This is a genomic window from Rhizobium sp. LCM 4573, assembly GCF_001854865.1.
Lineage (GTDB): Bacteria > Pseudomonadota > Alphaproteobacteria > Rhizobiales > Rhizobiaceae > Neorhizobium.
The window spans coordinates 789,866-846,839 of the sequence record NZ_MDDW01000001.1 but is presented as its reverse complement, the minus strand read 5'-3'; the positions used below and the strand labels follow the sequence as shown (position 1 = coordinate 846,839).

General features: G+C 61.7%; 57 protein-coding genes (2 of these 57 cut by a window edge). 26 read left to right on the top strand and 31 right to left on the bottom strand.

All coding sequences use genetic code 11. The annotated features are described in order from the left end of the window. The 13 genes from LCM4573_RS04240 to LCM4573_RS04180 form a co-directional block, all read right to left on the bottom strand. Positions 1-66: the beginning of a hypothetical protein gene (locus LCM4573_RS04240; protein WP_071004746.1), read on the bottom strand. 153 nt of this gene lie to the left of the window's left edge; the window shows 66 of its 219 coding nt (coding positions 1-66); its start codon is at positions 64-66; the stop codon falls past the left edge of the window. Positions 67-142: 76 nt separating this feature from the next. Beyond that, complete coding sequence (locus LCM4573_RS04235; protein ID WP_071004744.1) at positions 143-2,311, bottom strand: glycoside hydrolase; 2,169 nt, start codon at positions 2,309-2,311, stop codon at positions 143-145. Continuing rightward, positions 2,241-3,305, bottom strand: coding sequence for a glycosyltransferase family 2 protein (locus LCM4573_RS04230; RefSeq protein ID WP_083347295.1), 1,065 nt, complete (start codon positions 3,303-3,305; stop codon positions 2,241-2,243). Before LCM4573_RS04230 ends, LCM4573_RS04235 begins: the two co-directional genes overlap by 71 nt. Continuing rightward, positions 3,302-4,480 (bottom strand): glycosyltransferase family 4 protein, encoded by a 1,179-nt coding sequence (locus LCM4573_RS04225; protein WP_071005177.1) that lies wholly within the window; start codon positions 4,478-4,480, stop codon positions 3,302-3,304. The genes LCM4573_RS04230 and LCM4573_RS04225 overlap by 4 nt, the downstream gene beginning before the upstream one ends. A 332-nt stretch (positions 4,481-4,812) precedes the next feature. Further along, positions 4,813-6,069: a glycosyltransferase family 4 protein gene (locus LCM4573_RS04220; RefSeq protein ID WP_244505220.1), complete on the bottom strand. Its 1,257-nt coding sequence runs from the start codon at positions 6,067-6,069 to the stop codon at positions 4,813-4,815. Continuing rightward, the gene (locus LCM4573_RS04215; protein WP_071004742.1) at positions 6,066-6,839 is read right to left on the bottom strand and encodes a polysaccharide deacetylase family protein; all 774 of its coding nucleotides are present in this window, start codon (positions 6,837-6,839) and stop codon (positions 6,066-6,068) included. The genes LCM4573_RS04220 and LCM4573_RS04215 overlap by 4 nt, the downstream gene beginning before the upstream one ends. Next, positions 6,832-8,160, bottom strand: coding sequence for an O-antigen ligase (locus tag LCM4573_RS04210; protein WP_071004740.1), 1,329 nt, complete (start codon positions 8,158-8,160; stop codon positions 6,832-6,834). The genes LCM4573_RS04215 and LCM4573_RS04210 overlap by 8 nt, the downstream gene beginning before the upstream one ends. Positions 8,161-8,172: 12 nt before the next feature. Continuing rightward, on the bottom strand, positions 8,173-9,801 hold the full coding sequence (locus tag LCM4573_RS04205) for a GumC family protein (RefSeq protein WP_071004738.1): 1,629 nt from the start codon (positions 9,799-9,801) through the stop codon (positions 8,173-8,175). Between the two features lie 113 nt (positions 9,802-9,914). After that, positions 9,915-11,069 (bottom strand): GNAT family N-acetyltransferase, encoded by a 1,155-nt coding sequence (locus LCM4573_RS04200; RefSeq protein ID WP_071004736.1) that lies wholly within the window; start codon positions 11,067-11,069, stop codon positions 9,915-9,917. Then, on the bottom strand, positions 11,066-12,376 hold the full coding sequence (locus LCM4573_RS04195) for a lipopolysaccharide biosynthesis protein (RefSeq protein WP_071004733.1): 1,311 nt from the start codon (positions 12,374-12,376) through the stop codon (positions 11,066-11,068). The genes LCM4573_RS04200 and LCM4573_RS04195 overlap by 4 nt, the downstream gene beginning before the upstream one ends. A gap of 5 nt (positions 12,377-12,381) precedes the next feature. Next, complete coding sequence (gene asnB / locus LCM4573_RS04190; RefSeq protein ID WP_071004731.1) at positions 12,382-14,349, bottom strand: asparagine synthase (glutamine-hydrolyzing); 1,968 nt, start codon at positions 14,347-14,349, stop codon at positions 12,382-12,384. A 101-nt stretch (positions 14,350-14,450) separates the two neighbouring features. After that, on the bottom strand, positions 14,451-15,824 hold the full coding sequence (locus LCM4573_RS04185; RefSeq protein WP_071004729.1) for an FAD-containing oxidoreductase: 1,374 nt from the start codon (positions 15,822-15,824) through the stop codon (positions 14,451-14,453). Continuing rightward, the gene (locus LCM4573_RS04180) at positions 15,821-16,297 is read right to left on the bottom strand and encodes a DUF4126 family protein (protein ID WP_071004727.1); all 477 of its coding nucleotides are present in this window, start codon (positions 16,295-16,297) and stop codon (positions 15,821-15,823) included. Before LCM4573_RS04180 ends, LCM4573_RS04185 begins: the two co-directional genes overlap by 4 nt. A gap of 203 nt (positions 16,298-16,500) precedes the next feature. On the opposite strand from LCM4573_RS04180, the gene LCM4573_RS04175 reads away from it, so the two are divergent. The 5 genes from LCM4573_RS04175 to LCM4573_RS04155 all read left to right on the top strand — a co-directional run bounded on the left by LCM4573_RS04175 (position 16,501) and on the right by LCM4573_RS04155 (position 23,132). Beyond that, a complete protein-coding gene (locus tag LCM4573_RS04175) occupies positions 16,501-18,327 on the top strand; it encodes an ATP-binding protein (RefSeq protein ID WP_407071707.1) in 1,827 nt (608 codons plus the stop codon). Further along, positions 18,324-19,697, top strand: a complete 1,374-nt coding sequence (locus LCM4573_RS04170; protein WP_071004724.1) for a sigma-54 dependent transcriptional regulator — start codon at positions 18,324-18,326, stop codon at positions 19,695-19,697. The genes LCM4573_RS04175 and LCM4573_RS04170 overlap by 4 nt, the downstream gene beginning before the upstream one ends. A 261-nt stretch (positions 19,698-19,958) precedes the next feature. Next, a complete protein-coding gene (locus LCM4573_RS04165) occupies positions 19,959-20,942 on the top strand; it encodes a tripartite tricarboxylate transporter substrate-binding protein (protein WP_071004722.1) in 984 nt (327 codons plus the stop codon). Between the two features lie 213 nt (positions 20,943-21,155). Then, complete coding sequence (locus LCM4573_RS04160) at positions 21,156-21,617, top strand: tripartite tricarboxylate transporter TctB family protein (protein WP_071004720.1); 462 nt, start codon at positions 21,156-21,158, stop codon at positions 21,615-21,617. Between the two features lie 9 nt (positions 21,618-21,626). Further along, on the top strand, positions 21,627-23,132 hold the full coding sequence (locus LCM4573_RS04155) for a tripartite tricarboxylate transporter permease (protein ID WP_071004718.1): 1,506 nt from the start codon (positions 21,627-21,629) through the stop codon (positions 23,130-23,132). A 37-nt stretch (positions 23,133-23,169) separates the two neighbouring features. Here LCM4573_RS04155 and LCM4573_RS04150 read toward each other — a convergent pair whose 3' ends face one another. Then, positions 23,170-24,216 (bottom strand): LacI family transcriptional regulator, encoded by a 1,047-nt coding sequence (locus LCM4573_RS04150; RefSeq protein ID WP_407071712.1) that lies wholly within the window; start codon positions 24,214-24,216, stop codon positions 23,170-23,172. Positions 24,217-24,489: 273 nt separating this feature from the next. Between LCM4573_RS04150 and LCM4573_RS04145 the strand changes: the two genes are divergently transcribed. The 4 genes from LCM4573_RS04145 (at position 24,490) to LCM4573_RS04130 (ending at position 28,762) form a co-directional block, all read left to right on the top strand. Continuing rightward, on the top strand, positions 24,490-25,734 hold the full coding sequence (locus LCM4573_RS04145; RefSeq protein WP_407071706.1) for an ABC transporter substrate-binding protein: 1,245 nt from the start codon (positions 24,490-24,492) through the stop codon (positions 25,732-25,734). Positions 25,735-25,848: 114 nt separating this feature from the next. Continuing rightward, positions 25,849-26,775 carry a carbohydrate ABC transporter permease gene (locus tag LCM4573_RS04140; RefSeq protein ID WP_071004713.1) on the top strand — a complete coding sequence of 309 codons (927 nt, stop codon included), beginning with the start codon at positions 25,849-25,851 and terminating at the stop codon, positions 26,773-26,775. Further along, positions 26,772-27,653 (top strand): carbohydrate ABC transporter permease, encoded by an 882-nt coding sequence (locus LCM4573_RS04135; protein WP_071004711.1) that lies wholly within the window; start codon positions 26,772-26,774, stop codon positions 27,651-27,653. Before LCM4573_RS04140 ends, LCM4573_RS04135 begins: the two co-directional genes overlap by 4 nt. Before the next feature lie 5 nt (positions 27,654-27,658). Beyond that, entirely contained in the window at positions 27,659-28,762 is a 1,104-nt protein-coding gene (locus tag LCM4573_RS04130) for an ABC transporter ATP-binding protein (protein WP_071004709.1), read from the top strand. Positions 28,763-28,780: 18 nt separating this feature from the next. On the opposite strand, the gene LCM4573_RS04125 is transcribed toward LCM4573_RS04130, so the two are convergent. Both LCM4573_RS04125 and LCM4573_RS04120 read right to left on the bottom strand, forming a co-directional pair. After that, positions 28,781-29,230 carry a DUF421 domain-containing protein gene (locus tag LCM4573_RS04125; protein WP_071004707.1) on the bottom strand — a complete coding sequence of 150 codons (450 nt, stop codon included), beginning with the start codon at positions 29,228-29,230 and terminating at the stop codon, positions 28,781-28,783. 9 nt (positions 29,231-29,239) lie between these two features. Continuing rightward, positions 29,240-29,746: a hypothetical protein gene (locus tag LCM4573_RS04120; protein WP_071004705.1), complete on the bottom strand. Its 507-nt coding sequence runs from the start codon at positions 29,744-29,746 to the stop codon at positions 29,240-29,242. A 170-nt stretch (positions 29,747-29,916) separates the two neighbouring features. Between LCM4573_RS04120 and LCM4573_RS04115 the strand changes: the two genes are divergently transcribed. From LCM4573_RS04115 to LCM4573_RS04100, 4 genes are all read left to right on the top strand, one after another. Next, complete coding sequence (locus LCM4573_RS04115) at positions 29,917-30,735, top strand: BON domain-containing protein (RefSeq protein WP_083347292.1); 819 nt, start codon at positions 29,917-29,919, stop codon at positions 30,733-30,735. Between the two features lie 65 nt (positions 30,736-30,800). Beyond that, positions 30,801-31,034 carry a hypothetical protein gene (locus tag LCM4573_RS04110; RefSeq protein ID WP_071004704.1) on the top strand — a complete coding sequence of 78 codons (234 nt, stop codon included), beginning with the start codon at positions 30,801-30,803 and terminating at the stop codon, positions 31,032-31,034. A gap of 266 nt (positions 31,035-31,300) precedes the next feature. Beyond that, entirely contained in the window at positions 31,301-32,995 is a 1,695-nt protein-coding gene (locus tag LCM4573_RS04105) for a sensor histidine kinase (RefSeq protein WP_071004703.1), read from the top strand. A 68-nt stretch (positions 32,996-33,063) separates the two neighbouring features. Continuing rightward, positions 33,064-34,080 (top strand): DNA topoisomerase IB, encoded by a 1,017-nt coding sequence (locus LCM4573_RS04100; RefSeq protein ID WP_071005175.1) that lies wholly within the window; start codon positions 33,064-33,066, stop codon positions 34,078-34,080. A gap of 60 nt (positions 34,081-34,140) precedes the next feature. On the opposite strand, the gene LCM4573_RS04095 is transcribed toward LCM4573_RS04100, so the two are convergent. Both LCM4573_RS04095 and LCM4573_RS04090 read right to left on the bottom strand, forming a co-directional pair. Beyond that, positions 34,141-34,701 (bottom strand): type 1 glutamine amidotransferase domain-containing protein, encoded by a 561-nt coding sequence (locus LCM4573_RS04095; RefSeq protein WP_071004702.1) that lies wholly within the window; start codon positions 34,699-34,701, stop codon positions 34,141-34,143. Between the two features lie 48 nt (positions 34,702-34,749). Continuing rightward, positions 34,750-34,947 carry a hypothetical protein gene (locus tag LCM4573_RS04090; protein WP_071004701.1) on the bottom strand — a complete coding sequence of 66 codons (198 nt, stop codon included), beginning with the start codon at positions 34,945-34,947 and terminating at the stop codon, positions 34,750-34,752. A gap of 214 nt (positions 34,948-35,161) precedes the next feature. Between LCM4573_RS04090 and coxB the strand changes: the two genes are divergently transcribed. From coxB to LCM4573_RS04065, 5 genes are read left to right on the top strand one after another with little or no spacing between them, the layout of a single operon-like run. Then, positions 35,162-36,214, top strand: coding sequence for a cytochrome c oxidase subunit II (gene coxB / locus LCM4573_RS04085; protein WP_274534841.1), 1,053 nt, complete (start codon positions 35,162-35,164; stop codon positions 36,212-36,214). Then, the gene (ctaD, locus tag LCM4573_RS04080; protein ID WP_071004699.1) at positions 36,211-38,727 is read left to right on the top strand and encodes a cytochrome c oxidase subunit I; all 2,517 of its coding nucleotides are present in this window, start codon (positions 36,211-36,213) and stop codon (positions 38,725-38,727) included. The genes coxB and ctaD overlap by 4 nt, the downstream gene beginning before the upstream one ends. Positions 38,728-38,733: 6 nt before the next feature. Then, positions 38,734-39,117: a hypothetical protein gene (locus LCM4573_RS04075; protein ID WP_071004697.1), complete on the top strand. Its 384-nt coding sequence runs from the start codon at positions 38,734-38,736 to the stop codon at positions 39,115-39,117. Next, on the top strand, positions 39,114-39,758 hold the full coding sequence (locus tag LCM4573_RS04070; RefSeq protein ID WP_071004695.1) for a cytochrome c oxidase assembly protein: 645 nt from the start codon (positions 39,114-39,116) through the stop codon (positions 39,756-39,758). Before LCM4573_RS04075 ends, LCM4573_RS04070 begins: the two co-directional genes overlap by 4 nt. Next, entirely contained in the window at positions 39,755-40,819 is a 1,065-nt protein-coding gene (locus tag LCM4573_RS04065; protein WP_071004694.1) for a c-type cytochrome, read from the top strand. The genes LCM4573_RS04070 and LCM4573_RS04065 overlap by 4 nt, the downstream gene beginning before the upstream one ends. A gap of 200 nt (positions 40,820-41,019) precedes the next feature. Here LCM4573_RS04065 and LCM4573_RS04060 read toward each other — a convergent pair whose 3' ends face one another. Beyond that, complete coding sequence (locus LCM4573_RS04060; RefSeq protein WP_071004692.1) at positions 41,020-41,301, bottom strand: hypothetical protein; 282 nt, start codon at positions 41,299-41,301, stop codon at positions 41,020-41,022. Between the two features lie 115 nt (positions 41,302-41,416). Here LCM4573_RS04060 and LCM4573_RS04055 point away from each other — a divergent pair, with 115 nt between their 5' ends. The 3 genes from LCM4573_RS04055 (at position 41,417) to glgX (ending at position 44,057) form a co-directional block, all read left to right on the top strand. Then, positions 41,417-41,704 (top strand): hypothetical protein, encoded by a 288-nt coding sequence (locus LCM4573_RS04055; protein ID WP_071004690.1) that lies wholly within the window; start codon positions 41,417-41,419, stop codon positions 41,702-41,704. Continuing rightward, positions 41,701-41,916: a hypothetical protein gene (locus LCM4573_RS04050; RefSeq protein WP_071004688.1), complete on the top strand. Its 216-nt coding sequence runs from the start codon at positions 41,701-41,703 to the stop codon at positions 41,914-41,916. Before LCM4573_RS04055 ends, LCM4573_RS04050 begins: the two co-directional genes overlap by 4 nt. A gap of 62 nt (positions 41,917-41,978) precedes the next feature. Continuing rightward, positions 41,979-44,057, top strand: a complete 2,079-nt coding sequence (glgX, locus tag LCM4573_RS04045) for a glycogen debranching protein GlgX (protein WP_071004686.1) — start codon at positions 41,979-41,981, stop codon at positions 44,055-44,057. A 39-nt stretch (positions 44,058-44,096) separates the two neighbouring features. Here glgX and glgA read toward each other — a convergent pair whose 3' ends face one another. The 6 genes from glgA to LCM4573_RS04015 all read right to left on the bottom strand — a co-directional run bounded on the left by glgA (position 44,097) and on the right by LCM4573_RS04015 (position 48,403). Next, a complete protein-coding gene (gene glgA, locus LCM4573_RS04040; protein ID WP_071005173.1) occupies positions 44,097-45,566 on the bottom strand; it encodes a glycogen synthase GlgA in 1,470 nt (489 codons plus the stop codon). A 295-nt stretch (positions 45,567-45,861) separates the two neighbouring features. Continuing rightward, positions 45,862-46,128 (bottom strand): DUF2934 domain-containing protein, encoded by a 267-nt coding sequence (locus LCM4573_RS04035; protein WP_071004684.1) that lies wholly within the window; start codon positions 46,126-46,128, stop codon positions 45,862-45,864. 347 nt (positions 46,129-46,475) lie between these two features. Next, positions 46,476-46,973, bottom strand: coding sequence for a ferritin-like domain-containing protein (locus LCM4573_RS04030; protein ID WP_071004682.1), 498 nt, complete (start codon positions 46,971-46,973; stop codon positions 46,476-46,478). A 106-nt stretch (positions 46,974-47,079) separates the two neighbouring features. Next, positions 47,080-47,289, bottom strand: a complete 210-nt coding sequence (locus LCM4573_RS04025; RefSeq protein ID WP_071004680.1) for a hypothetical protein — start codon at positions 47,287-47,289, stop codon at positions 47,080-47,082. Positions 47,290-47,337: 48 nt separating this feature from the next. Further along, positions 47,338-47,730: a BON domain-containing protein gene (locus LCM4573_RS28910; RefSeq protein WP_071004678.1), complete on the bottom strand. Its 393-nt coding sequence runs from the start codon at positions 47,728-47,730 to the stop codon at positions 47,338-47,340. An 88-nt stretch (positions 47,731-47,818) separates the two neighbouring features. Then, positions 47,819-48,403, bottom strand: a complete 585-nt coding sequence (locus LCM4573_RS04015) for a cysteine hydrolase family protein (RefSeq protein ID WP_071004676.1) — start codon at positions 48,401-48,403, stop codon at positions 47,819-47,821. 137 nt (positions 48,404-48,540) lie between these two features. On the opposite strand from LCM4573_RS04015, the gene LCM4573_RS04010 reads away from it, so the two are divergent. Continuing rightward, positions 48,541-48,873 carry a hypothetical protein gene (locus LCM4573_RS04010; RefSeq protein WP_071004672.1) on the top strand — a complete coding sequence of 111 codons (333 nt, stop codon included), beginning with the start codon at positions 48,541-48,543 and terminating at the stop codon, positions 48,871-48,873. A gap of 25 nt (positions 48,874-48,898) precedes the next feature. Here LCM4573_RS04010 and LCM4573_RS04005 read toward each other — a convergent pair whose 3' ends face one another. Beyond that, entirely contained in the window at positions 48,899-49,078 is a 180-nt protein-coding gene (locus LCM4573_RS04005) for a hypothetical protein (RefSeq protein WP_131818932.1), read from the bottom strand. A gap of 199 nt (positions 49,079-49,277) precedes the next feature. Next, a complete protein-coding gene (locus LCM4573_RS27880; RefSeq protein WP_157895480.1) occupies positions 49,278-49,577 on the bottom strand; it encodes a hypothetical protein in 300 nt (99 codons plus the stop codon). A 12-nt stretch (positions 49,578-49,589) separates the two neighbouring features. Between LCM4573_RS27880 and LCM4573_RS04000 the strand changes: the two genes are divergently transcribed. Then, positions 49,590-50,393, top strand: coding sequence for a Ku protein (locus LCM4573_RS04000; protein ID WP_071004668.1), 804 nt, complete (start codon positions 49,590-49,592; stop codon positions 50,391-50,393). 3 nt (positions 50,394-50,396) lie between these two features. Here LCM4573_RS04000 and ligD read toward each other — a convergent pair whose 3' ends face one another. Together ligD and LCM4573_RS03990 are read right to left on the bottom strand one after the other, a co-directional pair. Further along, entirely contained in the window at positions 50,397-52,934 is a 2,538-nt protein-coding gene (gene ligD / locus LCM4573_RS03995) for a DNA ligase D (protein WP_071004667.1), read from the bottom strand. 2 nt (positions 52,935-52,936) lie between these two features. Then, positions 52,937-53,800 (bottom strand): Ku protein, encoded by an 864-nt coding sequence (locus LCM4573_RS03990; RefSeq protein WP_071004665.1) that lies wholly within the window; start codon positions 53,798-53,800, stop codon positions 52,937-52,939. Between the two features lie 172 nt (positions 53,801-53,972). Between LCM4573_RS03990 and LCM4573_RS03985 the strand changes: the two genes are divergently transcribed. Then, positions 53,973-54,479: a sigma-70 family RNA polymerase sigma factor gene (locus LCM4573_RS03985; RefSeq protein WP_244505219.1), complete on the top strand. Its 507-nt coding sequence runs from the start codon at positions 53,973-53,975 to the stop codon at positions 54,477-54,479. A gap of 47 nt (positions 54,480-54,526) precedes the next feature. Then, positions 54,527-55,036 carry a superoxide dismutase family protein gene (locus tag LCM4573_RS03980; protein ID WP_071004661.1) on the top strand — a complete coding sequence of 170 codons (510 nt, stop codon included), beginning with the start codon at positions 54,527-54,529 and terminating at the stop codon, positions 55,034-55,036. Positions 55,037-55,060: 24 nt separating this feature from the next. On the opposite strand, the gene LCM4573_RS03975 is transcribed toward LCM4573_RS03980, so the two are convergent. Both LCM4573_RS03975 and LCM4573_RS03970 read right to left on the bottom strand, forming a co-directional pair. Further along, a complete protein-coding gene (locus LCM4573_RS03975) occupies positions 55,061-55,786 on the bottom strand; it encodes a glutathione S-transferase (RefSeq protein WP_071004660.1) in 726 nt (241 codons plus the stop codon). An 18-nt stretch (positions 55,787-55,804) separates the two neighbouring features. Then, positions 55,805-56,440, bottom strand: coding sequence for a UdgX family uracil-DNA binding protein (locus LCM4573_RS03970; protein ID WP_071004659.1), 636 nt, complete (start codon positions 56,438-56,440; stop codon positions 55,805-55,807). Positions 56,441-56,609: 169 nt separating this feature from the next. On the opposite strand from LCM4573_RS03970, the gene LCM4573_RS03965 reads away from it, so the two are divergent. Continuing rightward, on the top strand, positions 56,610-56,974 hold the start of the coding sequence (locus LCM4573_RS03965) for a glucose/quinate/shikimate family membrane-bound PQQ-dependent dehydrogenase (RefSeq protein ID WP_071004658.1). The gene runs 1,981 nt beyond the window's last position; the window shows 365 of its 2,346 coding nt (coding positions 1-365); the start codon lies at positions 56,610-56,612; the stop codon falls past the right edge of the window.

The following is a 56,974-nucleotide window of genomic DNA, read 5'->3' as shown; positions in this document are numbered from 1 at the left end:
AGCGCCACTCCCGCTGCCCTTGCCCTGGGTGCCGCTGCCGACATGTTTCGTGCTCGCGTGGGCCATCGATATTCCTCCTGTCCTGATTGTTCCTTCTTTCCAACCAACGAGCCGGGATTTTGATCCTATGGAGGGAAACCCCTCAATCGGTTTCGAGCAGGAAGAAAGTGGTCGGCCCGGACGGGGTGTCGTTCGAGAGATTGAAGCGGATCTCGCCCCTTTCGGTCCGCAGCGGCGCATGCACTTTCCCGTCCAGGCCCACCGGCGAGAGGCGCCAGCGGGCGACGCGCTCCTTGAACTCCAGCGCAATATCGCCCTTGCGGATCAGCACCGGCAGCGAGCCGAAATCCTCGATCACGTTCTGCTCGGGGTCGCGGAAGCGCATGTTCGTATTGCGGGCGTCTGTCGCGAAGATCAGCAAGATTCGCTTGGCGGTCGAGAGCGGGGAGTTGCCATCAAGGGCAGCCGCCGCGATCAAGCCTCCGCCGTCGGAACTTTCAACCCGCAGGGTTCCGAGGTCGAGAGGGCCATTCAGCTTGCTGAAAGCGGCTGCCACGGTCCGGGGCGTGGAAAGCGTCAGCCGGTGTTCTTCCCTCTCGAGCAGCAGTTCGCCGGTATCGCTTTCGAATAGCCCGCGTGCGGGATCGGTGCGATTGTTGCCCGGCAGGAGACCGGCTTCCCTCAACGCATCGAGCAATTCCTGCGCCTGAGTGACGTTGCGAGGTTGGTTGACTGCCAGCAGTTCTCGCAGGCCACCGGAGGAGTTGAGGCCGATGCGGGAGACAAGCGCGAGTTCGGTCAAGGCGTCTGGCTCGGCCGCCTGCATATCGTCGTTCAGGTCTTCCATGCCACGCATGGTGAAGGGGATGGTGTTGCGGGCGGGCGAGACATCTCCGCGACGGAAAAGAAGGGCTGCGAGCGTTTCTCCCGCCCGCGCCACCGGATCGAGCGCGATCGCATAGGGCAGCATGGCCCGCTTGTGGGGGTATGGCTCGCCGTATTTCAGGACGATCGGGGCATGTCCGTGTCGGCAGAGAAGGTCCCATCCTTGCAGCGCCGCATAGGCAGGCATGAGAAGCCCGGCTTCGTAACGGTAACGGCTCCAGAAGAGGTGGTCGTATTCGCTGAGGGCGAAAGGCTTGCCGAGCCATCGCGAGGCGGCGGCATAACGCATATAGCTGGCGGCATCGGTGACGGAGCTTTTGTTGCCGATGGCCGAGCCGGGTTCGTAGCCGCCGACCCAGTCCTGGTAGGTGTTCATGGTGACGGCATCCAGCCCTTGGCGGCTGAGCGATGTCTGAACCGTCGCCCAGTTGTTATAGGTGCTGATGAGACCGCGGTAACCGAGATCGCGCATCACTTTCGTCATTCGCTCGGCGGAGCGGCGTTCGGTCTCTACAAAGAAGGCCTGAAGGTCGTGCATTCGCGGCCCGTCCAGGTAGCGGTCGACGGGTAGGCTGATCGAGGCAGCTTCCAGCCTTTCATCGGAGCGGAGATCGGACCAAGCCTTGGCGAGTTCGGCAGTCGAGCGGTATTTCTCACGAAGCCAGGCATTGAAGGGCTTTTGCAGCATGGCGGCATAACCGGGCCAGCCTTTCCCTTCCTTCACGACATTCTCGAATTCGATGCCGTTTTCATTGGCAAGGATCACCAGTGCAAGCGCCTCGTCCTTGATGGGGGCTACACCGGTATAGGGATTGATCCGGGCGAGAAGTTCCTGCTGCAGCCGTTTCCAGTGTTCGAAGGCTTTATCGTCGAAATGGAGGGCCAGTTTCACGTCTCCGCCGGGGTCCCAGCGATCGCCATATCCGCCATAGGCACCCCGCCAGGATGTTATCCCGTCGAACATCCAGTAGATGCCGTTCCGCTTCAGGGCGGCCAGCAGGTAATGGATGCGGTCGAGCACGTCCGGATCGAAGTCGAAATCGCCGGCGCGGCCCTGCATCAGGTTCGCATCGACGAAATGGAAGCGGGCTATGTTGTRGCCGCGCATGGCCAGTTGCCTGGCATAGATGTCGGCGGAGGCATGGTCGGGAAAGCCCCCGGAAGCCGGGCTCCAGCCGAGCGAGGCGCAAAACAGGGGCTTCGGGGACCGAGGCGAAGCGGCGGTTGCGATGCGCCCGTTTTCGCCGGCGACAAGCCGGTGATCCTCGTCTATCGGTTGGTTCGGCAGAATACCGGAAAAATCGAGCGGACTGCCGCTCGCGACCGTCAGCGAGATTTCACGGACGGGCAGCCATTCAGCTGCGCTGGCCGCCGGAGCCGCTGCGATAAGCGCCAGAATCCCCGCCGCCCTCATCAGTCTTTTCATCTGGCCCTCCAAGATTGCGGCTTTCAATCCAGTCGAGCGGGCTGCGTCGCGGAGCGAGATAGCCGAAAGGCAGGCCCGCCGCATGGAAGAGCCAGGCGACCACTGTGTAGAGACCGAGCGAGAAGCTCTTCTTGCGAACCGACATCAACGCCACGACCACCGCAAAAATCCCCGCCACGAGCGCGAGCGCCAGCAACTTGTCCGGCAGGAAGAGGAGAAGGCCGAGCGAAAAAAGGATCCAGCCGCAGACCAGCGCCCATAGCTTCAGCTCCGGCAATTCCTTCAGCACCTGCCGRAAATAGGGTTTTCCGGTCGCTGCCCGCAGTACCTCTCCTATGCCGAAGAGATATTTCGTCTTCCAGCGGCGCACCAAGAGCCGATAGGAATTGATGCTGTGGCCGTAGTGCCGGACGAAGCGCCGGTCGAGGCGGTGCAGGTTCCAGCCGGCATGTCTTAGACGTATGCCGAGGTCGAATTCCTCATAGCCGTGCAGGTTCCGATCGGTAAGGTAGCCGATGCTCTCGATCGCCGCCCGCCGATAAAGGCCGCCGCCATTCATCCGGTCTATGGAGCCTATGCGATTTTCTGGCGCATTCCGCTGGACCCGCCGCGTATATTCCAGATTGTCGAGCATCATTTCCTCGACATGTCCCGTTACCCCGGCGGCCTTGCCGTGCYGGTCAAGAAAGGCAAGGGCTTCCGGCAGGAAGTCCGGATCGAGGTCCATGTCGCCGTCGAGAAGGCAGATGTATTCATGCCGGGCATATTGGAAGCCGAGCTGSGGMCYSRGKCCSCAGCYCGGACGCGCCGGCGCCTCGATCTGCACGATCCGCACCGGATGGCGCGAGGCTATCTCTATCGTGCCGTCGGATGAGCCGCTGTCGGCGACGATGACCTCTCCGCGCCCGCCTGGAAGACCGGCAAGCGCATGCCTGATCGTCTGGGCGATCCGCTTTTCCTCGTTGAGCGTCTTGATGATGATTGATACGGTCAAGAGAACCTCTTGCTGTTCTTTGCGACGACAGATCGATAGACCGCCGCCGTTGCGCGCCCGATGGAGGACCAGCCATAGGAGCGCTCGATCTCGCGGATGCGCGCAAGTGCACCCTCCTGGCTGAACGGTTCCGAAATCTTTCGCTCAAGCGCTTCAGTGAGTGCCTCGACGTCCCGTACGGGGAAGTAATCCGTCGGCGGGAGTTCGACTTCGCGGTTGGCTGGAATATCGCTTGCGAGCACTGGGAGCCCGTAGCTCAGAGCCTCAAGAAGCGCGATCGGCATGCCTTCGTGGATCGACGRCAGGACGAAAAGGCCGGCCTGGGAAAAGAGCGCCGCGAGATCTTCCCCGCTCTGGAAGCCGGCCATCACCACGCCCGGCACCCGCGCGGCCATCGCCTCCACTTCCTTGGAATAAGCACTGTCGTGATCGGCGGCACCCACCAGCACCAGTTTCCAGCCGCTCTGTTCGAGCTTTTCGAAGGCGGCGATCAGGTCGTTCTGCCGCTTTTCCGGAACGATGCGGGCGACCATGACGATATAGCGCCGGCGCTCGAGCCCGAAACGCTCGATGACGCCGTTGCCGGCAATGCCGGGCCGCACGTTCACGCCGTTCGGTATGTGGCTGACCTCTCTGCCGTGCCGCGCCTTCATGGTCCGGGCAACATCTCCCGAGACCCCGATGCTGGCGCTGGCGAAGCGCATCGCCAATCTTTCGCCGAGCCGAAGCACCCGTCTGGCGGTCGGCCCCCATTTTTCCCGATCGTAATCATAGCCGTGATGGGTGACGACGACGTTGAGGCCGGCGAGGCGGGCGATGGGAGCCAGAATCCCCGGGCCGATCGCATGGATGTGCAGGATATCCGGCCGCTTCACGGCGGCGTGGAGTACGCCGAGAAAAGTGTGCGCGATTGCTTCGAATAGCATGGATCGCGGCGCCCAGAGAGGGACGACACGAATGCCGCGCCAATCGGCAGGTGCTTTTTGCTTCAGATAGGGCCTGCGCCCGAGAATCTCGACATCCCAGCCATGCTGGAGAAGCTCCTGTCCGAGCATCTCGACATGTTTTTCTATCCCGCCCTGGATGTCCGGAATGCCACGCAGGCCGAGCATGACGACCCGTCTACGGGCCGTCTGTACGCTCGCCGCTAGGTCGGGTGTGAGAGGAGTATCCATGAGTGCGGGCGAGAGGCGTGGTGTCTCGTTCATCACCACGCGCTCCCGCCGCGCCCCCTCCGGCCTGTTCAGGCTCGGTGTGGCCGGAGCCGGTCGTGCGTTCAGGTCGTCCCCGAGCGCGAGATCATCCGGCGCCCCGCTTGAGAATGGCGGGTGTTCCATCTGCGAGAGACGCGTTTTCTTTTCCATCGACCCGGCCCAGAAATCATTTCTGAGTAGGTTTTACCGATGGAACGTTCCGATACCGGAAATCGAACCGCTAAAATTCTAGGAAAGCTGTGCGGTTTTAACGCAAAAAGAGGGGAAAGGCGAAATACCCGCGGCCTTTGCCCTCAGGCGGTGCCGAKGCTCCGGTAGAGATCCAGCATGCGCTGCCGATAGGCGTTGCTGGAGAATTCGGCGGATATCCACCGGCGGCCCGCACGGCCCATGTCCGCACGTCTTTTCGGAGAAAGTGCCGCCATGGCGGCAAGAGCCGCGGCAAGGTCATCCACCGAGCCGGCGGCCGCAGTTCTGCCGGTCTCATCCTCGCAGACCATTTCCGGTATGCCGCCGATCGCCGCGCCGATCACCGGACGGCCGAGCGCATAGGCTTCCAGGATGCTGATCGGGGCGTTTTCGTACCATTCCGACGGAAGCACCAGGGCGCGGGACTGCCCGATCAGGCGGAAAAGTTTTTCGCCTGAGACATAGCCGGCGAAGGTGACGTCCGCCTTCATGGTTTCCGCGAGCTGCCGCAGCTTTACTTCCTCGGGGCCCGTGCCGGCGATCACCAGGCGCTGCCCGGCCTTGGCAGCGGCGCGGATCAGCGTCGCAATGCCTTTTTCCGGAGCGAGCCTTCCGGCGAAGACGAAATAGTCGCTCTCCGTCCAATCGGCCGAAAACTTCTCGACATCGACGAAATTGGGGATGTGGACGAGCTTTTCCRCTGACCAGCCCCATTCCATCAGCTTCTCGCGATAGAAACGGCTTGGAACGACGATGCGGTCGACCTTGTTGCGATAAAGGCCGAGCATGCGGTGCAGGGTGGTCTCGGCGAAGACGACGGCGCTGAGCGCGAGCGAATCTTTCACGCAGCGATGGACGACGACATTATGGATACGGCCGCCACGGCAATCCTCGCACACCTTTCCCTCGCGCAGCATCTTGTAGGCCGGACAGGCGAGTTTCAGGTCGTGTGCGGTCATCACCACCGGGATTCCGGCATTTTTCAGGGTGGAGAAGATCGCTGGCGACAGGTGGTGGTAGACGTTGTGGGCGTGGGCGATGTTCGGTCTCGCCCTTTCGATCAGCCGCTTGAGATTGTGTTGCGCTTCCAGCGAATAGATGACCTTGGCAGCCTGTGCCACCTTGGCGAGCGGGCCTCCCTCCCGTCCATATTCGATTTCGGAGACGAAATATTCCGACCAGGGGGAAGGCTGATTGTTCTCGTGTTGCATGGCGAAGGGCACGACATCCCAGCCGATCTCCTCGAAGAGCGCTGTGTGATCGAAGAAAACCGTTTCGGCGCCGCCGCGGCGATAGAAGTAATTGTTGATGTTGAGTAGCCGCTTCGTGGCGGTGTCGGTCATGCTGGGACGGACATTCATCTCGCGTCCGCCTTCCAGCCGAGTTCGCGCACCGCCGCCTCGACGGTGACGATCCGACAGCCCTTTTCGACGCAATGGCGGACAAGGTGTTCGAAGGTCGCCGGAGTGCAGCCGTAGGGTGTCGGCTCTTCGGCGATATCGTGKGTGAAGAAGATCAGCCAGCCGGGATCGGCCGCGACGTCGTCGATCCAGCCGGTAAGATCGAGCGCGTGATCTTCCGGTTGGCGGATTTCCACCGATTTGAGCATCAGGGGGTCGACCAGGCCGCGGTTTATCTCTTCACCGGCTCCTCGGCATGTTTCGAACCGATCCGCCAGGGTGTTCCGCGCCAGCGGCCATGCCGCATTGTAGGGGAAGGCGAAACTGGTCGCCGGTCGGGTGATACCGGCCTCGCGCAGGAAACGGGCGCTTCGATCCAGATCGGCGGCCAGGCCGCGGCCGTATTTACGGATCCGGCGATGAGAGAAGGTGTGACACCCGATCTCATGGCCGCGGCGAAAGAGCTCCCTGCAGCCACCGGCATCGATCAGCATGCGGCCCGGCTCCACCGAGCCCGCGAGCCCACCCGCGATATAGAAGGTGCCTTGCGCCGCATATTTCTCCAGGATGGCGGCGCCGTGCGTCAGCGCCGTATCGGGAACATCGTCGAACGTGAAGGAGACGAGCGGGACTTGTGTTTCCACCCGGCGTTTCTTCGACGCCATATCCCAGATCAGGCGATTGCCGATCCGGTCGATCAGGTGGTCCGCGGTCGCTATTGGATCAGCCATGAGCAAGTTTCCCCTCCCGTGCCCCTTGTGGCGCGCTGACGAGGTTCTGCGAACGCAGCCGGAATCCATAGAGGGCTACGATGAAGGTGAACCAAAGCAGGCTGCCGCTTTCGAAAAAGATGCTTTCCAGCCCCGCATTGAAGAGCGTGTAGAGCCATATGCGGACGAAGAGCCTGGTCACGTTCGAATGTTCCCCGCCGCCGTCGACGCGGTTGAGATCGCGCAGCGGCAGGAAAAGAACGAAGATCAGCGTGAGGACGAGACCCGGAATGCCCGTCTGCACCAGCATGTCGAGATAGGCATTGTGGCCGTTGTAGGCTTCCACGGCCCAGGTCTCGACGGAGCCGCCGCTATAGACGAGTTCCCGCGTCTGCCAGAAGGCCTTCAATCCGTAGCCGGTAATCGGGTTTTCGGAGATCGCGGAAAAGGCAAATCGCCAGATATCCGAGCGGTTCGTGAAGGTCGCGTCGATGCCGAGGCTGGTGACGAATTCGCGAAAGGGCGCAATGACAGCCGCCCCCACTGCCAGCAGGTTGAAGGCGGCGACGCCACCCACGGCGATAGGGATGCGCAGGCTGCGGAACCGCTCAAATAACCAGGCAAGGACGAGCACCGCCGGCAGCATGGCGGAGGCGGACTTACCGCCCGTATGGATGAGGAAGAAGCACGACAATGCCACGATCACCAGTCCGATGGCGCGCGACCAGACCGACATCACGTAAAAGCCGAAGAAGGCTCCGATGACCATGGCCCCGGCCGCACCGTTTTTGTGCGTGAAGTGCCCCCGCCAGAAGCCGGCATTCATCGGCTCGCGCAATTCGGAGGCCTGATGAATCGAGACATCCGGGCGGAAGATCACGCCGAAATAGGCGAAGCCCAGCATGATCAAGGTGCCGATTGCGAGCAGCTTCGCAAACTGCCTTTCGGAGGAGGGCAGTAACAGAAAAATGCTCGCGTTGATGGGCACGATGATCCCGAGGATCAGCGCCTTGATCCCAAGTGCAGGGTGGTTGGAAAGAAGTGCGGTGAACAGGAACCAGCCGAAGATCGCGGCGAGCAGCCAGCGGGGCTGCAGGATGATCGAGCGCAGCGGATGCAGCAAGCCGTAGAGCAGCATGCCGCCGAAGATCAGCAGCGTTGCGATCTGGTTGAGCCGGTTCGAGGTTCCCGCAGAAGGATCGAGCGTCGCGGCGCCGGTGAGGTCCACGTAAGGATCGGTGGTGACCCAGAAGAACAGGAAGACAGCCATGAACAGCGTAACGCCGAAGACGTTCCTGTCCAGGGTGACGGGGACTATGGCGTCGGCTGTCGGGGATCGCATGGCACGCTCCCCTCACGCATACCTATGCGGATAGGAAAGTCTGCGGCGCGCCTCGCCGAGATGGCGCAGGAGGCCCAGTGCAATTGCAAGGCCGATGCCGAGCGCGGCTCCCGCCACCGCGCCGGCGGCGAGAAGGATGAGCGTGCGCGGTGGCCAGCTCTTCGCCTTCGGCGGCACTGCCGGCGAGATCACCCGGACATTGGTGGCGTCGATCTGCTGGCGTTCGGTAATCTGGTGCGTGCGGCCGAGATAGGTTTCATATACGGCGGCCTTCGCCTGCGCGTCGCGTTCCAGTTCCCGCAGCCGCACCTGAGCATCGCTGTTGGTGAAGACCGTGCTGCGCTCGGCATCGGCTCTGCGGCGAAGTTCGTCCAGCGTGGAGCGGGCCTGGTCCACATCCGTCTTCGCCGATCGCAGGATGCGTCCGGCCTCGTCGCCGATCGCCCTGTCAAGCGCGGCCTGCTCCGATTGCAGGGAGATCAGGCGGGGGTGCCGGGCGCCGTAGGTCAGCGAAAGAGAACCGATCTGCTGCTGCAGCGTGGCGTAGCTGGTGCGAAGATTGGCCATTGCCGGCGAGTCGAAGACTGTGTCGGTCGCCGCGCGGCGGCTCGCGACAGCGCTCTGCATCTGCTCGTAGCGGGCTTCGGCCTGGATCAGCCGCTGCTGCGCATCGAGAACCTGGGTGTCCAGCGCGCTCGAAATGCGGCTGCTTGCAAGTTCGCCTGCATTCAATTGCAGCTTGTTGTCCCGCTTGAACTGCTCCACGCGCTCTTCCGCCTGGGTCACGGCGGCGCGCAGTTCATCGAGGCGCGAGGTCAGGCCGGCGGCGACGCGGCCGGCACTTTCCGCGGCCGACTGGAAGAGTTCGGTTTCGAAGGCACGCACGATCGCATCCGCCAGCCTTACCGATTTTTCCGGGTCCTCCGTCCAGACCCCGAGCGAGACGACGAAGGAGCGTTCCTCGCGTTGCGCGCTTACGCGTTCGCTCAATGCCCGCAGGATGCCGAGTTCAGTGTCGCCTTCGGGCCGGGGGCCGGAGATCAGGCGCACGAGTGGGTCGAGGAAGCCGGGCCTGTTGAATTCCGGATCATTGGCGAGATCGAGCTCGGTGATGACATGGCGCAGCACGTTGCCGGAAGTCAGCACGCGAAGCTTACTTTCCACTTCGAGGAGCTGCGAATCCCGCTGCGAACTGGAAGCGAACACATCGTCGGAGACGACGTTGAGGTTTGCGGGATCGACGATGAGGTCGGTATAGGCCGTGTATCGCGGCGTCGCGGTCAGGGCGTAGGCCAGCGCTGCGATCGTACCGATGATGGCGGCAAGCACGATCCATTTGATGCCGTCGCGTAGCCAGAGCAGGATATCCGCCGGGCCGATCTCGGCCAGGCTGCGGATCTGCGCGTTCAGGCTGCGCTCCAGCGTCGATTCTTCGCGTTTCGGACGGGGAGGCTCCGGCGTTTCCCGAGCGATAGGTTCGGAAGGCGCCAATCGGCGATAGTTTTCCGGAGGAGGATCGAAGCTCTCCGCCTCGTCCACCCGGTCGAGGAGGGAGCCCGCCCGAGATACGTCGGTCCTGCGGCCGGTCATCCCATCGGATTGAACCGGTCGTCGGTTTTCAGGCTCCTTCGGCCGGTACATTGACACCTCCACCACCCGCACCGTTCCTGCACGGAGAGACCGTGGTTCACCAGGCATTCTCATGGACAACTAGATGGGCCGCATGAATATCGGGTTAATCCGATAGCTCTGATCTATCTGAAATCGGTCAACAACCGGCTCCAGCTTTCGGAAGCCAGGCCTCCAACGAAGATATCGTTGCGAATGGCTGCTTCGTTTACTTCGCGATGGCGCGTCAGCATGCAGAAATAGCCGCGATGCCTGAAACTCATCTGCCGCTGGCGCATCAGCGCGTTCATCAGGAAAGGTTGCGCCATGCCATGGGCGGCCGCGTAGCCGCTCGCATCGATATCGGCGAACATCTGGCCGACGACATCGAATTCGCGGCCTTCGAGGCACAGTATGTTGAGGACATGCGCCCATCCACCTTGCCGGCCGAAGAAGAGATAGCAGCCGACCGGTTCACCCTTCGCATCAGATATGGTGCGGCACTGGAGGCTGCCGAGCGTCCTGTTGAGGGCTGCAGTTTCCATCAGCCATGCCAGATCGTCGCGCGACCATGCCGGGCGGATGAAGAAGCGCTCCGTCATCCTCCGGGAATGCGCGAAGAATTCATCCGGACTTGACGCCTGTGAGACCAGTCCTCTCGGAATTGGCGGCGTGAAGGCCTTGAAGTAACGCCTTGCAAGGGAGTCGACTCCTCCGAGTATCGGCCCGAGGGGCAGATACCGGGATGAGGGGAGTTTCGACTGAAGCTCCCGTAAGCCTGCCTGGGAGGGCCGGAAGACCCGCTGCCATTCGAGGCTCTGGATGGGCAGCATCATGCCGCCGGCGGCCGCCCAATGATCGGCGCTTGCGGGCGAGGCATTATCGGAGAAGCAGAGTTCGGGCTGCGACAATCGTATCGCGCGGGTAAGCTGCGCCGCACCCACCAAACCCGACCGGCCGTCCGCCATGAAGGCACAGAGCAGCCGGGCGGCAATCCTCCGCCCGCCGATGTCRAAGGCCATTGGCATGGCGAGTAAGGCGCTATCGATCTGTCCCTTGCTGTTTTCGTGGACGATGCTCCCGAGTTCCGGCGCGTAGCCGGGAGGTTTCAGGAAGACCCGGTCGAGATAATCGAGCAGATCCCCGCCGGGCTCCTGGATCTTGTTGCGGAAGGCCTTGTTGAACAGCCGTCCGACCGACTGAAGATCACCCGCCTCCATGGCGCGCACGCTGCGGGGCTCTACATGGGGAGCGACGGAAACGTTGCCGGTCGTGGGCATCTTGTCGAGGCTCTGGTTCATTCGGCCGCTGCTCCCACCGCGACGAGGGTTTCCCGCTCTCCGTCCTGCCGAACGATCCGCAGGTAGACCACCCAGGCGACGATCGCCATGGCGGTCTCGATGACGTAATAGGAGACGAAAGTGCCGACCGGCGGAGCATACCACGTGGCCCATGCAGCAAGGATGGCGCCGAGCAGGCTTCCAATGCCGAGCACGGAGGCGCGCGCGCCCTGATGGCCGGATGCTCCCAATGCCTCGACGGCAATCGCCCAGCCGGAAACCGGGACGAGTACCCAGCAGAGGTCACGCACGAAGGTCACCAGCGAGGTATATTCGTGCCCGAACAGATACGGGAGGACCGGCGCGAGCACGAAGACTGCGGCGGCGGCGGCGATGCTGATCGCAAGGGCGATGGCAAAGATCTTCGTAACCCGCTCTCTGGCGTGATGAAGGCCGCCGACGCTCGCCCTTGCCGTTCCCGGATAGACGATCCGGTTCAGGGCATCGACGGAGAGATAGCTRCTTTCGATGATGCGGCGGGCCACGCTGTAGCTGGCGACGATCTCGGCGCTCGCCACGAGGCTCAGGACCAAGAGGTCGGCATTCTGGCGGGCGGCTTTCAGGATGAAGGGGATGCTGAAGAAGAGACCGAGCCGCAGTTCCTCCCGTACGATGCYGTATTTCGGGGTTCCCAGCCGGCGAACCGCAGCAATGCAGGCGAGGAAGAACAGCAGGTGGGCGGCGAATTGCCAGGCGATCCAGCCTTCCAGTGTCGACACGCCGAACACCAGGCACGCAAGAACCGCCGCCGCCGTCCGAACGAGAGCGAAGCCCACCACTACCTTGTTGGCGGCCGCGAAATCGGAAAAGGCGATGAAGACCTGTTCGCAAAACAGGATCGCCCGCACCAGAATGATGTTGGTGACAAGCATCACCGTTATCATCGCGGCATTGGCAACCGGATCTGGATCGACATCGAAGAAGAAGGGCAGGACGATCGCGCCGACCACGAGGAGCAGAAGACCGCTGATCGAGGTCAGGATGATGTTATGTCCCAGCATGGCCGGATACATGGCGTGGTCGCGGGCCACCCGCCTCACCAGGCATTCCGTCGCGCCGAGCCCGCACAAGTGCAGGGCGATATTGGAAACCGCCGTTATCGCCACGAAGAGGCTGAATTCGTGGACGCCAAGGGAACGGGCCAGGACGGCGAAGGTGACGAGCTGCGCAACCGAACTGATGATAAGGCTGGTGCCGGACGCCGCATAGGACATCACCATCGGGAGCATGGCGCGGTAGTTTTGGAGTTTGGACAGCTGGCCTGGCATCCGATCTACCCCCTGCCTTGCGCGGCCAGCGTGCGGGGTTCGGTCCGCTGCCTGGCTGCCGAAAAATTCCGCAGCCAGAGCTGGGTCGAGAGGATGCCGACGAAGGCGGCGTTGTCGCGGAAGCCGGAGACGGGCTGGGTGCTGCATTTCCGGTGAAGCTTCGAGACCGCGCGGGCGTTGAAGAGGCCGCCGCCTCCGATTGCCGCCTCCGACAGCATTTCCGCGACATAGCCTCGCTCGCTTCCGGCCGTGAAGGAGCGGCTGTCCGGAGCGCGATAGGGCTGCTTCGGACGGCGGCTGATGAGGTCGGGCAGAAGGTCCCGGGCGGCGCGGCGCAGGATATGCTTTTCCTCCAAGCCCTTGAGCTTCATGCCGGGCGGCAGGCGGCTTGCGAATTCCACGAGGCGGTGATCGAGGAAGGGAAAGCGGCCTTCGATACCGTGCGCCATGGCCATGCGGTCTCCCTGGCTGGAGAGGATATAGCCGGGCAGCAGGAAACGGCTTTCGAGATATTGCGCCTGGTGCAGCGGATGCCAGCGTCGGAAGGCTAAGGGGAGGCGTGAGGCGAGTTCTTCGGCCGCATCGTAACCGCCGAGCGTGGACCGCAGATCGTCCGAATAGAAGATCTTGGCCGCCGTCGTGCTGCGGAAGCGCGGGCGATGTGAAAAGAGCGGATCGTCCATTCGCTCGTCGCCGGCGCCGAAGAAGGCGGAGAGATATTCGGGAGATTGCTGTTTCAGCCCCGGAAGATAGGGATAGAGCTTGCGGAACAGGTGCGGCCGGATGGTTGAGCCTGGCTGGCGAGCACAAAAGCGGCGGACCCGTGCTTCCCGGAAGAGATCGTATCCGGCAAAAATCTCGTCGGCGCCTTCGCCCGTCAGTACCACTTTCATGCCCGCATCCCGAACGAGACCGGAGAGGCGATAGAGGGGCGCCGGTGCGGTGCGCAGGACCGGCCGCTCGGTGAAGCGGATCACGTCGGGGAAACTTTCGGCGATGTCGCCTGCAAGGCAGGGGACAGAGCGATGATTGGTGCCGAGCGCCTTCGCAACTTCCATCTGGAACCGGCTTTCGTCGTGTTCCTCGCTGTCGAATGTCACGGAGAAGGTGTTGAGGCCGGAGGGCGCCATGGGGGCTGCCAGCGCTGCAATGAGCGATGAATCGAGGCCGCCCGAGAGATAGGCCCCGACCGGCACGTCGGCGCGCATGCGCAGCCGCGTCGCATCCGTCAGCTGCGCGCGTAATTCCTCTTCCGTTTCGGCCCGATCGGCGCGCGTATCGACCTCGCCGGAATCAGGAAAATCGAGCGACCAATAGGTCCGGATATTCGTCCGCCCGTTCTCGATCGCGATATATCCACCCGGCTCCAGCTCGAAAATGTCCTTGAATGCCGTGCGTGGCGCAATGGGTGCCCAGAGGGTGAAAATCTGGTCGAGCGCAACGGGATCGAGCTCCGCCTCGATGCCCGGTGCTTCCAGAAGCGCCTTCACCTCGGAAGCGAAATAGAAGGTGCCGTCCCTCTCGGCATAGAAGAGGGGCCGCACGCCCATGCGGTCGCGGGCAAGCAGGATACGGCGCCTGCGCACGTCCCATATCGCGAAAGCGAAATCTCCATTGAGCCTGGCGAGGCATTCATCTCCATAAGTCGCATAGAGCTGCAGAAGGACCTCGGTATCGCTGCCGGTGCGGAAGCGGATGCCGCGCGTCTTCAGCTCCTCGCGCAGTTCCACATAGTTGAAGATTTCGCCGTTGAAGACGATCGTGATGTCGCCTTCGGGATTCGACATCGGCTGCTGGCCGTCGGCAAGTCCGACGATCGACAGGCGGACATGCGCCAGCCCTATGCCCGGCGCGGCGAACACGCCCTGGCCATCGGGGCCGCGATGGGCTATCTCCCGCGCCATGGAGGACAAAAGGACCTCCGGGCCGCCCGGAGCCGATATGTCACCGAAGTAGCCAGCAAAACCGCACATCTGTTTCCATCGTGAACAGGATCATCACTCCGTTCATAAGGGAAAAACCTTGCTCGGCCTGTTAAGAAGATTGTGAAAAGCGACATGCGGTAAACGCAAAGTTAAGCCGGTTGCATCTCCAGGATCACCGTCGGCCAGAGTTCCGAAACGGTGGGGTGAATCGGCACCGCCCAGCGTAGCGCGTCCACGGTCGCGCCCGCATTCATCATGTCCAGCACGCCGTGGATCGCTTCATCTCCGCCGGTGCCGAGAATGGCCGCTCCTAGGATTTTGCGGGTCTCTGCATCGGCGACGATCTTCATGAAGCCCTGCGTCTCGCCCTTTTCTATGGCTCGGCCTACACGGCTCATCGGCCGCTTGCCGACGAGAACCTTCCCGCCCACCTTGCGCGCCTCAGCCTCCGTCATGCCCACGCGTCCGAGCGGCGGGTCGATATAGAGGGCGTAACCGAGCAATCGATCGGAAACCTTGCGGTTTTCGCCATCCAGCAGGTTGGCTGCGATAATCTCAAAGTCATTGTAGGCCGTGTGGGTGAAGGCGCCGCGCCCGTTGCAATCGCCGAGCGCCCATATGCCTTCGATATTGGTCGAGAGATCGTCGCCGACTTTGATATAGCCCCGTGCATCGGTCTCGACGCCGGCATCCTGGAGGCCGAGATCGTCCGTGTTGGGGCGGCGGCCGACAGCAATCAGCACATCCGACCCGATGATTTCCGGCTCGCCTTCCGTGCAGTTCACCCCGACTGCGATGCCTTCCTCGTGCGGCCGGAAACGGATGCATTCGGCATTGGTGCGCACCTTGATACCTTCCGCTTCGAGAATGTCCCGGATCGCCTCCGAAACGTCTTCGTCCTCGCGTCCCACCAGCCTGGGACCCTTTTCAACGACGGTGACTTCGGCGCCGAAGCGCCGGTACATCTGCGCGAATTCCAGGCCGATATAGCTGCCGCCGACGATGACGAGATGCTTCGGCAATCGGTCCAGAAGGACGATCGAACTGTTGGTCAGATAGGGCACTTCGTCCACCCCTGGGAAATCGGGAATGGCGGCCCTTCCGCCGACATTCAGGAATATCTTCGGCGCGGTCAGGAGTTCATCGCCGACGCGGATCGTGTTGCGGCTTTCAAAACGGGCATGGCCGAGAATCAAGGTGCATTTGTCCATGTTCCRCAGCCAGCTTTCATTGTTGTTGCGGGCGTTCAGCGTGACCTGATGCGACCGCTGCATGGCCTTCTTCATGTCGACTGTGACCGGGCCTTCGAACACTACGCCGTAATCGTCGGCGCGGCGGGCGATGTGAGCGGCATAGGCGCTCGCAACCAGGGCCTTGGTGGGCATGCAGCCGGTGTTGACGCAGGTGCCACCGATATACTTGCGCTCGATGATCGCCACGGTCATGCCGGCCGCGGTGAGCCTGCCGGCGAGTGATGGACCGGCCTGGCCGGCGCCGATGATGATGGCGTCGAAGCTCTTCATGTCGCCACCGGCATCGGCAGGGCCGCAATGATGAGCCACGCGCCGATGATGGCTATGRCATCCTCGATGAAGGCGGCCGGCGGATCCTTGCCGAAGCTCGCGGCGAGCTTTGCACGCAGAGCCGCGCCGCCATAGGTGCCGATGATCGCCCCGACGATGCCTGCAACCAGTCCGGTTATCCAGGAACCAGCCGGCACGCCGATCGCAGCGCCGGCAACGGCGCCCATCAGAATGCGCGCGCCGAATTGCTGCGGAACCTTGCGGCTCGGTGTCGAGGGAAGCTGATCCGTGACGAGTTCGATGATGGCGAGAGCGGTAAGGATCACGACAGCCCAGATCGAGCTCATGAAGGAGAGCCAGGTCCCGGAAAGATCGAGCCAGCCGAGATAGGCGGCCCAGCTGATGGCCGCAGGCGCGGTCAGGGCACGGAGCCCGGCAATGACGCCGATGAGAAGTGCAAGCAAGTAGACCACAGACCCTCCTTGCCGCCTTCGCGCGGCGTTGTTCCCGTGTGATCCAATCATGATTTGGAATGGAGTCAAGCAGCGGGAGACAGTACCTTCGAGGACGCTTCACTCTTGACCATTGCCACCACCCGCAAGATTAGATGGAAATCCGTGGCCTGGAATTTAGAATGGGAGGCGTCGCGGAAAGCGGGAGAGGAGCCCGTCATCCCTTGAGACATCGCGTTCTCTCAGCCTTGATCGTGCTTGCCGGGCTCGGCGTGGCCGTGATCTTCCCCGGCAGGGACTTCGCCGCCCGCAGCTATATGAGCGAGGCTGCCGTCMAGGCAGGCACGACGTTACGCCTTGCGGTATCGGCCCTCGACGGCCATCTGAGACGCTACGAAGCGCTGCCTGCGCTGATTGCGGACCAGGGCAATATCGAAACCCTGATCGAAAATCCCGACGATGCCTATCTCAAAACGAGAACGAATGCTTATCTCAAGGAGATCAATGCGCTCCTGAAATCCTCCGACATCTATGTGATGACGATGGACGGCGAAACCATCGCCGCCAGCAATCATGACCAGCCCCTGAGCTTCGTCGGCGAGAATTTCAGCTATCGGCCCTATTTTCAGGATGCGGCGGCAGGCAGGMAGTCCCGCTTCTATGCGCTCGGCACGACCTCGTTGAAGCGCGGCTATTATTTCGGTTCCCCGATCGAGATAAACGGTGTCATCAGGGGCGTGATCGTCTTCAAGGTCGATATCGACATGATCGAAGATTCCTGGAGTGGCGGCGACAACAGGATCTTCGTCTCCGATCCCGAGGGGATCATCTTCATGACCGGCAGCCCCCAGTGGCTCTATTCGACTCTTCTGCCGCTGACGCCCGAACGGATTGCCCGTACGGAGGCTTCACGCCGTTATGCGGATGCCTATGTGCGCGAGCTTCCCGTCAGGCGCGGCACATTCGCCGGCCATCAGATCATGACGATCGCCGAGGACGGCGTGGAGAAGGAATATCTCGTCGTCTCCCAGCCAATGTCGGAGGCGGGTTGGACCGTCAACGTGTTGATGGACACCAATTCCGTGCATGCCCGCACGAAGACGGCGATCGCGGCCGTGCTGCTGACGCTTTGCCTGGCGGGGCTGGCGCTTGCGATCTTTCTCCAGCGCCGGGCTCGGCTCAACGAGCGCTTGCTTCTGCAGGCGGAGGCGCGCAACGAGCTCGAGCGGCGGGTCGCCGAACGCACGGCCGACCTTGCGCGCGTCAACAGCCGCATCGAGGAAGAGATCGCCGAACGCCGCCTGACGGAGCGGCGGCTGCGCCAGACCCAGGCCGATCTCATCCAGGCCGGCAAGCTCGCGGGTCTCGGCCAGATGTCGGCCGCCCTTTCCCATGAACTCAACCAGCCGCTCGCAGCCGCCAAGACCTATGCCGAAACCGCCAGCGTGCTGATCGAGCGGGGGCGCACGGCGGAGGCAAGCGACAATGTCCTACGCATCTCGGCGCTGATCGACCGTATGGCGTCGATCAGCAAGCACCTGCGCAATTTCGCCCGCAAGCCGAACGAAAAGTTGGGACCGGTGATCCTCGACGATGTCCTGCGCGATACGATGGAAATCGTCGCGACCCGGCTCAAGGCGGCGGACGCCGTTCTCGACCTGCAGCTCGATCCTTCTCTTCCGCCCGTCAAGGCAGGTTCGGTGCGCCTGCAGCAGGTGCTGGTCAATATCATCACCAATGCGGCGGATGCTGTGGAAGGGCTCGACGACCGGCGCATCACAGTTTCGGCCGAAAGGGTGAAGGACAGAATACTGGTCGCCGTGCGCGACCGTGGCGCGGGCGTGGCCGCGGCCATCCGCGAGCGCATCTTCGATCCCTTCTTCACCACCAAGGGCGTCGGCAAGGGGCTGGGTCTCGGCCTTTCGATTTCCTACAACATCGTCAAGGATTTCGGCGGCAGCCTCAGCGTTTCCGACCATCCGGAGGGGGGCGCGCTTTTTCTGATCGAACTCGAAGTCGCCGACAAGAACCTGCAGGAGGCGGCCGAGTGAGCGAGCAGAGGGTTTTGCTGGTCGATGACGAGGAGGAGCTGCGCCGTTCCACCGCCCAGGCGCTGGAACTGTTCGGGCTGACCGTCCAGACCTTTTCGACGGCCGACCATGTGCTGGAGCTGACCGGCTTCAGCTTCGATGGGGTCGTTGTCAGCGACATTCGCATGCCCGGTACCGACGGCATGACGCTTCTGCATCGGATCCGCGAACTCGACCCGGAAATACCGGTGATCCTCGTTACCGGGCACGGCGATGTGCAGCTTGCGGTCAAAGCCATGCGGGAAGGAGCCTATGATTTCCTCGAAAAGCCGTTCACTCCGCAGCATCTGGCAGGCATCATCCGCCGCGGGATGGACCGGCGCGGCCTGGTGCTCGAAAACCGGCGGCTGAGAGCCGTGGCCGGCAAGCGCGACGATCTCGAAGCGCGGCTTCCCGGCCGTACCCAGGTGATGGTGGACCTGCGCTACCGCATCCGGGCAATCGGCGCATCGGATGCCGATACGCTGATCATCGGCGAGACGGGCGCGGGCAAGGAAGTAGTGGCGCGGGCGCTGCACGACATCAGCTCGCGCGCGAACCGTCCCTTCATTGCCATCAATTGCGCTGCCCTGCCGGAAAATCTCATCGAAAGCGAGCTTTTCGGCCACGAGGCCGGCGCCTTTCCCGGCGCGCTCCGGCCGCGATATGGAAAATTCGAGCATGGACGTGGCGGGACGATCCTGCTCGACGAGATCGGCTCCATGCCTGTCGATCTCCAGGCGAAGTTCCTGCGGGTGCTGCAGGAGAGGGTGATCACGCGGCTCGGCTCGAACGAGACGGTGCCGCTCGACGTGCGTTTCATTGCGACCAGCAAGGTGGACCTGGAAGCCGAGGTCGCCGCCGGAAGGTTCCGCGCCGATCTCTTCTACCGCCTGAACGTCGCGACCATTCATGTGCCCTCCCTGGCACAGCGGCGGCCGGATATCCCGCTTCTCTTCCTGCAACTCCTGCGCGAGGCCGCCGCCCGCTACGGCCGGGAGGATGCGGACGTACCGCCGGAACTGATATCGAGCATCGCCCAGCGCGACTGGCCGGGCAATGTGCGGGAGCTTCGCAATGCCGCCGACCGGTTCGTCCTCGGCCTCGACAGCGCGCCGGGAGAGCCCGGCGGTCCATCCCGCCCGGATGCCGGCCGGTTGGCGGACAAGGTGGCCGCCTTCGAGCGCAACATCATCGCGGGCGCGATCGCAGCGCATGGCGGAGCGCTTCGTCCGGTCTACGAATCTCTCGGCATTTCCCGCAAGACGCTCTATGAGAAGATGCAGAAATACGGCCTCGACAAGAAGTTGCTGGGGCCTGAGCAGATGTTGCAGGAAGACCGGGATTCCTGAAACAACTCGGACCCGCAGGAGAGTTTATCCATGCTCCATATTGCCCGTTCTTACTTTTATGAAACTGGATGGGTGGAAATCCACCCATCCTTTGGAAGAGTTGTTCCCATTTCCACCCATGCTGTGAAAGCGCATGGGTGGAAAATACTGAGTTGCCCTCGGTAGCGATTGCGGCAAACTGCCATGGTGCGCAAATGAAGTTATCCAGGCCGGGCGCGGGAGGAAGCTGCGCCCGCTGGCTCTGACGCAGGAGGAAACACAATGAAAATGTTCAACGCCGTTCTCGGCGCAACCGCGTTCGCGGCTCTTTCGCTCTTCTCCGTTTCGGCGGGAGCGCAGGGTTATCCCGAGCGCTCGATCACCATGGTCGTGCCTTTCTCGGCTGGCGGTCCGACCGATACGGTGACGCGCCTCGTCGCCGAAGCCATGTCGAAGGACCTCGGCCAGCAGATCATCGTCGAAAACGTCGGCGGAGCCGGCGGCACGCTGGGTGCCGGCCGCGTAGCGCAGGCCGATCCGGATGGGTACACGCTGCTGCTGCATCACATCGGTATGGCGACCAGCGCAACCCTCTATCGCAAGCTGTCCTATGACACGCTGAACGCATTCGAATATGTCGGCCTCGTTACCGACGTGCCGATGACCATTGTCGCCCGCAAGGATCTCGAACCGACCGATTTCAAGGGGCTGATCGAGTATGCGAAGGCCAACAAAGATACGGTCACCGTGGCCAATGCCGGAATCGGCGCGGCCTCGCATCTGTGTGGCATGCTGTTCATGAGCGCCATCGAAACGCCGCTAGTCACCGTCCCCTACAAGGGTACCGGTCCGGCCATGACCGATCTGCTCGGCGGCCAAGTCGACATCATGTGCGACCAGACCACCAACACGACGAAGCAGATTCAGGGCGGCACGATCAAGGCCTATGCCGTGACCTCGCCGGAGCGCCTGGACATTCTCAAGGATATCCCGACCGTTGCCGAATCGGGGCTGCCCAATCTGCAGGTCGGCATCTGGCATGGCATCTATGCGCCGAAGGGCACGCCGGCAGAGATCACCGAGCGACTTTCCAAGTCGCTGCAGGTGGCGCTCAAGGACCCGAATGTCGCCGCGCGCTTCGCCGAACTCGGCACCGCGCCTTCGCCGGAAGCGGATGCGACGCCTGCTGCGCTGAAGGCTAAGCTGGAAGGTGAGATCGCCCGCTGGAAGCCGGTGATCGAAGCGGCCGGTCAATACGCAGACTGATCTACGGATGCAGCCGGTATCGGTTGTGTCGGATCGGCCTCCCTCTTCGGCGATAGTCGGGGAGGGGGACATGCGGACAGCCGCCTCGCAGGCAGGCAGCGGCGGCTGTCCCTTTCTCATTGAGGGGCGGAGGACCCGTGAGCGGATGGTTCACGACAGCCGGTTTGGGTTGGGAGCCCAGGTTGGCAGGTCTTTCAGTCTATGGGAGACACCATGAAATCCTTGCAATTTGACAGTACCAACCTGATCTGCGGACTGCTGTTCGTGGCGCTCGGTTTCTTCTTCGCCTTCCAGTCGCTTCAGCTCGAACTCGGCACGGCCTTCCGGATGGGCCCCGGCTATTTCCCGCTGCTCCTCTCGGGCGCGTTGGTTCTCTTCGGCCTCATCATTCTCGCCCAGTCGTTCAGGGCGGAGGGGGAGCCGATCGGGCCGATCGCCTGGCGCGGCATATTCTTCATTCTGCCGGCGCCGATCTTCTTCGGGCTTACCGTGCGCGGCCTCGGCTTCGTGCCGGCGCTGTTCGTGACGGCCTTCTTCGCATCCTTCGCCTCCAGCCGGATGAAGCCGCTGACGGCGCTCGTTCTTGCAGCGCTGCTGACGGTCTTCTCGGTGGCGGTATTCAGCTACGGCCTTGGCCTGCCTTTCCGGCGCTTCGGTCCGTGGCTCGGCTTCTAGGAGGGACGGATGGATCTTTTCAGCAATCTGGCGCTCGGATTTTCGACCGCATCCTCGGTTGAAAACCTGTTCTTCTGCCTCATCGGCGTAATTCTCGGGACACTCATCGGTGTTCTGCCCGGCATCGGCGCGACGGCGACCATCGCCATGCTGCTGCCGATCACCTTTCAGCTCGAGCCGGTCTCTTCGCTCATCATGCTGGCGGGCATTTATTACGGCGCCCAATACGGCGGTTCGACCACGGCGATCCTCATCAACATGCCGGGTGAATCCTCTTCCGCCGTAACCGCGATCGATGGTTACCAGATGGCGCGCAACGGCCGGGCAGGGGTAGCACTCTCCATCGCTGCGCTCGGCTCGTTCTTCGCGGGCACGGTGTCGACTTTCCTCGTGGCCATCTTCGCGCCGCCGCTGACCGAAATCGCATTGCAGTTCGGTGCGGCGGAATATTTCTCGCTGATGATCGTCGGCTTGGTCTCCTCGATCGCGCTTGCGCACGGCTCGGTTGTCAAGGCACTGGCCATGGTGGTGCTCGGGTTGCTTCTCGGCCTTGTCGGCACCGACATCTATACCGGCACGCCGCGCTTCAACCTCGGCATCCGCGAATATTCCGATGGCCTGAACTTCGTGGCGGTCGCGGTCGGGGTTTTCGGCGTCGCGGAAATCCTTCGCAATCTGGAAAGCGAGAAGACGCGCACGGTGCTGATGTCCAAGGTCAGCGGACTATTGCCGACCAGGGACGACTTCAAGCGCATGATCGCGCCGGTGCTGCGTGGCACGGTAATCGGTTCGGTGCTCGRCATCCTGCCGGGCGGAGGCGCGATCCTGGCCTCCTTCGCTTCTTACACCGTCGAGAAGAAGGTCTCCAAGCATCCGGAAGAGTTCGGCCGCGGCGCGGTCGCGGGCGTGGCGGGACCGGAGTCGGCCAACAATGCCGGGGCACAGACCTCCTTCATCCCGCTCCTGACCCTCGRCATTCCGGCCAATCCGGTGATGGCGCTGATGATCGGCGCGATGATCATCCAGGGCATCGTGCCGGGACCGAACGTCGCTTCCGAGCAGCCGGCGCTCTTCTGGGGCATCATCGCGTCGATGTGGATCGGCAACCTGATGCTGGTGGTTCTCAACCTGCCGCTGATCGGACTCTGGGTGAAGCTGYTGACGATCCCCTACTACGTACTTTTCCCGATCATCATGGCCTTCTGCTCGATCGGGGTCTACAGCGTCAACTCGAACGTCTACGACCTCTATTCGGTCGCCTTCTTCGGCCTCATCGGCTATGTGCTCACCAAGCTACGCTGCGAGCCAGCGCCGCTGCTGCTCGGCTTCGTGCTGGGGCCGTTGCTCGAGGAAAACCTGAGGCGAGCCATGATCCTGTCGCGCGGGGATGCCACCACTTTCATCACGCGTCCGATCAGCGCGGGCCTCCTCCTCATTGCTGCACTCGTTCTCGTCGTCGTCTTCATGCCGAGCGTGAAGGCCAAGCGCGAGGCCGTATTCCAGGAAGAGGATTGAGATCGATGGCCACGCGACAATCGCGCGGCCATTACGCTCAGAGCGTCTGTAGAGCCTGAAGTTCGCCGACCGGCACAGGTCCGGYGATCCTTTTCAGAAGAAGCCGTCCCATCAACAGGCCCGCCTCGGAGAGATCCTCGTAGATCGTCTCGACGCGTGGGCGTATTTCGTCGAAAAGGCCGGAAGTCTGCTTGGCGACCAACCGGATATCCCTGCCAAGCTCCAGCCCACGATCCTGGGAAGCGGCCATTACTGCAAGCGCCGAAACTTCGCCGCCGCAGACGTAACCGTCCGGCCGGTCAGGCTCTCCCAGCCTGCTGAAAATGCAGTCGCGAATCTCGTGCGACTTGCTGTCGAGCGTGACGCCCTTGGCGATCTCGAAGGCCACGCCCTCTTCGCGCACGGCGGTCATGAAGCCGTGCCGCATGTGATGGGCGAAGGTGAAGCGCTCCGGCGGCAGGATGATCGCGAGCTTCCGGCTACCGGCGGCAATCAGCCTTCGCGCTGCCTCATAGGCGAAGCCGTAATTGTCGTAATCCACGTAAGGATGAGGCGTCGCGAGTTCCGTCCTACCGTGACAGATGAAGGGGAAGTCGTTCTCCACCAGCAGCTTGACGCGGTCGTCCGCAGGCTCGGTGCGGCTGAATATGATGCCGTCCGCCATGCGGTTGCGCATGATGTGGCGCACGGGCTCGACCTGCGGCAGGTCGGAGAAGTGCGGGGTGATGACCAGATGATAGGGCGTGCCGCGAAGCGCCGCTGTTATCCCGCTGATCATCGAGGTCGCATAGCCGAGGATTTCCTCGTGCGGATCGAGAACCAGGCTGATGACATTGGTACGGCCGGTTCTGAGGCGCTGGGCAGCGCGATCCGGTAGGTAGCCGATGTCTTCAGCCACCTGCCGCACCCTCAGTCGCGTTTCCAGCGCGATCTGGGGCGCTCCGGCAAGCGCGCGCGAGACCGTCGTCACGGCAAGGCCGGTCAGTTCGGCAACGGTTTTCRGTGTCGGTTTCTCATCGCGTCCCATCCTTTCGGGGGTGCGGTCGGGCTTCGCCCGCCGTCCCTTGTGGGCCGGGTCCTCCAGCGGCATTCGTCTTCCTCCACCTCACCCCATAAAACGCGGGGTGAGCGCCTCCTAAAACGTTACAGATTCCCGCAAACACACCGGGAGTTTTTCTCGATACCCGAGTAAAAATTGGTAGATACCAATTTCCCTAATTTTTTCATTGGCTTGCCGCTTCGGTCAAGTGCTTAAAAAATCCTGAAGCCGGGTTGACTCGCGAGGCATTTATATCGTTATAACTCGATATCCGGAGAGGAGCCCGGATGCAAAGGGAGATTCTCAATGAATATTCGAATGATCAGCAAACTTGCTGCCGGCGCGGCGGTCATCGCGCTTACGGCCGGTGCCGTGCAGGCGCAGGAAGAGGTGGAAGTCCTGCACTGGTGGACCTCGGGCGGTGAGGCTGCGGCGCTCAACGTGCTCAAGGAAAACCTGCAGAAAGAAGGCGTTGCCTGGAAGGATATGCCGGTTGCCGGCGGCTCGGGTGTCCAGGCCATGACCGCGCTTCGCGCACGTGTCACTTCCGGTGATCCGCCGACAGCCGTGCAGATGCTCGGCTTCGACATCAAGGATTGGGCCGAAATGGGCGTCGTCGGCAATCTCGACGATCTGGCCACGGAGCAGGGTTGGGACAAGGTCATCCCGGCGGCTCTCCAGGAGTTCTCCAAGTATGATGGCCACTGGATCGCCGCTCCGGTGAACGTCCACTCGACCAACTGGCTGTGGCTCAACAAGGCTGCGCTCGACAAGGCCGGCGGCAAGGCACCAGAGAACATCGACGAGCTCATCGCGCTGCTCGACAAGTTCAAAGAGCAGGGCATTACCCCGCTTGCCCATGGCGGCCAGCCCTGGCAGGACGGCACGCTTTGGGAATCCGTCGTGCTCTCGACCGGCGGCATGGATTTCTACAAGAAGGCTGTCATCGAACTCGATCCGGAAGCGCTTTCCGGCGATACGATGCGCAAGGTGTTCGACACAATGTCGAAGCTGCGCACCTATTTCGACCCGAACTTCTCCGGCCGCGACTGGAACCTCTCGACGGCGCTCGTCATCGAGGGCAAGGCCGGCGCCCAGCAAATGGGCGACTGGTCGAAGGGTGAGTGGCTGCGCGCCGAGAAGAAGCCTGGCACCGACTTCGTCTGCATCCGCTTCCCCGGCACTCAGGGCTCGGTGCTCTTCAACTCCGACCAGTTCGTCATGTTCGATGTCGGTGAAGACAAGCGCGACGCCCAGCTCAAGATGGCTTCGGCCGTCGAGGACCCGGCCTTCCAGATCGCCTTCAACACCGTGAAGGGTTCCGTTCCGGCCCGTACAGACGTTCCGGATACCGAGTTCGATGATTGCGGCAAGAAGGGCATGAAGGACCTTGCCGAAGCTGCCTCCGGTGGCACCCTGGCCGGCTCGCTGGCCCATGGCCATGCCCAGCCGTCCGCCGTCAAGGAAGCCGTTTTCGATGTCGTGACGCAGCACCTCAACGGCCAGCTCTCGACTGACGACGCTCTCAAGCGTCTGCCGGAAGCCGTCGCCGCGGCGCAGTGATCGCGTCCCCTACGGTATATCCGTCATTAGAGGTGGCCGGGAATATTCCCGGCCACTTCGCAAGTCCTGCTTGCCTAGCCACTCTCTCCATCTGGTCCCAGGCCGGAGGTCATCATGACGACAATTGAACCCGTTCCCGTCGTGGAGCAGCGCCGTTCGGGGCCGTCCTTCGCGGACAGATTGCGCGGAACGCTTCCGAAGATCGTGCTCGCGCCCTCTTTCGCGATCATCCTCGTTTTCGTCTACGGCTTCATTCTATGGACCGTTTATCTGTCCTTTACCCGTTCGCGCATCCTGCCGGTCTATGATCTCGTCGGGCTCGATGCCTATTACCGCCTGTGGTCGCAGCCGAACTGGTACATGGCGATGAAGAACCTCGCCATCTTCGGCGTGCTCTATATCGGGCTGTGCATCGCGATCGGCCTCTTCATCGCGATCCTGATGGACCAGCGCATCCGCGCCGAAGGGGTGCTGAGGCCGATCTTCCTCTATCCGATGGCGCTTTCCTTCGTGGTGACCGGCACGGCCTGGAAGTGGTTTCTCAATCCCGGCCTCGGCCTTGAAAAGACCGTGCACAATCTTGGCTGGGAAAGCTTCAAGTTCGACTGGCTCGTCAATACCGACATGGCGATCTATACGGTCGTGATCGCCGGCGTCTGGCAAGCGTCCGGCTTCGTCATGGCGATRTTCCTGGCGGGACTTCGCGGCATAGATGGAGAAATCATCAAGGCGGCGCAGATCGACGGCGCGCCGACGGTCTCCATTTACCGCCGCATCATCATTCCCCTGCTGCGTCCGGTATTCCTCTCGGCCTTCATCGTGCTGGCGCATATGGCGATCAAGTCCTACGACCTCGTCATCGCGCTGACCGGCGGCGGCCCCGGCAACGCCACGGAACTGCCCTCCACCTTCATGTATTCCTACACCTTCACACGCAGCCAGATGGCCGTAGGTTCGGCAAGCGCTGTGATGATGCTGATGGGCATCACCGCGATCATCGTCCCCTATCTCTATTCCGAGCTTCGGGAGAAGCACCAATGAGCGCCGCCCAGGAAACCGTCAGCGCCGGCTCGGCCCGCACGGCGCGCTATGTCATCTATGCGTGCCTCATCCTTTTGGCGCTGCTTTACCTGTTGCCGCTCTACGTGATGATCACGACCTCGCTGAAGTCGCTCGACGAGATCCGCGCCGGCGACATGCTCGCGCTGCCGCGCGATCCCTCGACTGCTGCATGGGTGAAGGCTTGGGGCGAAGCCTGCATCGGCGTCACCTGCGGCGGTATCAAGGGCTATTTCTGGAACTCAATCCGCATGGTCGTGCCGGCCGTTGCCATCTCCACGCTGCTTGGCGCGCTGAACGGCTACGTGCTGACCAAATGGCGCTTCCCCGGCCATAAGATCGTCTTCGGCATGATGCTGTTTGCCTGCTTCATTCCATTCCAGGCGGTTCTGATCCCGATGGCGCGCGTTCTCGGCACTTTCGGGCTTGCTAACTCGACCACGGGACTGGTGTTCGTCCACGTCGTCTACGGCCTCGGTTTCACCACGCTGTTCTTCCGAAACTATTACGAAGCCTTCCCCGACGAGTTGGTGAAGGCCGCGATGATCGACGGCGCAGGTTTCTTCCGGATTTTCTGGCGTATCCTGCTGCCGAGCTCCGGGCCGATTATCGTCGTGACCATCATCTACCAGTTCACCAATATCTGGAACGACTTCCTGTTCGGCGTGTCCTTCTCTTCCGGCGCGGCGTCGCCGATGACGGTGGCGCTCAACAACCTCGTTTCCTCCTCCACCGGCGTCAAGGAATACAATGTCGATATGGCCGCCGCTGTCTTCGCCGCGCTGCCGACGCTGTTCGTCTATGTCGTCGCCGGACGCTATTTCGTGCGCGGCCTGATGGCCGGCGCAGTCAAGGGATAAGGCATATGAGCTTTCTTCAAATCAAGAACCTGCGCAAGAAGATCGGCAATGCCGAGGTTCTGAAAGGGATCGATATCGAGCTGGAAAAGGGCGGCTTTCTGGTGCTGGTCGGCCCTTCGGGCTGCGGCAAGTCGACCCTGCTCAACGCGATTGCCGGCCTTCTGCCGCTGACCTCCGGTGACATCGTCATCGACGGGCATGTGGTGAACGACCTGCATCCGTCGAAGCGCGACATCGCCATGGTTTTCCAGTCCTATGCGCTCTATCCGAACATGACGGTGGAGGAGAATATCGCCTTCGCGCTCGAAATGCGCGGTGTCGACAAGGGTGCCCGCGCGGAAGCCGTGAAATCGGTCGCCAAGACGCTGCAGATCGAGCACCTGCTCACGCGCCGGCCGAGCCAGCTTTMCGGTGGTCAGCGCCAACGTGTTGCGATGGGTCGGGCGCTGGTGCGTCAGCCGCGCGTCTTTTTGTTCGACGAGCCGCTCTCCAACCTCGACGCCAAGCTGCGCGTCGAGGTGCGCGCCGAGATCAAGGCGCTCCACCAGAACACCAACGCCACGATCGTCTACGTGACGCATGACCAGATCGAAGCGATGACGCTCGCCACCAAGATCGTCGTGCTGAAGGAAGGCACCGTGCAACAGGTCGGCACGCCGGCGGAAATCTACAACCATCCCGCCAATCTCTTCGTGGCGGATTTCATGGGCTCTCCCGCGATGAACATGCTGAAGGGCAAGGTCGTTTCCAGCGACGGCGCTTCCCGCATCGTGCTCTTCGGCAACGACATCACCATCGCCATGCCGCCTTCGGTCTCCGCCGCGTTGCCTGAGGGCAAGGAAGTCATCGTCGGCCTGCGGCCGGAAGCGATCAGCGATGCCGGACTTGCCGACCCGCAGGCGCGTTCGATCGCCCATATCGATGCCGATGTCACGATGGTGGAGCCGACCGGATCCGATACGTTCGTGACCGGCAGGCTGCACGGAACGAACTTCACCGCCCGCACCCGCGCCGACGTGCATATTGCGCCGGGACAGAAATTTCCCTTCGCCTTCAATCTCGACAAGGCGGTCGTCTTCGATCCCGAGAGCGGCGCGCGCATCGACTGAGATCGGGCGAGTGGAACATCAGCCTTCCTTGAAGGGAATGATGCTGATGCGGCCGCTCGCCTCCAGTATCGCGAAGCGTATCTCCGATTGCTTGGGGATGCCCTGGCTCTGGCGTGCCGCTTCCATGATGTCGGTCATTTCGATGCGGCTTCGCTGCAGTGCTCGCTCATCCACCTGACCTTCCACGATCAGCATGGTCGGCACGCCGTCGATTGCCTTGCCGACGGTGGGCCACCACCGCTTGACATAGGAGAGGAGAATATCGCTCGCCACGAGCGTGACGATCAGGATCACCGCGTTGGCGATCGAATGGTCCTCTCCAACCATCGCCTGCTGCGTCGTTTCGGAGATCATCAAGGTCAGGACCAGATCGAACGGCGTCATCTGCGACAGCGTTCGTCGGCCGGAAAGCCGGATGATCAGAAGCAGGACGAGATACATCGTGACGCCGCGGATAACGGATTCCATGGTTTCACCTCATGGTAGGACGATCAGAGTAAATTGCGCGGTCTGGCCCGGCGTGCCGGCATTGAAGCGGAAGATCCCCGCTGAATGCGTCTTCAGGAAAACCCGCACCCGCAAGGGTGCGCCTTCGCCGGGCGGAAACCGGAAGATACGGTTTTCCCCTTCGATCCGGACAGCTTCTGGTGCGGGCTGGATGGCTTCGATCTGGAAGGCATCTAGGAAGCCCGCGGAAAGGACGAGGCTGCGTTCGCCAGCCCCGTCGAAGACAGCCGTCAACTCGGTCGGGGCATCGGAACGGGTGATCGCCGGCATCTTCATCTGAGCGGCGCCATACCGGCCTTCCCGCTGCGCCGCCCAACCGCCGCCGCCAGCGAGACCCAGCAGCGCGGCGATTACCAGAAGCGCAAAGCCGATCCAGGCCACCCGCTCCGTGGTCCAGGTCTTCTCCTGAAAGGCGCGCTCATCCTTGACTGCGGTCAGTTCTCCATCGGGCAGAACCCGCCTGGTTCGGTCGGTCATGGCTTTGTCTCGCGAAAACGTGCCTGGAACAAATCCATTCCGTAGGGAAATTCCCGAACCGGCTTTGTTGTTCCTCCCGCGGCACGCGTGCCGGAACAATCCCATGCCGCAGCGGTTCGGTTGGTATTCTGTGATCGATGGAACGAAGCCGAAAATCGAGGAGACAGGCAATGGCGAACGGAACCTATTCCCGCTCGGGCGGATACAGAAACGACCGTACGCGGGACGAGCGGGACCCCTCCCGCGAAACAGGCGATTATCGTCCGGGCGACACCGGATACGTCCGGGGATTCGGCGATTACCAGCGCAGCGAGGAGAGTGATCCGGGGCGGCGCGCTTTCGGTCGGAGCGAAGAGGACCGCTCGCGGTACGGCCGCGGCGGGCAGTGGGCTGCGGACGATTTCGGCTATGACAGCGGCTACGGCGACAATGACCAGTCGCGTGTCTGGGCCCGCGAATCCTATCGCGCGCGCCCATCAACCCTGCACTACGAACCCGGCCGCGATCGCTTCGGTCAGTCTTACGGCGATCGTTACGGCCGTGGAGCGGATTACGGCTACGGTCCGGAGCGCTACGGCTCTGACGAACGCCCGGGCTACCGCGGCGAGCGAGATTACGGCCGCAAGCGCGGCTTCATGGAACGAGCGGGCGACGAGGTCGCTTCCTGGTTCGGCGACGAGGATGCCGAGCAGCGCCGCGCGATGGACGAGCACCGAGGCAAGGGGCCGCGCGGTTACAGGCGCTCGGACGCGCGCATCGAGGAGGATGTCAACGACCGCCTCAGCGATGATCCACTTCTCGATGCTTCGAACATTTCCGTGACGGTGAAGGAGGGCGAGGTCACCCTCGATGGTTTCGTATCCAGCCGCTGGGACAAGCGACGTGCCGAGGACCTCACCGACGATGTTTCCGGAGTTCGGCACGTGCAGAATAATCTGCGGCTGAACAACACCTCCACCGACGTTGTGAGTGGTTCAACCACCGTCTGAGGTGCGGGGTCACGGGCCAAAGAGAGGGCGCCGTCCCGGGCGCCTATGCGAAATGGAGCGGTTTGATGACGAAATCCGGCAAGGACGGCAAGGCGGATACCATTCGGCGTGACGCTGAAGGACAATTCGGAAGAATCAGGGAAGGTGCCAAAGCCAGCGGTGTGGCGAGTGCAAAACCGACAAAGATCACCGGGTCGGAAGATGCGACAGCGCATAAGATTCCTCCCGGACAAAAGCCGCCAAAAAGCGAATGGGACCCCAATTTCGACGTGGGCGAACGGCACAAGCACACTTCCTGACGGGTCACGATATCGCCCATCTGCTCAATCGATGAGTCTCCTTCAGCCACCCTGCATCGATGATTGCAGGGTGGCTGCCGCCCATCTGCAGCCGGTCTTCCTTTGATGAAGAAGAAGGACGCGGCCGGCAATCAATCCTTGGCCCTGCCAACAAAAGCGGATAGAAAAGTATTCGTTGCTATATTAGCAAAGGGCGGGATACGAAATGAAAATGCGTGCGGGAGCTTGTTGCCCCTGCAGTGTGCCGCGTATGGCAAGGGCGCGAAATGATTAGGATTTCGCGTCTTTTTCCAACCGCGTCCATCGGTGTCTACCTGGTCGCGCTCGCGGCGGTGGTCGCCGTGCCGCTGCTTGTGTTCGTCGCGTTCCTAATGATGGAGCTGGAAGCGAACGAACGCGAGATTCTTTCCAATGAAACGGCGGAGGATGCCCAGCTCGTGGCGCGTGCGATCGATCGCGAGCTGCAGGACATGTCGACGACGCTTCGCATCCTGGCCACGTCGCCGGAACTCGAAAACGGCGACCTGCGCTCCTTTCACAACCGAACCCAGAACAGCCTGCGTTCCAATTCGGTCTATGTCATCCTGGTCGACCGCGACGGGCAGCAGCGCCTGAACACGCGGGTGCCGTTCGRCACGCCTCTCGGCAGGGTTGCCAATGTGGGCTCGCTGGAATCGGCGCTCAAATCGCGGGTGACCGAGGTTTCCAACGTCTTCTTCGGAGCGACGAGCGGCCGCTTCGTCTTCAACATCACGCTGCCGTTGCCGCAGTCTCTTTCGCATGTGGGCGCCGCCCTCATCATGACGCAGAATGTCGATGATCTCCAAAGGCTGGTATCGACCGAAGGGTTGGCGAAGGACTGGTCGGTGGCGGTGGTGGACGGCACCGGCAAGGTCGTGACGTCCAGCGGCGAGAAGAGCCCCGCTTTCGGCAGCACGTTTCCGGAAGAAACCCTGCGGCTGATGAGCGGCTTCAGCGGCACGATCGAAGATGTCGACGGAACTCCGCGGCAGATGTACGGCTATGCCCAGGTTACGGGATGGTCGTGGAAGGCGGTCGTCTGGGGGCCGATCGAATCGGCACAGGCGAGCATTCTTTCGACGATGCGGCAGCTGGTCGGGGGAAGCCTGCTGTTTCTTGCTGTCGGCATGCTGTTCGCCTGGCTCGTTGCGCGTCAGCTTCGTATTCCGATCCGCCAGATCGCCGAAATGGCGAAAAGAATCGGCAAAGGCGAGATCGTCTCGCCGGTTGAGACGAAGATCACCGAAGCGAACCAGATCGCCATCGCCCTTTCCAATGCATCCTTCGACCGGAGCCAGGCCGAGGACCGCATACATCTCATTCTCCATGAGCTCGTTCATCGCACGAAGAACATCCTGACGCTCGTCCAGGCGATGATGCGGCAGCTCGCCCGGCAAGACACGACGATGGAGGAGTTCCAGAAGGCGATCGGCAACCGCCTCCAGGGACTCGGCAAGTCGATCGAAGCCTTGGCGCGGGAGCAATGGGCCGGCGTGTCGATACGTCGCGTGGTGGAAATCCAACTAGGCACTTTCGCGGAAGCCTTCGAGCGGGTTGAAATGCGCGGCGAGGATTTCACGCTGAAGGCCGAGGCTGTGCAGAACCTTGGGCTCGTCCTGCACGAGCTCGCCACGAATTCCGTCAAATACGGCGCTCTCTCCGTGCCCCAGGGTAAAGTTCGCCTCACCTGGGAAAACTTTGAGGTCGAAGACGAAACGAAGCTTCGTATCCGATGGGAGGAGCTGGACGGTCCGCCTGCCAAGGAGCCTTCCCGGACAGGCTTCGGCACGACCATCGTTCAGAGGCACGCCTCGGCCGCGTTCAGCGGAACCGTGGAGATGGAGTTCCTAGACGAGGGGCTGCGCTGGACACTGACGGCGCCCCGTGCTGCCTTCGAGCGGGATTCCTCCGAAAGTCTCAAGGATCTCGCGTTCAATTGAGGTACGGAGGAACTTCGTTTCCTGGCTGCCGTTAAGCGGCCATGGACGCACTTCCGAAGACCATCGATATCGATGCCGCCTCCCTAAAATCCATCGGGCTTGTCTATGTCAGCGATACGGAGCCGGGCATTCGCCGGCTCCGGCGGGGGCGAGGCTTCTGCTATCGCCTGCCGGATGGAGAGCTTCTGACCGATCCGGACGAGCGGGCAAGGATCGACGCGCTTGGGCTACCGCCGGCCTACGAGAATGTCTGGATATGCCTGGATGCGAATGGCCACCTGCAGGCAACCGGCTACGATTCCCGAGGGCGGAAGCAGTATCGCTACCATCCCGACTGGCAGAATTTCCGCAGCGAGCAGAAATTCGATCAGCTGATCCAGTTTGCCGAAGCCTTGCCGCGCATCCGCCGGCGCGCGGCCCGCGATCTCGCTCGGGGTCTGGACAAGTCGGATGCGGTGATCGCCGCGCTCGTCGCGTTGATGGATGTCACGCACTTGCGGGTAGGCAGCCGGGCCTATGCGCGTGAGAACCGCACCTATGGTGCCACCACGCTTCTCAAGCGGCATATGACCGTTTCCGACGATGCAGTGCTGCTGCGTTTCACGGCCAAGGGGGGCAAGCGGGTCCGCCATACGCTTCGAAATCCGCGGCTCCAACGCATTTTCGAGGAGATTGCCGATCTGCCGGGGCGTCAGCTGTTCTCATGGCCGGATGAGAGCGGTGTGCCTCATCCTGTCGATTCCGGCAGGCTGAACGCCTATCTCGCGAAGGCGGCCGGCTTTGCCGTATCGGCCAAGACATTCCGCACCTGGGGCGGAAGCCTCGCGGCGTTCCGCGCCGCCTGGGACACCGTGAAGGAGGAGCAGAAGCGGCCGAAGATCAAGGTCTTGTGCAAGGCGGCGGCGGATGTGCTCCACAATACCCCGGCGGTCTGCCGCTCCAGCTACATCCATCCCTCCATCCTCTCGCTTTCTGAGGACATCTCGCCTCTGGAGGAGCTTCTGGAGGAGGAGACCGCTGGCCCGAAGGGCCTCCGAGTGGACGAGCGCCGGTTGCTTGCCTTCCTGCGTGCTACCTCGGAATAGAAACCGCCCGCGATTACTCGCGGGCGGTTGTCGCCGAGCTATGAGAGCGTAGCGTGGCGGTCACGCTGCCCGGCGATTATGGCGGCCTTCCTGCACTTCCTCGACGATTTTCGCGACGAAGGCCGGCAGGTCCTTCGGCGAGCGGGAGGTGATGATGCCGTTATCGGTGACCACTTCCTTGTCCTCCCATGCGGCACCTGCATTGCGGACATCCGTACGGATCGAATGATAGGAAGTGGCCTTGCGCCCACGCAGCGCGTCCGCTTCTACAAGCAGCCAGGGCGCATGGCAGATGGCAGCCACCGGCTTGCCGCTGCTTACGAAATCGCGCACCACGCGCATCGCGTTATCGTCGGTGCGCAGAATATCCGGATTGATCTGTCCACCCGGAAGAACGAGCGCGTCAAATTCCTCCGTTTTGACGTCGGCGGCGGCGAGATCGACGGGTACGGAGTCGCCCCAATCCTTCTGGTCCCAGCTCTTGATTTCGCCGGTCTTGATCGAGGCGATCTTCACCTTGGCGCCGCGTTTTCGCAGTTCCTCCAGCGGCACGCGCAATTCAGAGCGCTCGTAGCCGTCGGCTGCAAGGATGAGAATGGTTGCGGACCCGATGTCAGCCATCGCGAACTCCTTTCACATGAGATTTCGTGCTTGAGATTTTGGCCGCCGTCAGAGGCGGCCGGTCGACAAATCCCGCCCGTTGATGGAGGCCGGCACGCTGATCTCCTCGCGCGGCGCCTTCGGCAGCGGAAGCACGACAGCCTCCGGAACGACGACCTGCATCTCGCCGTTCTGCTGCTGCGCGCATTTCTTTATCGAAGCCGCCCGAACGAATTTTTCCTTCAGCATGGCGATGAAGTTTCGCATGATCTCTCTCCCGTCGCGAAAATCTGGGGTCAAACCCAACGCAAACGATTAACCTCTCCTGGCCTGAATCGTTCCAAATTTTTCTCCGCCCGTTACAGTTTGTTATCGGTCTGTTGGAACAAATTACGGAGAAGCGTGTTTTCGGCGGAATGTTTTTGCGGTTTGCAACCTCCAGCCCCGCTCGCCGAACATGTGCCGAAAGAAAAATGACCGCTTGACCGGCAACAAAGGCCGGCCAATCCGATCGAAAGCCGGCTTCGGTGGAGGTGTTCCCTTCCGGGGCCTTTCATTCTCCTGCGGCATTTTCCTCAGTCTCTGTCCCCTGCTTACCTCCTGTTCCGGCATGYAATCCGCCCTCGATCCCGCGGGACCCGAGGCGGAGGACATAGCAACGCTCTTTTTCACCATGCTTGTCGGCGGCGTGCTGATCTGGGTTGCCGTGGTCGGCGCGCTCATCTATGCGGGCCRCCTCAAGCGCGAAGCCCATTCGGATGCGGCGGCAGGACGGGTGATCCTCTGGTGCGGCGCGATCCTGCCCGTCCTCATTCTCGCGGCTCTTCTCTCCTATGCGGTATGGCTGATGCCGAATATTCGCCCCTGGTTTGGGGGGCAGGATGGCGGCATGYGGCGGATCGAGGTCACCGGCGAACAGTTCTGGTGGCGGGTGCGCTATTTCGATCCGGATGGTGAACTCGCCTTCGAGACGGCCAACGAGGTGCGCATGCCCATCGGCGAGCCGGTGGTTTTCGAGGTGAAATCGCCGGACGTTATCCATTCCTTCTGGATTCCCGCGCTCGGCGGCAAGATGGACATGATTCCAGGGCGGACCAACCGGCTGATGCTGGAGGCTTCGCGACCAGGCACCTATCGCGGCGTCTGTGCCGAATTCTGCGGCCCCTCCCATGCCCTGATGGCCTTTTCCGTACTGGCGCTCGAGCCGACCGAGTACGACATCTGGCTCGCGGCGCGCAAAGCCGCTTCGGTAAACACAGAGGGGGCGGGGCTTGCACTGTTCCTGCGCCACGGCTGCGCGGCCTGCCATGCAATCTCCGGCACCGAGGCGAAAGGGACGATCGGCCCCGACCTGACCGCATTCGGAGAGCGGGCGACGGTCGGCGCGGGGACCCTTTCCAATACGCAGGAGCATATCGCCCGCTTCATTCGCTATCCGACCGAAATCAAACCGCAGGCGAGGATGCCCTCTTTCGGAATGCTGCCCGAGGGCGATGCCGAGCGGATCGCCGCCTATCTGAAGGAGCTCAGATGAAGAGGGAGCTCGGCAATTTTTCACCGGAGGAGAGGGCGGCCCAGGAGGCGCGGCTGCGTCACGTGTGGGAAACGCCGAAAGGCATCCGCTACTGGACTTCCGTGAACAACAGCCAGATCGGCCTCTGGTACGGAGTGACGGCCTTCATCTTCATGCTGTTTGCCGGCCTGCTTGCTCTGCTCATGCGGCTGCAGCTCGTCGTGCCCAACAACGATCTCCTGACGGCGGATTTCTTCAACCAGGCGTTCACGCTGCACGGCACCGTCATGATGTTCCTCTTCGCGGTGCCGATCTTCGAGGCGATTGCGATCTTCCTCCTGCCGTCCATGCTCGGCGCGCGGGAACTGCCGTTTCCGCGCCTTTCGGCTTTCGGCTACTGGAGTTTCCTCATCGGCGGCATTTTCGTCTGCGGGTCGATCTTCTTCAATTCGGCGCCGAATACCGGCTGGTTCATGTATCCGCCGCTCGCCACCGACAAGGAGTTTTCCGGCATCGGCGCGGATATCTGGCTGCTCGGCCTTTCCTTCATCGAAGTGGCGTCGATCGCCGCGGCCGTCGAGATTATCGTCGGGATCATGAAATGCCGAGCGCCCGGCATGCGCATCAACCTGATGCCGATGTTCGCCTGGTACCTGCTGATCGTCGCGGGCATGATCCTGTTCGCCTTTCCGCCGCTGATCGCCGGCGACATCCTCTTCGAAATGGAGCGGATGTTCGACTGGCCCTTCTTCGACGCGGAGCGGGGAGGCGATCCGCTGCTCTGGCAGCATCTCTTCTGGATATTCGGCCATCCGGAAGTCTACATCATCTTCCTGCCGGCGATCGCTCTGATGGCGATGATCGTGCCGACCTTCTCGCAGCGCCCGATCGTCGGCTATTCTTGGATCGTGCTTGCCGCGGTGGGCACGGGATTCCTCAGCTTCGGGCTCTGGGTCCACCACATGTTCACCACCGGGCTGCCGCAGATATCGCTCGCCTTCTTCTCGGCGGTTTCCGAAGCGGTGGTCATCCCGACGGGCGTGCAGATCTTCGTCTTCATCGCCACCATGCTGGCGGGCCGGGTGATCTTTTCCGTTCCGATGCTTTTCGGGGCGGGCGGGATCATTATCTTCGTGATCGGCGGGCTGACAGGTGTCATGGTGGCGCTGGTGCCGTTCGACTGGCAGGCGCACGACACCTATTTCGTGGTCGCCCACCTGCATTACGTGCTGATCGGCGGCATGCTGTTTCCGGTCGTCGCCGGGGTCTACTATTACTTCCCCTTCTTCACCGGCAAGAAGCTCAGCGATGCCTGGGGCAAGATTGCCTTCTGGCTGATGTTCACTGGTTTCAACATTGGCTTCTTTCCGATGCATTTTTCCGGCCTGCGGGGAATGCCCCGCAGGGTCTTCACTTACCCGGCCGATATCGGCTGGGACTGGTTCAATCTTGTCTCTACTATCGGCGCCTTCATCTTCGCCGCAGGTGTTGCAACCTTCGTCATCGATGTCGTGCGGCCGAGGCCGAAGCCTGCGGGACGCAACCTCAATCCATGGAATTCGGGAACATTGGAGTGGACCAATGATCCCGACGAGACCTGGGGCATGCGCTCCGTGCCGATTATCAACAGCCGTTATCCCCTTTGGGATCAGCCCAATCTGCAGGAGGATATCGAAGCGGGCCGCTTCTACCTGCCGGATGCGAAATCGGGCTATCGCGAAACGCTGGTGACCTCGGCGCTCGACGCCAAGCCTATCCAATGCCTGCGCGTCGGCGGGGTTTCCTATGTCACGATCATCGCTGCGGTGGCGCTCGGGGGCGTCTTCATCGCGCTCACCTTCCATTGGTGGATCACCACGATCGTCTGCGCGATCATCACCCTGATCGCGGTTCTCGTGTGGCTCTGGACTGGAACCGCGCCCATTCCCGAAGCACCTGAGATGGACGTCGGGCTCGGCGAAAAGCTGCCGATCTATGTCTCGGGACCGGCCTCGGTCGGCTGGTGGGCGATGTTCATCACCATGGTCGGTGACGGAACAGCCTTTGCGAGCCTGATCTTCGGCTATTTTTTCTACTGGACGATCCATGAGGATTTCACCGCCGGCATTGCGGGACCGGGCACCCTCTGGCCCATGGTCGCGCTGGTTCTCTTCCTGATCGCCTGGGGCGTGATGGTCCTTGTCCGGGAACTCAATGGCCGTGGCCGGATAGTCGCCGCCCGATTGGGTCTTGTTGCCGCTTTCGTGCTGACGGTTGCGGGTTCAGCGGCGGGGCTTGCCGGCCCCTATGCCCACGGCATGGAGCCGACCGCGCATGTCTATCCGGCGATTGTCTGGATCGTGGCCATCTGGACCGTCACCCATGGCGCCGTCGGAGCGATCATGCAGCTCTATTGCCTCGCCCGCAGCCTGATGGGGCGGATGACGGCGGACTACGATCAGGACATCTGCAATGTCGTTCTTTATTGGCACTTCATGGCCGTCACCGCCGTTGTCACCTTCAGCGTGATCGGCCTGTTCCCATTGGCGAGGTGACCGAAGATGAAGAGCTTCATCCCCCGCGAAATCGAAACTCTCTGGACCCTGTTCACGGCGCCCGTGGTCTGGGCCGTGCATTTCCTGGTCTGCTACGTCGCCATGGCCATCTTCTGCGCGAAGGAAATGGCGGTCGAAATTTCGATCGACATGATGCGGATCGGTCTCGGCATCTTCACTCTTATTGCCTTGGTGATGATCGTGGTTTCCGCCTTTCTCGCCTGGCGGCAATGGGGCTTCGGTTCGGACGACCCGCCTCATGACGACCCCACTCGCGAAGACCGCAAGCTCTTTCAGGGATTTGCCACGCTCCTCCTCTCCGGCCTCAGCTTCGTCGCAGTGATCTATGTGGCAATCCCGCTGATCTTCATTGCGGGGTGCCAGCAATGAAGAGATTTTGTCTTGCAACGGGAGTGCTCCTGCTCGCGATACTTTGGATTGGCGTGTTGCCCTTGGCCAACCGCACGTCCTTCTCCGTGCACATGGTCGTTCATATGGGTGTGGTGGCCGGCGGCGCGCCGCTTGTCGCCCTCGGCCTTTCCGGCACGCGCTTCGATGTGACGGCAGGGCGGCATTGGATCACTCCGGTCTTCGCCTCGATCCTCGAACTTTTTGCCGTCTGGGGCTGGCATCTGCCGGCGCTGCGGGGGCTTGCGGAAAGCTCGATCCTATTCGCCGTTATCGAGCAGGCCTCCTTCCTCGTTGCCGGCGTCGTCCTCTGGCTTTCCTGTCTCGGCGGCGCGGCGGCGGGACGGGAGGAGCGGCGGCTTGCGGGAACCTTCGGCCTCATCTTCACCTCCATGCATATGACGCTGCTCGGAGCTCTGCTTTCCCTCTCTCCCCGGCCGCTCTACGGAACTGAGGAAGTGAGCTGTTTCGGCACTCCCCTCTCGGCCATCGCTGATCAGCAGGCGGGCGGCGTGGTGATGCTGCTGGTGGGGGCCATCGTCTATCTCGCCGGAGGCGTGGCCCTCTTGTCGCGCAGCCTGACCGAAGGCGTCCCGAACGAAACCGGGAGTGCGGGGCGATGAGGATCAGCAGGAAGCATTTCATCGCMATCGTCATCCTGCTGCCGATCCTCGGCCTCATTGTCGGCTGGTCGGGTCTCGTCGGCGTACGGGCCAGCACCGGCCATTGGGCGGTGACGGACTGGTTCCTRCATTGGGTGATGCGTAATTCGGTCCGTACCGCAGCCATCGGGGTGAGGGCGCCGCCGCTTACCGATCCTGCCTTGCTGCCTCCGGCCGCCGGTCACTACGAGGCGGGCTGCGCGATCTGCCATGGCTCGCCGGTGGCAGAGAGGTCGCAGGCCGTCCTTTCCATGCTGCCCGTGCCGCCTGACCTGAGAATGGCCGTTCCGACCTGGAGCGACGAGCAGCTCTACGAGATCGTCAAGCACGGGGTGCGCTTCACTGGCATGCCGGGCTGGCCGGCCGAGAGCCGTGACGACGAAGTCTGGGCGATGGTTGCGTTCCTGCGCAAGCTGCCCGAACTCGATATGGAAGGTTATCAAAGATTGGCGGGCTTCAACCGCTCGGTCCTCACCAATGCCTTTTCGGAGACGCTCGCGACATGCGAGGCCTGTCATGCGGAAAACCGCCTTGAGGAGGGAAGCCTCATCCCCAGCCTTTCCGGCCAATCGGAACCCTATCTCCTGGAAAGCCTGCGGGCCTATGTCGAGGGCAAGAGGGCAAGCGGCATCATGGAAGTAGCCGCCGGCTCGCTGCATGACGACGTGCTGCAGGAACTCGCGAAGCATTACGCCGGGCAGGAAAGACCTGCGCCGCTATCCGCATCGGCGGACGAGGAACTTACCGAGCGCGGACGTGCGCTTGCGGAGAGGGGAAGGGCGGAGGACAAAATTCCCGCCTGCCTTACATGCCATGAGCGGACGGGAGGCAATCCCACCTATCCGCGGCTTTCGGGACAGAGCGCCCGCTATATCGAAAACCAGCTCCGTCTTTTCCGGCAAGGCATTCGCGGCGGCACGCGCTACAGCCACCTCATGATCGAGGCGGCGAAGAATATCGACGATGGGGATATCGAGGCGCTTGCGGCCTATTTCTCCCGCCGTGAGCGGCAGGCGGAATAGACGCACAAGAGTACGTCAGATCTCGACCGACATCAGACGGGCACGATCATCAGATAACATGCCGCCGCCACGAGGATGAAACTTGCGGCTTCCACCCATTCTCTGACCATAGATACCTCCATCGCCCCAATAGGCGGGAAACGAAGCAGCATCCAAGGCGGTTCCATTATATCGCCGCAATGGCGGCAAGCTCGCCATAATTACGGACGGCGGCCCGCAAGCCGGTCTGCATCTGCCCGAGCACGGGCGGCTTCCAGGATCGAGCGGACCTCCCTGGCTGCGGAGTTTTCGATCGCGAAGCCATCTTCCGGCATCACGCCGGGGTCCTCCTCGTTATCCTTGAAGGTCGCGTCGTCCCGCAGCTTCTGCAGGAAGGCAGTGATCGTAACCTCACCGCCGATCATCGCCGCAAGCAGGTCGATCATCAGCTCGCGATGGGCGTTCAGCCGGCCCTCCAATTCCTGCGCGGTCATCGCAGTCATTTAATTGTCTCCTCTCGGTTAGGGTCTCCCTTCTTTCCAGATAGGGGAGTGTCCCCCAGAGGGAACAATGGCAGCGACCGAAAGTTAATCCGATGACAGATTTGGAGGAATGCCCATGGCAGAATTTGCCGGATCGGGATCGGGCAGGGGCGGTCACGATATCAGGGATCGGCTGATCCTTGCTCTCTATGCGCAGCTCAAGGCCGAACGCCAGACGCGCGAAGCGCTGGAATACGTCATCCGCAACGGCGCCCTCTCACCGGAAGTGCTGGAGGCGGTCGCGAGCGATCCGGTGCCGGTTGCCGCGGCGGCAGACGTTGCGGCAATCGAGAAGGTCATCGCGCTCGACATGCATCGCCGCTACAAGGGCGACGGGCAGAACAACGGAGACAAGAAGAAATGAAACCCGCCATTGCAGCTTTCGCGGCGGCGCTGTTTCTTGCCGCCTGCAGCGACGGTTCCAACGACAACCAGGCGGACCCGGTGGACAACACTTCTCCGCAGCAATCGGGCCAGACCGGCAATACGGCGCCGACCGACCAGGATCCCACGCCTCAGACGGGAACCGGCGGGCAAAGTCCGGCCACATCGCCATCGGGAACCGTCCAGCGATAGCAGACAGGGAACGAAATGCCGTGCCGCGCAATTAATAGCGCGTCCGTTCGAAAGGGTACGGCATGGACACGAAATCAAGCCAGTTTACCGTTGAGCGGGGCTCGTGGCACCAGCTCGGCGCCAATCCTGATGGCGAGGGCGTCAACTTCGCGATCTTTTCCGCACATGCCGAGCGCGTCGAGCTTTGTCTTTTCGACGATAGCGGCAAGATAGAAACGGCCCGCCTTGAGCTTCCGGAATATACGAACGAGGTCTGGCATGGCTATGTGCCCGGCCTTCGACCCGGCGCGCTCTACGGCTATCGGGTTCACGGCCCCCACGCGCCGGAACATGGTCACCGTTTCAACCCAAACAAACTGCTGATCGATCCCTATGCCCGCGAGCTTGTCGGCGACATCCGGTGGAACGCGGCGCATTTCGGTTATGACTTGGCTCACAAGAAGAAGGACCTCACCTTCGACAAACGCGACAGCGCGCCCTTCATGCCGAAATGCCGGGTGATCGATCCGAACGCCTTCGATTGGCAGGACCATGAGAGGCCGGGCATCCCCTGGCCCGCGGCAATCGTCTACGAGACGCATGTGAAAGGCTTCACGCAGCTCAATCCCGCCGTTCCGGAGGAGTTGCGCGGCACGTTCGAGGGCATGGGGCACAAGGCATCGGTCGATTACATCAAGAGCCTCGGCATCACCTCGGTCGAGCTGATGCCCGTGCATTATTTTCCCGACGACCAGCACCTGCTCGACAAGGGGCTCAGGAATTACTGGGGCTACAATACGCTCGGTTTCTTCGCGCTGGCCCCACGCTACTACGGCCCCGAGGGCATTCAGGGGTTCCGCAGCATGGTGCGTGCCTTTCACGATGCCGGCATCGAGGTGATCCTCGACGTGGTCTACAACCACACCGCCGAAGGAAACGAGCTCGGCCCGACGCTTTCGTTCAAGGGCATCGACAATTTTTCCTATTACCGGACGATGCCGAACCAGCACCGCTATTACATCAACGACACGGGCACCGGAAACACCGTAAACACCTCGCATCCGCGGGTGCTTCAACTCGTCATGGATTCGCTGCGCTACTGGGTCGAGTACATGCATGTGGACGGTTTCCGCTTCGATCTCGGAACCATCCTCGGCCGCGAACCGGAGGGTTTCGACCAGCGCGGCGGCTTCTTTGACGCGATGACGCAGGACCCGGTGCTTTCGACGGTCAAGCTGATCGGCGAGCCTTGGGATATCGGCCCCGGCGGCTACCAGGTCGGCGGCTTTCCGCCCGGCTGGGCGGAGTGGAACGACAAATATCGCGACACCGTGCGCGATTATTGGAAGAGCACAAACGTCTCCAACGATTTTGCCGCGCGGCTGCTCGGTTCCGGCGATCTCTATGACCAGCGCGGCCGCAGGCCCTGGGCGAGCGTCAATTTCATCGCTGCCCATGACGGCTTCACGCTGAACGACCTCGTCTCCTACAACGACAAGCACAACGAAGCGAACGGTGAGGGCAACAAGGACGGCCATAACGATAACCGCAGCTATAATTATGGGGCGGAAGGTCCGACTGATGACGAAGGCATCAACGCTATCCGCGAGCGCCAGAAGCGCAATTTCCTCGCGACGCTGTTCTTCTCGCATGGCACGCCGATGCTTCTAGCGGGCGACGAGTTCGGCCGCAGCCAGATGGGCAACAATAATGGTTACTGTCAGGACAGCGAGCTTTCCTGGGTGCATTGGGAGAACCTGCCGGAGACCTGCGAGGAGCTTCGCGAATTTAGCCGCCATCTCATCAAGCTTCGCCGGGAGCAGCCTCTGCTTCGCCGCGAGAGCTGGCGCGACGGCATGGAGGTGAACTGGTTCAATGCCGGGGGCGGCGAACAGAAGCCGGAACATTGGGACGACGRCACGACGCTCGGCCTGCATTTGTCTCGCGCGGACCTCGAAGGCCAGGACGGCATCTGGTCGGATGTGCTGCTGCTCTTCAACCCGTTCGAAGGCAACGTGCCTTTCCGCATTCCGCAATTCGGCAAGGAAGGCTGGGTGCTGGAGCTGACCACTTCCGATCTTTCCCGGCATGGCGAGAGGATCGTCAAAGAGAAGGATTTCGAACTCGAAGGCCGGAGCCTCGCTCTCTTCCGAAGGCCCTGACGTTTGTCACCATCCGATCGCGCCCGCGGTTCCTCTTTGTCAATGCGTGATGCGGACCTGACCGACGGTGGCCGCGGAACGGCGCGTGAGATTGGCGTAGATCGCCGCATATTGCAGGGCGCTGCGTTCCCAGGAGAATTTCGTCTTCATGCCCTGGTTCTGAAGGCGTGCCCAGTTCTTGCGATCGGCATAGGCATGTACCGCCCGGCGTAGCGCAAGCCGCAGCCCGCCGGTGTTGACCGGATGAAACTGGAAGCCCGTCGCCACTCGCGCGGACATTGCAGCATCGTTGGCGTCGATGATGGTTTCCGAGAGGCCGCCTGTGCGCGAAACCACAGGCACGCAGCCGTAGCGCAGCGCATAGAGCTGCGTCAGGCCGCAGGGCTCGAAACGCGAGGGTTGGATTATGGCGTCCGAGCCGCCCTGGATGAGATGAGCCATCGGCTCGTCGTAGCCGATACGGACGGCCATCCGGCCGGGATAGCGCGCGGCTGTTGCCAGAAGATGGTCCTCCAGGTGGTGGTCGCCCTGGCCGAACACGATAAGCCTGCCGCCATTCCAGATGATCTCGTCAGCCGCATCGGCGAGCATGTCCATGCCCTTCTGCCAGGTGAGGCGGCTGACGGCTGAGAAGACGGGGCCGTCGGTGGGGTCGAGCCCCAGCGTTTCCACGAGCACGGCGCGGTTCTCCCGTTTCCGGCGCAGGCAGTTGATGTCGTAGTTGTGCGGCAGATAGGGGTCCGTCGCGGGGTCCCATATATCGAGATCGATGCCGTTGACGATGCCGCGCAGCACCGCGACCCGTTGGCTCAGGACGCCATCCATGCCCATGCCGAAGCGAGGGGTGAGGATTTCGCGCGCATAGGTGGGGCTGACGGTGGTTATCGCGTCAGCGGTCTGGAGCCCGCCCTTGAGAAAGCTGATATCGCGGAAATACTCCATGCAATCGACGGAGTAGGCTCTTGGCGGCAGGCGAAGCGGGCCGAGCAGATAGGCCGGGAACTGTCCCTGGAAGGCGATGTTGTGGATGGTGATCACCACGGGGGTGGAGCAGCCCATTTCGCGCATGTAGACCGAGGTAAGTGCGGACTGCCAGTCATGCGTGTGGACGAGGTCCGGCTGCCAGCCGGGCAGGGCGCCATGGGCTATCTCCGCCGCTGCGAGCGAGAGGGCGCCGAAGCGCTTCCAGTTGTCGGGATGGTCGATCCCGTGCTCATCCACGTAAGGACCGCCGGGACGATCGTAGAGCGTCGGCGCGTCGACGATGAAAAGGTTGAGGTCATCGATCCTGGCGTGAAGCAGAGAGGCCCTTTCACCCAGGAGATCCTCGAAAACCATGAGCGGTAAGGCGTTCCTCAACTGCTTCATGACACGCGGATAGCCGGGTACCAGGGACATGGTTTCCACTCCGTAGGGCTTCAGCGCTTTCGGGAGAGAACCCGTAACGTCGGCGAGGCCGCCGGTCTTCACCAGGGGAAATATCTCCGAGGTGACGGACAGGATCTTCATCCGGGGAGCTTCCATCGGATGATCGGTGAAAGCCGCTCCGCGATCCGCCAAGCCGTGTCGTTCGTCCCGTATCTTGGCTGGAGAGGGAACGCTCGTCATGCCTGCCTCCGTGCTTGATCTTCATTGATCCAAACATCGGGAACACGCCCGGCGTTCCCTTTGAGGACAGGATTTGGAAAGTATGCGCGTCCAGATGCCATGGCGGTTTCCAGCGTAAGAGATCGCGCCCGCGGCAATGGTGCTTGCCGCGGCAGAACGACGTCGGAGTATGGTCGTGATCCGGCCTCGCCGGGCGTCACTGTTCCAGCGAAACTTTCTTCGCGCGCTTCTTGGCTGGCGCCTTCAGGGGGACTGACTTGACGGCAGGTTCCGGAGAAGCGGTCAGTTCGGAAATTTCACTGCGTTTGCGGCGTACCGTTGCCGGTTTGGCCGGCGCGGAAACAAGGGTGGCGTATTCGAGTTTTGCCCTCTCCCAGTGTTCCCTGTCCTTGCCGGAAGGATAACCTTCCGCTTCCCACAAAGCATAAGCCCGTTTCCTGATCCAGTCTTCCTCGGCTTCCATATTTCGTCTCCATTCGCCCAATCCCGAACGTCGCGGGAATGAAAAAGTTCCGGGTATGGAAAATGAAAATCTCTGCTCGCGTGCCGCAGATTGGAATGCGAAAATTCGCCCGTTCGGGGAGCTTTTCACCGGTTGGAAAAGTTACCGAAACGGGGAGAGGCATCCATAAGAAAGGGTACTGCGATATACTCTGACACGCAACCGGTTGAGCCCATATTATCGATGGCTCGCGGTCGGTTTCTGGTGCTGTCACGAGCGTTTTCGTTGTCATGAATGCTGACCGGAATTGGCAGCTTTATGGGCGGAAAAAAGAAGGGGCGCCATCGGCGCCCCATTTCCGGTGCCTCTCAGGCTGCCCTCTGGGCGGCGGAATTCAGAGCAGCTTCCGCAAGACCCGTAAGAGCCTCGTCGGTTTTGGTCTCTTCGGCGAGCGTCGCCTCCAGAAGGCTCACTGCGTCCTTAAGTCCAAGCTGCTTGGCCCATGCGCGCAACGTGCCGTAGCGGCTGATTTCATAATGCTCGACGGCCTGTGCGGCTGCCAGGAGGCCGGCGTCCAGAGCAGGCGTTCCCTTGAATTCGTCAAGGATGTCCTCGCCTTCCTCGATGATGCCGTCGATCGCCGGGCAGGTTTTGGCACGGGCGCGCTTGCCGATGATCTCGAAAACCTGGTTCAGGCGCTCAACGTGACCTTCGGTTTCTTCCTTGTGCTTCTCGAACGCGGCTTTCAGCTTCTCGTCTCGAGCGCCACGCGCCATTTTCGGCAGGGCCTTTACGATCTTGCGTTCAGCGTAATAGATGTCCTTGAGGGTCTCGTAGAAAAGATCATCGAGGGTCTTGGTGGCCATTGTCTCTCTCCTTGTTAGGGGTGTTTCCTGGCGAGGGTTAGCGAGGCATCTAACCAGCAGAGGGCTGGAAGGTTCCTGATGGTAGATCCACTCAACGCAGATCCGCTCAACGCTGAGCGTTGGGCTGATGGTCGGGCTGATGGGTGGAAGGCTCTCGGCCACCCGGCGGCTTATCGTAAAGATTTTCCACGGCGTCTTCCTGCCGGTGCTGCTCGCCGCGGCTCAGCCGGCGGCGGTGCATGATGCCGTAGAGGATAGCGGCTCCGAGGAGGATCGGGCCGATCGCCACGGCGAAAAACCAGAGATTGTCGGCCATCGCTTTCTCCTTTCGTCCCGGGGGCTAAGTCCCTTTGTGCGACAAGCCTTAATGCCGCTCGGGCTTGATGCGCAGGCTGTTGAGGCAATCCGAAACCCCGTGCACGTCAAGCGCGCAGTTTTCGGCCCGGCGCTTGTCGGCCCGGCTCGCGACATGGCCCTGAAGAGTAACCACGCCGTCCTTTACGGATACCACGATATCCGTCGGGTCGATGAAGGGGTCCTGGGTCAGCCGTTCGTTCACGTCTTCCTCGATGCGGCTGTCGGCGCGCCGGTACCCTTTGGGTCCCTTGCCGCGATGCACCTGCTGTTGAGGATCGTCGGCGAAGATATTCGCCTCTCCCGGTAGATATCCGCTGGGGCGGCTTTCAGCCGGCCCTTCCCAACGGGGCCATTGGGAGGTTTCGCCGGGGCGGCCGGACTTCGGTTGTTCGTGTTTCATCGAGGGACACCTCCTTGTCTCCTGGGGACTTCCCTTTCAAAGACAACCGGTGGCCGCGCCAAAGGTTCCGCCAAGGATATCCAACCGCTTAGCGCCACCAATCGATGACTTCGGCTGCGTTCGACAGGCGCAGTTGCGTCGAGAAGCGGTTGGCGTAGAGCTCGAGAGAAGCGTCATGCGTCTCATCCGATGCGCTGCAGATCGCGTCCTGGACAAGGATGATCGCGTAACCGAGATCGACGGCGCCCAGTACGGCGGCAAGCACGCAGACGTCGGTTTCTCCCCCGGAAATCACCAGCGTCGTCACTTCGTGCTGCTGCAGAAAAGGATGCAGGCGACCATCCAGCCAGGGTGAATATATAGGCTTGTCGAACACCACGGCGGGAGGGGCCAGTGCCCGCAACTCGGGGAGAATATCGACCATCGCATCTCCGAGAGTCTCGCGGGTCATCATCGGCCATTTCAGATAATAGTTCCGCCATGTGCCGCGCGCCTCGGACGGCTCCCGCACGGGCACGAAACGGGTGAATATGGTCTCGCTCGGGTGAGCTTCGGAAATCGCCRCCACCGGCTCGCGCACGCGCTGCATCCACGGCACGTTCCAGGGTGTGTCCTCGGCGAACATGCGCTGCATGTCGACACAGAGATGGCGGCAATGTCTTGGGTCTTCCATGAAATTCCCGATCGGTCGATTTGAAAGGAGATCTGCAGAAACGGGCGTGGCCTTGCGAGGTTCCTGGCCATGTTCTCCGGGGAACCGGCGGGCGGGGCGAACGTTTGTCTCGCAAGGCAATTTCGGGAGAGACACCGATGCAGGAAGTTTTGAAGGTCTATCGGCTTGTGCCGGTCGCCGCCGCTGACGATCCGAACTGGCAGAATTCCCCTTCGCAGGGAGAGGTCGTGGTACGGGCGAGAACGCCCGGCGATGCGCGCCTCGTCGCCAGCCAGGCGGAGCTCGATTTCACCGACATCGATGCTTCTCCCGCCGAAGGCAATTCGACGGAGATGGCGAGCACCTTCCGCAACGAAAAGCTCTACACAGTGATAGAGGACGACAGCGGCAGGTTTAGTCCGGAAGGTCCGCGAGGGATTGTCGCTGGCAAGGTGAAGGTCGACAATATCATCTCGACCCAGCTCAAATAGGAACTGGAAGTTGAGCAAGGCTCGATCAGTCGGGTCGCTCGCCAAGCTTGTCGTTGAGGGCTTTCTGCAGCTCGAGCGCAAGCTGCAACAGGCGATCGGGAACCGGTTCCTTCTGTATCTCCGTCAGGAGTACGGAAACCTCGCGGCTCACTCGACGACCCAATTTCAATTCCGTCTCCGAGACTGGAGCGATCTTTTTCGTCATCCCGACCTCTGAAGCGTCCAATAACCGGCACATCAATGCCGATAGTTACTCCGCTTGCCGAACTTTACACCAGTCCTCCATACACCACATCATAAGTTTCGGAAATTCCCCGAAAAAGTAAATGGAACACATTCAGCGCCCCGGCCAGTAACCCGGCTCGTGGGCGCTATCCGCCGAGGGCGGAAATGGCGGCGGGCGCTCAACGACGCGGTGGTTTCGGGGTTCCGGAAGGTATCGAGGTCACGGTTGTCGAGACCGGGTCACTCGCCGGAAAGGTGTCTTCAAGGCCTTCTTCGAGCTGCTCTTCCAGCTCGCTTGCCTCCTGGCGTTCGCGCGCGGAACGTTGGACGGTTCTCTTATCCAAGTCCTTTTCTGGTTTAGGGGCGCCTTTGTTGTTCACGGTTTTGCCCTCCTGTCTTTGTTCCGCCCAAACGGTTGCGGCAATAGTTTGTTCCGGAACTTCCGTGCGGCGATGGCGTTTGCCTTGCGGTCGAGGCAAGGAATTCTCCCAATGGCGCCGCGCGTTTTCTGGAAGGGCTATCTCAAACTGTCTCTGGTTACCTGTAGGGTGACCATGACGCCCGCGGTCTCCGAAAGCGCCAAGGTGCGCTTCCACAATCTCAATCGCAAAACCCATAACCGCGTGCTCAGCCAGTATGTCGATGCGGAAACGGGAGAGGCGGTGGAGGATGACGACCAAGTGAAGGGATACCCCAAAGGGGAGGACGAATATGTGCTCTTCGAGGACGAGGAGATCGAGGATGTCGGCCTTGAAAGCACCCGTACCATCGACATCGAGACTTTCGTGCCTACCGCGTCCATCGGCTGGCTTTGGTACGACCGGCCGCACTATCTCGCTCCCGACGACGAGGTGAGCGCCGAAGCCTTCGCGGTGATCCGGGAGGYCATGGCGAAGACCCGCACGGCCGGCATTGCCCGGCTCGTCATGTATCGCCGCGAGCGGGCTGTGATGCTCGTGCCGAAGGACAGGGGGATCGTCGTCTGGACACTCCGCTACGGTGACGAAGTGCGCGATCCGGAGCCCTATTTCGAGAATGCGAGAGACGCGAAACCGGATGCCAAGCACCTGACGATGATGAAGAAGCTCATCGAGGAGCGGACGGAATCCTGGGAGCCTTCCCTGGCGGATGACCCGGTCCAGGAGCGGCTGCTCGACATCATTGCCGAGCGCAAGAAAGGCAAGAAGACGAAGAAGCGCGCCGAGCAGCCGGCGGAAGAACGCCCCAGCAATGTTATCGACATCATGAGCGCGCTCAAGAAGAGCCTCGAGGCCGAGCGCTCCCCCCGCAAATAGGGCTTATTTCCTGGCGCGCGTTTGCTTTCCGCTAACCGCGATCTCCGCCTCCGCCTTGCGAAAATCCGCCCATGGATCGGTGGCCATCTGGGCAAGCCGGGGAAGGGCATTGTTGACGGTGAAATAGGCCGGACCTATCGCGCCGGTCAGTTCCTCCCAAGCGATCGGCATGGAGACCGGAGCGCCCGCGCGGGCGCGGGTGGAGTAGGGGGCGACCGCCGTGGCACCGCGACCGTTGCGCAGGTAATCCACCAGGATCTTGCCCTTGCGTTTGGATTTCGTGATGGTCGAGACATACTGATCGGGGCTATCGCCAGCCATGCCGTCGGCGAGAGCTTTCATTGCCGACTTTACGTCCGGCCACTCGGCCTTCGGCTTGACCGGCGCCACGACATGCAGGCCCTTGCCGCCAGAAGTCTTGACGAAGCCCGTCAGGCCGATCGCCTCGAAACGCTCCCGCACCTCCCGCGCAGCCTCGATCATGCCCTCCCAGGTGACGCCCTCGCCGGGATCTAGGTCGATATTGACCATGTCCGGCTTTTCCCAATGGTCGAGCGTCGAGCCCCAGGGATGGATTTCGAGAGCGGCTCCCTGCACCAGGCCAAGCAGCCCGTCGAGGTCGCGGATGGCGATATCTATCTCGTCCGGATCGGTCGGGTCGGGTGCCGGGACCACGTGTTTCGTCATGCCCTTCCAGACGTGTTTCTGAAAGAAGAGCTGTTTGGTGATGCCGTCGGGGCCCCGCACGAGCGCGAGCGGCCGGTTCACGACGAAAGGCGCCATAAGCCGCCAGACCTGGGTGTAATAATCGGCCAGACCGGCCTTGGTGACGCCCGCATCCGGCCAGTAGACCCGATCGGGATGGGTAAGGTTGACCGTGCGGGCCGGCATCTTCGGTTCTTCGGCTGCATTCACCGGTCCGCCCTCCCGGACGATGTCCTTCGGATTCTTGTCTTCCCTAAGACCCCGGAAAGCAGCATGGCGGATATGCGCATCGGCCGTCCAGCCGCGGAATTCGACTTCGGCCACCAGCTCGGGCTTCAGAAAGACGACGTCCTTCTTTTCCACCGCCGCGAGCTTTTCGTCAAACGGGCTCTTGTCGATCCGGTATTCATTGAGCGTCTTCAGGAGCGATCGGGCGACCGTATTGGTATAGCCGGTGCCAACGCGGCCGGCGTGGCGCAGCTTGCCCTTTTCGTAATAGCCCATCACCAGCGAGCCGATCGCCTTGTCGGAGACGGAGGAGGGGACATAACCGCCGATGACGAATTCCTGGCGGGCGGAGCACTTGGACTTCTGCCAGTCCCTGCCGCGACCGGGACGATAGGGCGCGTTGGCGATTTTCGAAACGATGCCTTCGAGGCTCAGGCGGCAGGCATGCTTGAGAACCAATCCTCCCTCTTCCTCGAAGTGCTCGCTGTAACGCAGCCTCTGGCCGGTTCCCGCCAGCAGGGCCTGCAAGGCCTCCTTGCGGTCCAGAAGCGGTGCGCCGGTGAGATCGTAGCCATCCAGGTAAAGCAGATCGAAAGCGTAGAAGGTGAAGCGATCGCTGCGGCCGGAGCTCAGTTCCTGCTGCAGCAGTGAGAAATCCGTGGCGCCGGTGCCGCTTTCGACCGCAACCTCGCCATCGATGATGGCGTTTTCCATCTTGAGCTTGCGGAATTCCGTGACGATCTCCTTGCCGAACCTGTCGGTCCAGTCGAGACCCGTGCGGGTCAAAAGCTTGACCTTCCCGTCCTCGATACGTGCCTGCAGGCGGTAACCGTCGAGCTTGATCTCATGGACCCAGCGCTTGCCGGAAGGGGCGGTCTTGACCAAGGTTGCGAGCTGCGGCTCGATGAAATCCGGAAAGCTTGCCTTCGTGGCTCCCTTCATGCCGGGAATCTGCGGGGTAGCTGCGGCTTCTGGTTCGTTTTTGCTTGCAGCCTTGGCTTTCGTTTTCCTTGCCCTGCTTTTGCTCTTCCGGCCTTCCAGTTCCTCGATTGCGCGGCCGGTCTTCACCGAAAGCGGCTTTTCTTCCAGGATATCGGRATCGCCTTCGGCACGGGCKAATTCGTCCTCGCCTTTTATCAGCAGCCAATTTTCCCGCTTCTCGCCTTCGCGGTTCGCCATGCGCACCAGATGCCAGCGGCCTTCCAGCTTCTCGCCCTTAAGTTCGAATTCCATGTGGCCTTTCTTATAGCCCTTATGAGGATCGATGACCGGCTCCCATGTGCCGCGATCCCAGAGCAGCACGGCACCGGCGCCGTAGTTACCCTGTGGGATCGTGCCCTCGAAACCACCGTAATCGAGCGGATGGTCCTCGACATGCACCGCCAGCCGCTTTTCGCCCGGTATGAGGCTCGGGCCGCGGGTAACCGCCCAGCTTTTCAGCACGCCGTCCATTTCGAGCCTGAAATCGTAGTGCAGCCTTGTTGCCGCGTGCTTCTGGATGACGAAGCTGTTGCCGCCGCTCTTTGCCCTGCGGCTCGCCGATGTTTTTCCGGCTGGTTCCGGCGTAGCCCTGAAATTGCGCTTCCGGTTATAGGTTTCGAGCGCCATATTCAGCCAACCTTTCTCTGGGGAGCGGCAGTTTTACGAGGCGCAGTCTTATGCGCGGTTTTCCGCGCCGGAGTCTTGCCGGTGGATGGCGCCGAGCCGCGAGCGCTCTGACGCAGTGCGTCCAGAAGGTTGGAAACCTTCTTTTCTTCCCGCTTCGGCTTCTTCGGAGGTTTGCGGCCTTCAATTTTGGCCCTCACGAGTTCTGCAAGTGCCGCTTCATACCGGTCGTCGAACTCGGTTGGATCGAATACGCCCTTTTTGGTATCGATGATGTGCCTGGCGAGATCGAGCATCTCGCCCTCGATCTTGAATTCCTTGATGTCGGAGAAGACCTCCTTGGACGAGCGCACCTCGTAGTCGTAGTTCAGCGTGGTGGCGATCAACCCCTCGTTCGAAGGCCGGATCAAAAGCGTGCGCAGCCGGCGAAAGAGCACGGTGCGGGCAAGTGCCGCCACGTCCTTCTCCTGAAGCCCTTTCCTGATCAGCTCGAAAATTTCCGCCGAAGGCTTGTCGGCGGGCGCCAGATAATACGGCCGGTCGAGATAGAGCGTATCGACACCGTTGCAGGGTATGAACGTTTCCAGCGAAAGCGTCTTGTCGCTTTCCGGAACGGCGGCCTTGATCTCCTCCGGCTCCAGGATGACGTATTCGCCGCTTGYGACCTCGAAACCCTTCACGATGTCTTCGCTGTCGATCTCCCGGCCAGTTTCAGCATCGACCATCTTGCGGTGGACCCGATTGCCGCTATCGCGGTTGATAATATGAAAGCTCACCCGGTCCGAGGTCGAAGCGGCCGTATAAAGAGCCACCGGGCAGCTCAACTCCCCGACCTTCAGATAGCCTTTCCAGTTCGCGCGCGGTGCCATGATCGGTACTCCATGAAAGCCGAACAGCCGGAAAAAACTATCAACAGGAGCAGGGCGAAGTTTGTTCCGTCACGAAGATGAACAGCCCGTTCATCTTCCGGGAACCAAATATGCGTGGCGTGCGTTTGCCACCGTCATTCCCGCCATCGAGACTTCGAAGAGGTAGGCAACGGTGTCTGAATCACAGTTGAATGGCGAGCCTGCACGTGCGGACATAGTAAAGCTGATACCGGCTCTGCGCGCTTTCGCCCGTACGTTCTGCCGCAACCCGACCGATGCGGACGATCTGGTGCAGGAAACGCTGACCAAGGCACTCGCCAATCTCGACAAGTTCGAGCCTGGAACCAGGCTGAAATCCTGGCTGTTCACCATTATGCGCAACACTTTTTATACCCGCGCCAAGGTGCTGGGCCGGGAAGCTCCGGGCGTCGAAGACAATATTTCCGGCGATACGCCCATACCTGCGACGCAGGAGGTCAGCATGCGCGCCAAGGAAGTGCAGGAGGCTTTGCAGAAGCTTCCGCCGCATTACCGTGAAGTGCTGACTCTGGTGGCCATCCTGGGCGAGAGCTACGAGACCGCCGCCGAAATATGTGATTGCGCGGTCGGAACGGTGAAAAGCCGCCTCAATCGGGCGCGGCATCAGATTCTTCAGGAGCTGGGGGAAGAAGCGAGCTGAGCGGGCATTCTGCCGCGGCTCGTCGGAACCATAGAGGAGCACAAGGCATGAGACGAACCCTCGCAGCAGCCCTTTTCCCGTCCCTTTTCGCAGCCGCCGCAATCGCACAGGAGCCATCGACGGCCACCGCGAAATTCGTCGGCGCCGACGGCAAGGACGTCGGCACGGCGACGCTGACCGGCACGAAGACCGGCGTCCTGATCGAGATCGAGGTAAGCGGGCTTCCGGCGGGTCAATGGGTCGCCTTCCACGTTCATGAGACGGGAACCTGCGATCACACGACCGGCCATGAATCGGCGGGCGGCCATTTCAATCCGACCAGCGCGCAGCATGGCTACCAGGCGGAAAACGGACCGCATGCGGGCGACATGCCCAATCAGTATGTGGGAGCGGACGGCACGCTTCGCGCCCAGGTCTTCAACAGCGCGGTCACGCTCGGCGAGGGTGACAACGGCATCACCGGCCGAGCGCTGATGGTGCATGGCGGCAAGGACGATTATTCCAGCCAGCCCTCCGGCGATGCCGGCAAACGGCTCGCCTGCGCCGTTGTCGAATAGATGGCGTCACGAGCCGGCGTCATTTCACGCCGGCTCGTCATCGAGTTCCGGGTAGTGCCGGAATATGCCGGATTCGTTGAAGCTCAGACGGCGATCCGAGCGGAGGTAGGCGGCAATGTTCGGCCGGTTCCTCACCATGTCGCGAAGCCTGCCGAGGTGATGATAGTCTCTCTCGAAGTTCCTGGTTGCGTGCGGGAAAGCGTAGGCCAGCCCTTCTGCAAGCTGGAACAGCGACAGATCGACATGGGTGAGCCGATCACCGACCGCATGACCGTTCCCAGCCGGATTGGCGGCGACCACGCGGTTGAAATAGCCCATGAATTTCGGCAGCCGGTATTTCAGGAAATTCGTCGCGCGCAGTTTGGCGGCTTCCTTCTGGTCTTCGTAGTAATCATCCGAGCCCAGCGGGTGATGGGTGTCGTGTACCTCGGTCACGAAATCGGTGATCGTGAGTTGCAGGCCGTGTGCGAACCAGCGGCTTTTTTCATCCTCGGGCAGGAGGCCGAGCTTCGGCCCGAGATAGTGGAGAATGTTGGCGACGTGCGAGATCACCAGATCGCCATCCTTCAAAAACGGTGGGGCGAAGGGCATGTCGAAGCCGTGCCGGCCGTGAATGTAATCCATCATAGTGGCGGTTCCCCGGCTGCCTCGGGCAACATCCACATAGCGCGCGCCGGCTTCCTCAAGGGCTAGCCGCACGAATTCCCCACGGCCCTGAATGCCGTCCCAGTAATAGAGTTCGTATGCCACGGGATATCCTCAGTCCTTTCATTTCAAAAAGCCGCCGATCCTTCGCAGATCGTCGACGAATCGAGCGCGGTTCATCTCGGCATCCGCCCGATCCCGGCTCCTGAGCAGGGCGGAGGGATGAATAGTCACCAGCACCGGCACGCCGCTCGGCGTGCTAAGGATCTGTCCGCGGTCGCGGGTGACCTTGGCCTGCCGCCCGAGCAGCGAATATAGGGCGGTCGCTCCGAGAGACACGACCAGCGACGGTTTCAGGAGCCGCAGCTCGGCGGCAAGCCACCAGGAACAGGCCCGCACTTCGCCTGCATTCGGCTTGGAATGGATGCGCCGCTTGCCGCGCGGGGTGAATTTGAAATGCTTCACGGCATTGGTGACATAGCATCGGTCGCGGTCGATGCCTGCTTCCTCCAGGCATTTGTCGAGGAGTTTTCCGGCTGGGCCGACGAAGGGGCGGGCGGCCAAGTCTTCCTTATCGCCCGGCTGCTCGCCCACGAAGACGATATCGGCCTTCGACGGTCCCTCGCCGAAGACCATGTGGGTCGCATCGCGATAGAGATCGCAGCGGGTGCAGTCCTCCGCGTCCCGCTCGATCTCCGAAAGCGTGCCGCCTTCCGCTCCAGGGGTCTCGAAGGCCGGTCCTTTGTTCGACGTCAGCATTGATCGAATCTCCGTGTTCGTTCAAAACTATGCTGCGGGTAGAGTCGTTCCGGGAAATTGCACGCGGTGCGATTGGAACTTGGAACTTTTTTGCGCCCGTTGTGTTGAGGCGGCGGGGAAGCACGGCGTCGTCGTGCCGGGATCTTCCAGCGAAACAGGATTTTCCGATATGACCATCATGATCACCGCGATCATATTCATGCTGATCGGGATCGCACTGGCCATCGGCGGCGGCCACTTGCTGCTGCTCGGGGGGAGCGCCTACTACCTCGTTGCGGGGCTCGCCTTCATCCTGACGGCGGTCTTGCTGTTTCTTCGAAGAGCGATGGCATTGCGCGTCTATGCCGTCATCATCCTTGCATCACTCGGCTGGGCGATCTGGGAAGTCGGCTTCGATTGGTGGCAGCTCGGACCGCGCGGTGGCCTCATCGTCCTGCTCGGGCTGTGGCTGCTCACCCCATGGGTGAGAAAGCCGCTCGGGTTCAGCAGCCCGGCGACAGGCTATCGCTATGGGGCGAGTGCCACGCCGCTGGC

Coding starts and splice junctions, on each gene's coding strand:
- LCM4573_RS04210 (WP_071004740.1), bottom strand. CDS start 8,160: ATGCGATCCCCGACAGCCGACGCCATAGTCCCCGTCACCCTGGACAGG.
- LCM4573_RS04060 (WP_071004692.1), bottom strand. CDS start 41,301: ATGACTGCGATGACCGCGCAGGAATTGGAGGGCCGGCTGAACGCCCAT.
- glgA (WP_071005173.1), bottom strand. CDS start 45,566: ATGAAGATCCTGTCCGTCACCTCGGAGATATTTCCCCTGGTGAAGACC.
- LCM4573_RS28910 (WP_071004678.1), bottom strand. CDS start 47,730: ATGAAACACGAACAACCGAAGTCCGGCCGCCCCGGCGAAACCTCCCAA.
- LCM4573_RS03980 (WP_071004661.1), top strand. CDS start 54,527: ATGAGACGAACCCTCGCAGCAGCCCTTTTCCCGTCCCTTTTCGCAGCC.
- asnB (WP_071004731.1), bottom strand. CDS start 14,349: ATGTGCGGTTTTGCTGGCTACTTCGGTGACATATCGGCTCCGGGCGGC.
- LCM4573_RS04075 (WP_071004697.1), top strand. CDS start 38,734: ATGAAGAGCTTCATCCCCCGCGAAATCGAAACTCTCTGGACCCTGTTC.
- LCM4573_RS04010 (WP_071004672.1), top strand. CDS start 48,541: ATGCAGGAAGTTTTGAAGGTCTATCGGCTTGTGCCGGTCGCCGCCGCT.
- LCM4573_RS04145 (WP_407071706.1), top strand. CDS start 24,490: ATGATCAGCAAACTTGCTGCCGGCGCGGCGGTCATCGCGCTTACGGCC.
- LCM4573_RS04090 (WP_071004701.1), bottom strand. CDS start 34,947: ATGCGAAACTTCATCGCCATGCTGAAGGAAAAATTCGTTCGGGCGGCT.
- ctaD (WP_071004699.1), top strand. CDS start 36,211: ATGAAGAGGGAGCTCGGCAATTTTTCACCGGAGGAGAGGGCGGCCCAG.
- LCM4573_RS04120 (WP_071004705.1), bottom strand. CDS start 29,746: ATGACCGACCGAACCAGGCGGGTTCTGCCCGATGGAGAACTGACCGCA.
- LCM4573_RS04095 (WP_071004702.1), bottom strand. CDS start 34,701: ATGGCTGACATCGGGTCCGCAACCATTCTCATCCTTGCAGCCGACGGC.
- LCM4573_RS04025 (WP_071004680.1), bottom strand. CDS start 47,289: ATGGCCGACAATCTCTGGTTTTTCGCCGTGGCGATCGGCCCGATCCTC.
- LCM4573_RS04070 (WP_071004695.1), top strand. CDS start 39,114: ATGAAGAGATTTTGTCTTGCAACGGGAGTGCTCCTGCTCGCGATACTT.
- LCM4573_RS04055 (WP_071004690.1), top strand. CDS start 41,417: ATGGCAGAATTTGCCGGATCGGGATCGGGCAGGGGCGGTCACGATATC.
- LCM4573_RS04165 (WP_071004722.1), top strand. CDS start 19,959: ATGAAAATGTTCAACGCCGTTCTCGGCGCAACCGCGTTCGCGGCTCTT.
- LCM4573_RS04030 (WP_071004682.1), bottom strand. CDS start 46,973: ATGGCCACCAAGACCCTCGATGATCTTTTCTACGAGACCCTCAAGGAC.
- LCM4573_RS04035 (WP_071004684.1), bottom strand. CDS start 46,128: ATGGAAGCCGAGGAAGACTGGATCAGGAAACGGGCTTATGCTTTGTGG.
- LCM4573_RS04110 (WP_071004704.1), top strand. CDS start 30,801: ATGACGAAATCCGGCAAGGACGGCAAGGCGGATACCATTCGGCGTGAC.
- LCM4573_RS04125 (WP_071004707.1), bottom strand. CDS start 29,230: ATGGAATCCGTTATCCGCGGCGTCACGATGTATCTCGTCCTGCTTCTG.
- LCM4573_RS04050 (WP_071004688.1), top strand. CDS start 41,701: ATGAAACCCGCCATTGCAGCTTTCGCGGCGGCGCTGTTTCTTGCCGCC.
- LCM4573_RS04115 (WP_083347292.1), top strand. CDS start 29,917: ATGGCGAACGGAACCTATTCCCGCTCGGGCGGATACAGAAACGACCGT.
- LCM4573_RS03970 (WP_071004659.1), bottom strand. CDS start 56,440: ATGCTGACGTCGAACAAAGGACCGGCCTTCGAGACCCCTGGAGCGGAA.
- LCM4573_RS04135 (WP_071004711.1), top strand. CDS start 26,772: ATGAGCGCCGCCCAGGAAACCGTCAGCGCCGGCTCGGCCCGCACGGCG.
- LCM4573_RS04005 (WP_131818932.1), bottom strand. CDS start 49,078: ATGACGAAAAAGATCGCTCCAGTCTCGGAGACGGAATTGAAATTGGGT.
- LCM4573_RS04160 (WP_071004720.1), top strand. CDS start 21,156: ATGAAATCCTTGCAATTTGACAGTACCAACCTGATCTGCGGACTGCTG.
- LCM4573_RS04205 (WP_071004738.1), bottom strand. CDS start 9,801: ATGTACCGGCCGAAGGAGCCTGAAAACCGACGACCGGTTCAATCCGAT.